Origin of the sequence: Propionispira arboris (assembly GCF_900109225.1) — a bacterium.
GTDB lineage: Bacteria > Bacillota > Negativicutes > Selenomonadales > Selenomonadaceae > Propionispira > Propionispira arboris.
Window position 1 is genome coordinate 57,672 of sequence record NZ_FNZK01000012.1, and the last position, 57,671, is coordinate 115,342.

54 protein-coding genes are annotated in these 57,671 nt (G+C 37.9%); 53 read left to right on the plus strand and 1 reads right to left on the minus strand.

Features of this window, described 5'->3' with window-relative positions; all coding sequences use genetic code 11:
* The first annotated feature begins 22 nt into the window (after positions 1-22).
* The 12 genes from rpsB (at position 23) to BMY14_RS12340 (ending at position 9,994) form a co-directional block, all read left to right on the plus strand.
* Positions 23-769 carry a 30S ribosomal protein S2 gene (gene rpsB, locus BMY14_RS12285; protein WP_091832205.1) on the plus strand — a complete coding sequence of 249 codons (747 nt, stop codon included), beginning with the start codon at positions 23-25 and terminating at the stop codon, positions 767-769.
* Between the two features lie 89 nt (positions 770-858).
* Entirely contained in the window at positions 859-1,509 is a 651-nt protein-coding gene (gene tsf, locus BMY14_RS12290; protein ID WP_019553164.1) for a translation elongation factor Ts, read from the plus strand.
* A 95-nt stretch (positions 1,510-1,604) separates the two neighbouring features.
* Complete coding sequence (gene pyrH / locus BMY14_RS12295; RefSeq protein ID WP_051083324.1) at positions 1,605-2,345, plus strand: UMP kinase; 741 nt, start codon at positions 1,605-1,607, stop codon at positions 2,343-2,345.
* Positions 2,345-2,902 (plus strand): ribosome recycling factor, encoded by a 558-nt coding sequence (frr, locus tag BMY14_RS12300; protein WP_091832208.1) that lies wholly within the window; start codon positions 2,345-2,347, stop codon positions 2,900-2,902. The genes pyrH and frr overlap by 1 nt, the downstream gene beginning before the upstream one ends.
* A 4-nt stretch (positions 2,903-2,906) precedes the next feature.
* A complete protein-coding gene (locus BMY14_RS12305) occupies positions 2,907-3,110 on the plus strand; it encodes a hypothetical protein (protein WP_091832210.1) in 204 nt (67 codons plus the stop codon).
* A 1-nt stretch (position 3,111) separates the two neighbouring features.
* The gene (locus tag BMY14_RS12310) at positions 3,112-3,282 is read left to right on the plus strand and encodes a DUF362 domain-containing protein (protein WP_019553160.1); all 171 of its coding nucleotides are present in this window, start codon (positions 3,112-3,114) and stop codon (positions 3,280-3,282) included.
* Positions 3,283-3,345: 63 nt separating this feature from the next.
* Positions 3,346-4,122: an undecaprenyl pyrophosphate synthase gene (locus BMY14_RS12315; RefSeq protein WP_091832213.1), complete on the plus strand. Its 777-nt coding sequence runs from the start codon at positions 3,346-3,348 to the stop codon at positions 4,120-4,122.
* Positions 4,123-4,143: 21 nt separating this feature from the next.
* Positions 4,144-4,971, plus strand: coding sequence for a phosphatidate cytidylyltransferase (locus BMY14_RS12320; RefSeq protein ID WP_091832216.1), 828 nt, complete (start codon positions 4,144-4,146; stop codon positions 4,969-4,971).
* Positions 4,972-4,983: 12 nt separating this feature from the next.
* Positions 4,984-6,132, plus strand: coding sequence for a 1-deoxy-D-xylulose-5-phosphate reductoisomerase (locus BMY14_RS12325; RefSeq protein ID WP_091832218.1), 1,149 nt, complete (start codon positions 4,984-4,986; stop codon positions 6,130-6,132).
* 26 nt (positions 6,133-6,158) lie between these two features.
* Positions 6,159-7,178, plus strand: a complete 1,020-nt coding sequence (gene rseP / locus BMY14_RS12330) for an RIP metalloprotease RseP (protein WP_091832221.1) — start codon at positions 6,159-6,161, stop codon at positions 7,176-7,178.
* A 39-nt stretch (positions 7,179-7,217) separates the two neighbouring features.
* Positions 7,218-8,285, plus strand: a complete 1,068-nt coding sequence (gene ispG / locus BMY14_RS12335) for a flavodoxin-dependent (E)-4-hydroxy-3-methylbut-2-enyl-diphosphate synthase (protein ID WP_091832223.1) — start codon at positions 7,218-7,220, stop codon at positions 8,283-8,285.
* On the plus strand, positions 8,285-9,994 hold the full coding sequence (locus BMY14_RS12340; protein ID WP_091832226.1) for a proline--tRNA ligase: 1,710 nt from the start codon (positions 8,285-8,287) through the stop codon (positions 9,992-9,994). The genes ispG and BMY14_RS12340 overlap by 1 nt, the downstream gene beginning before the upstream one ends.
* Positions 9,995-10,041: 47 nt before the next feature.
* Here BMY14_RS12340 and BMY14_RS12345 read toward each other — a convergent pair whose 3' ends face one another.
* Positions 10,042-10,239 carry a DUF1858 domain-containing protein gene (locus BMY14_RS12345; protein ID WP_091832228.1) on the minus strand — a complete coding sequence of 66 codons (198 nt, stop codon included), beginning with the start codon at positions 10,237-10,239 and terminating at the stop codon, positions 10,042-10,044.
* A 156-nt stretch (positions 10,240-10,395) separates the two neighbouring features.
* Here BMY14_RS12345 and BMY14_RS12350 point away from each other — a divergent pair, with 156 nt between their 5' ends.
* The 41 genes from BMY14_RS12350 (at position 10,396) to BMY14_RS12550 (ending at position 57,022) form a co-directional block, all read left to right on the plus strand.
* Positions 10,396-11,223, plus strand: a complete 828-nt coding sequence (locus tag BMY14_RS12350; RefSeq protein WP_091832230.1) for a prolipoprotein diacylglyceryl transferase — start codon at positions 10,396-10,398, stop codon at positions 11,221-11,223.
* Between the two features lie 25 nt (positions 11,224-11,248).
* Positions 11,249-12,061 carry a polysaccharide deacetylase family protein gene (locus BMY14_RS12355; RefSeq protein WP_091832233.1) on the plus strand — a complete coding sequence of 271 codons (813 nt, stop codon included), beginning with the start codon at positions 11,249-11,251 and terminating at the stop codon, positions 12,059-12,061.
* A gap of 147 nt (positions 12,062-12,208) precedes the next feature.
* A complete protein-coding gene (gene mraZ, locus BMY14_RS12360; protein WP_091832236.1) occupies positions 12,209-12,640 on the plus strand; it encodes a division/cell wall cluster transcriptional repressor MraZ in 432 nt (143 codons plus the stop codon).
* Between the two features lie 13 nt (positions 12,641-12,653).
* Positions 12,654-13,595: a 16S rRNA (cytosine(1402)-N(4))-methyltransferase RsmH gene (gene rsmH / locus BMY14_RS12365; protein WP_091832239.1), complete on the plus strand. Its 942-nt coding sequence runs from the start codon at positions 12,654-12,656 to the stop codon at positions 13,593-13,595.
* 25 nt (positions 13,596-13,620) lie between these two features.
* Entirely contained in the window at positions 13,621-13,977 is a 357-nt protein-coding gene (gene ftsL, locus BMY14_RS12370) for a cell division protein FtsL (RefSeq protein WP_091832241.1), read from the plus strand.
* 243 nt (positions 13,978-14,220) lie between these two features.
* Positions 14,221-15,708, plus strand: coding sequence for a UDP-N-acetylmuramoyl-L-alanyl-D-glutamate--2,6-diaminopimelate ligase (locus tag BMY14_RS12375; RefSeq protein ID WP_091832244.1), 1,488 nt, complete (start codon positions 14,221-14,223; stop codon positions 15,706-15,708).
* Positions 15,708-17,075, plus strand: coding sequence for a UDP-N-acetylmuramoyl-tripeptide--D-alanyl-D-alanine ligase (locus BMY14_RS12380; protein ID WP_091832247.1), 1,368 nt, complete (start codon positions 15,708-15,710; stop codon positions 17,073-17,075). Before BMY14_RS12375 ends, BMY14_RS12380 begins: the two co-directional genes overlap by 1 nt.
* 24 nt (positions 17,076-17,099) lie before the next feature.
* Positions 17,100-18,059 carry a phospho-N-acetylmuramoyl-pentapeptide-transferase gene (gene mraY, locus BMY14_RS12385; protein WP_091832250.1) on the plus strand — a complete coding sequence of 320 codons (960 nt, stop codon included), beginning with the start codon at positions 17,100-17,102 and terminating at the stop codon, positions 18,057-18,059.
* 18 nt (positions 18,060-18,077) lie between these two features.
* The gene (murD, locus tag BMY14_RS12390; RefSeq protein ID WP_091832253.1) at positions 18,078-19,442 is read left to right on the plus strand and encodes a UDP-N-acetylmuramoyl-L-alanine--D-glutamate ligase; all 1,365 of its coding nucleotides are present in this window, start codon (positions 18,078-18,080) and stop codon (positions 19,440-19,442) included.
* 34 nt (positions 19,443-19,476) lie between these two features.
* Positions 19,477-20,616 (plus strand): undecaprenyldiphospho-muramoylpentapeptide beta-N-acetylglucosaminyltransferase, encoded by a 1,140-nt coding sequence (murG, locus tag BMY14_RS12395; protein ID WP_091832256.1) that lies wholly within the window; start codon positions 19,477-19,479, stop codon positions 20,614-20,616.
* 19 nt (positions 20,617-20,635) lie between these two features.
* Positions 20,636-22,012, plus strand: a complete 1,377-nt coding sequence (murC, locus tag BMY14_RS12400) for a UDP-N-acetylmuramate--L-alanine ligase (protein ID WP_091832259.1) — start codon at positions 20,636-20,638, stop codon at positions 22,010-22,012.
* Between the two features lie 174 nt (positions 22,013-22,186).
* Complete coding sequence (locus BMY14_RS12405; RefSeq protein ID WP_091832262.1) at positions 22,187-23,122, plus strand: D-alanine--D-alanine ligase family protein; 936 nt, start codon at positions 22,187-22,189, stop codon at positions 23,120-23,122.
* Positions 23,123-23,283: 161 nt separating this feature from the next.
* A complete protein-coding gene (locus BMY14_RS12410; RefSeq protein WP_091832265.1) occupies positions 23,284-24,030 on the plus strand; it encodes a cell division protein FtsQ/DivIB in 747 nt (248 codons plus the stop codon).
* Between the two features lie 15 nt (positions 24,031-24,045).
* Positions 24,046-24,744: a DUF881 domain-containing protein gene (locus tag BMY14_RS12415; protein WP_019554728.1), complete on the plus strand. Its 699-nt coding sequence runs from the start codon at positions 24,046-24,048 to the stop codon at positions 24,742-24,744.
* The gene (locus BMY14_RS12420; protein ID WP_019554727.1) at positions 24,741-25,070 is read left to right on the plus strand and encodes a small basic family protein; all 330 of its coding nucleotides are present in this window, start codon (positions 24,741-24,743) and stop codon (positions 25,068-25,070) included. The genes BMY14_RS12415 and BMY14_RS12420 overlap by 4 nt, the downstream gene beginning before the upstream one ends.
* A 207-nt stretch (positions 25,071-25,277) precedes the next feature.
* Positions 25,278-26,351: a cell division protein FtsZ gene (ftsZ, locus tag BMY14_RS12425; RefSeq protein WP_019554726.1), complete on the plus strand. Its 1,074-nt coding sequence runs from the start codon at positions 25,278-25,280 to the stop codon at positions 26,349-26,351.
* A gap of 177 nt (positions 26,352-26,528) precedes the next feature.
* Entirely contained in the window at positions 26,529-27,563 is a 1,035-nt protein-coding gene (locus BMY14_RS12430; protein WP_091832268.1) for an extracellular solute-binding protein, read from the plus strand.
* Between the two features lie 68 nt (positions 27,564-27,631).
* The gene (rimO, locus tag BMY14_RS12435; RefSeq protein ID WP_091832271.1) at positions 27,632-28,966 is read left to right on the plus strand and encodes a 30S ribosomal protein S12 methylthiotransferase RimO; all 1,335 of its coding nucleotides are present in this window, start codon (positions 27,632-27,634) and stop codon (positions 28,964-28,966) included.
* Between the two features lie 87 nt (positions 28,967-29,053).
* The gene (locus BMY14_RS12440) at positions 29,054-30,295 is read left to right on the plus strand and encodes a competence/damage-inducible protein A (RefSeq protein WP_091832274.1); all 1,242 of its coding nucleotides are present in this window, start codon (positions 29,054-29,056) and stop codon (positions 30,293-30,295) included.
* Between the two features lie 35 nt (positions 30,296-30,330).
* A complete protein-coding gene (locus tag BMY14_RS12445; protein WP_033368485.1) occupies positions 30,331-31,947 on the plus strand; it encodes a DEAD/DEAH box helicase in 1,617 nt (538 codons plus the stop codon).
* 201 nt (positions 31,948-32,148) lie between these two features.
* Positions 32,149-33,192 carry a recombinase RecA gene (gene recA, locus BMY14_RS12450; protein WP_091832277.1) on the plus strand — a complete coding sequence of 348 codons (1,044 nt, stop codon included), beginning with the start codon at positions 32,149-32,151 and terminating at the stop codon, positions 33,190-33,192.
* A complete protein-coding gene (locus BMY14_RS12455) occupies positions 33,161-33,652 on the plus strand; it encodes a regulatory protein RecX (protein ID WP_177177584.1) in 492 nt (163 codons plus the stop codon). Before recA ends, BMY14_RS12455 begins: the two co-directional genes overlap by 32 nt.
* 276 nt (positions 33,653-33,928) lie before the next feature.
* The gene (gene rny / locus BMY14_RS12460; RefSeq protein ID WP_083924061.1) at positions 33,929-35,521 is read left to right on the plus strand and encodes a ribonuclease Y; all 1,593 of its coding nucleotides are present in this window, start codon (positions 33,929-33,931) and stop codon (positions 35,519-35,521) included.
* A 152-nt stretch (positions 35,522-35,673) separates the two neighbouring features.
* A complete protein-coding gene (locus BMY14_RS12465) occupies positions 35,674-36,195 on the plus strand; it encodes a hypothetical protein (protein WP_019554718.1) in 522 nt (173 codons plus the stop codon).
* A 22-nt stretch (positions 36,196-36,217) separates the two neighbouring features.
* The gene (locus tag BMY14_RS12470) at positions 36,218-37,006 is read left to right on the plus strand and encodes a TIGR00282 family metallophosphoesterase (RefSeq protein ID WP_091832283.1); all 789 of its coding nucleotides are present in this window, start codon (positions 36,218-36,220) and stop codon (positions 37,004-37,006) included.
* 143 nt (positions 37,007-37,149) lie between these two features.
* Positions 37,150-37,410: a stage V sporulation protein S gene (locus BMY14_RS12475; protein WP_019554716.1), complete on the plus strand. Its 261-nt coding sequence runs from the start codon at positions 37,150-37,152 to the stop codon at positions 37,408-37,410.
* 227 nt (positions 37,411-37,637) lie between these two features.
* Positions 37,638-39,131 carry a leucyl aminopeptidase gene (locus tag BMY14_RS12480; protein WP_091832286.1) on the plus strand — a complete coding sequence of 498 codons (1,494 nt, stop codon included), beginning with the start codon at positions 37,638-37,640 and terminating at the stop codon, positions 39,129-39,131.
* Positions 39,128-39,964, plus strand: coding sequence for a PHP domain-containing protein (locus BMY14_RS12485; RefSeq protein WP_019554714.1), 837 nt, complete (start codon positions 39,128-39,130; stop codon positions 39,962-39,964). The genes BMY14_RS12480 and BMY14_RS12485 overlap by 4 nt, the downstream gene beginning before the upstream one ends.
* Before the next feature lie 85 nt (positions 39,965-40,049).
* On the plus strand, positions 40,050-40,886 hold the full coding sequence (locus tag BMY14_RS12490; RefSeq protein ID WP_091832289.1) for an Asp23/Gls24 family envelope stress response protein: 837 nt from the start codon (positions 40,050-40,052) through the stop codon (positions 40,884-40,886).
* A gap of 104 nt (positions 40,887-40,990) precedes the next feature.
* A complete protein-coding gene (locus BMY14_RS12495; protein ID WP_019554712.1) occupies positions 40,991-41,665 on the plus strand; it encodes a TVP38/TMEM64 family protein in 675 nt (224 codons plus the stop codon).
* Between the two features lie 97 nt (positions 41,666-41,762).
* Positions 41,763-42,710: a D-2-hydroxyacid dehydrogenase gene (locus BMY14_RS12500; RefSeq protein ID WP_091832292.1), complete on the plus strand. Its 948-nt coding sequence runs from the start codon at positions 41,763-41,765 to the stop codon at positions 42,708-42,710.
* A gap of 389 nt (positions 42,711-43,099) precedes the next feature.
* Complete coding sequence (locus tag BMY14_RS12505; protein ID WP_091832295.1) at positions 43,100-46,054, plus strand: sigma 54-interacting transcriptional regulator; 2,955 nt, start codon at positions 43,100-43,102, stop codon at positions 46,052-46,054.
* An 81-nt stretch (positions 46,055-46,135) separates the two neighbouring features.
* Complete coding sequence (locus BMY14_RS12510; protein WP_091832297.1) at positions 46,136-46,765, plus strand: bifunctional 4-hydroxy-2-oxoglutarate aldolase/2-dehydro-3-deoxy-phosphogluconate aldolase; 630 nt, start codon at positions 46,136-46,138, stop codon at positions 46,763-46,765.
* A gap of 3 nt (positions 46,766-46,768) precedes the next feature.
* Positions 46,769-47,248 (plus strand): PTS sugar transporter subunit IIA, encoded by a 480-nt coding sequence (locus tag BMY14_RS12515; RefSeq protein WP_091832300.1) that lies wholly within the window; start codon positions 46,769-46,771, stop codon positions 47,246-47,248.
* Between the two features lies 1 nt (position 47,249).
* Positions 47,250-47,528: a PTS sugar transporter subunit IIB gene (locus tag BMY14_RS12520; RefSeq protein WP_019554707.1), complete on the plus strand. Its 279-nt coding sequence runs from the start codon at positions 47,250-47,252 to the stop codon at positions 47,526-47,528.
* A gap of 11 nt (positions 47,529-47,539) precedes the next feature.
* Positions 47,540-48,901, plus strand: coding sequence for a PTS galactitol transporter subunit IIC (locus BMY14_RS12525; RefSeq protein WP_091832303.1), 1,362 nt, complete (start codon positions 47,540-47,542; stop codon positions 48,899-48,901).
* Positions 48,902-48,953: 52 nt separating this feature from the next.
* The gene (gene dgoD, locus BMY14_RS12530) at positions 48,954-50,099 is read left to right on the plus strand and encodes a galactonate dehydratase (RefSeq protein ID WP_091832306.1); all 1,146 of its coding nucleotides are present in this window, start codon (positions 48,954-48,956) and stop codon (positions 50,097-50,099) included.
* Positions 50,100-50,693: 594 nt separating this feature from the next.
* Entirely contained in the window at positions 50,694-51,632 is a 939-nt protein-coding gene (locus tag BMY14_RS12535; RefSeq protein WP_091832309.1) for a phosphatase domain-containing putative toxin, read from the plus strand.
* Positions 51,633-51,770: 138 nt separating this feature from the next.
* Positions 51,771-53,669, plus strand: coding sequence for a protein-tyrosine phosphatase family protein (locus BMY14_RS12540; protein ID WP_091832312.1), 1,899 nt, complete (start codon positions 51,771-51,773; stop codon positions 53,667-53,669).
* Positions 53,670-53,721: 52 nt separating this feature from the next.
* Positions 53,722-54,816 carry a hypothetical protein gene (locus tag BMY14_RS12545; protein WP_091832315.1) on the plus strand — a complete coding sequence of 365 codons (1,095 nt, stop codon included), beginning with the start codon at positions 53,722-53,724 and terminating at the stop codon, positions 54,814-54,816.
* Between the two features lie 208 nt (positions 54,817-55,024).
* Positions 55,025-57,022 (plus strand): methyl-accepting chemotaxis protein, encoded by a 1,998-nt coding sequence (locus BMY14_RS12550; RefSeq protein WP_091832318.1) that lies wholly within the window; start codon positions 55,025-55,027, stop codon positions 57,020-57,022.
* Positions 57,023-57,671 lie beyond the last annotated feature (649 nt).

Genomic DNA, 57,671 nt, shown 5'->3' on the forward strand with positions numbered 1-57,671 from the left:
AAAAAACAGGAGGTGCACCAATATGGCAGTTATTTCAATGAAACAATTATTGGAAGCAGGTGTCCATTTCGGACATCAGACAAGAAGATGGAACCCTAAGATGGCTCCGTATATCTTTACAGAACGTAATGGTATCTATATTATCGATTTACAGAAAACAGTAAAAAAAGTGGATGAAGCTTATAATTTTCTTCGTTCTGTCGCTGAAGCAGGCGAAACTGTTCTTTTCGTAGGGACGAAAAAACAGGCGCAAGAAGCTGTAAAAGACGAAGCTCTCAAAGCTGATATGTATTTTGTTAATGAAAGATGGTTGGGCGGAATGCTCACAAACTTCCAGACAATCCAAAAACGTATTACTCGTTTGAAACAATTGGAAGCAATGGAAGAAGACGGTACATTTGAAGTTTTGACGAAAAAAGAAGTTTTGGCTCTTCGTCATGAAATGGAAAAATTACAGAAATTTTTGGGTGGTATCAAAACTATGAGCAAGCTTCCTGGAGCTTTGTTTATCGTAGATCCACGTAAAGAAAGAATTGCTGTAGCAGAAGCTAAAAAATTAGGTATTCCAATTGTTGGTATCGTGGATACAAATTGTGATCCTGATGAAATCGATTATGTAATTCCTGGTAATGATGATGCAATTCGTGCAGTGAAACTTCTTACGGCTAGAATGGCTGATGCAGTTATTGAAGGTCGTCAAGGTGAAGCTGGCGAAGCAGAAGAAGCAGAAGAAGCAGAAAAAGCTATCGCAGAAAAAACTGCTGAATAAATTATAATTTATTGGATAATTTTAAATAAGTAAAGAATGGTAAGGGATCTTTTTCCCTTACCATTCCTTTAGTCAATAGGAGGATTCATATGGCAAATATTACAGCTGCAATGGTAAAAGAGCTGCGTGAACTTACTGGCGCAGGTATGATGGATTGTAAAAAAGCGTTGACTCAAACCGATGGTGATAGAGATAAAGCAGTTGATTTCTTACGTGAAAAAGGGTTAGCAGCGGCGGCTAAAAAGGCAAGTCGTGTCGCGGCTGAAGGTACGGTTATTTCGTATATTCATGCTGGTGGAAGAATTGGTGTTCTTGTTGAAATCAATTGTGAAACTGACTTTGTTGCGAACACAGATGAATTTAAAGACTTTGCGCGTGATATTGCTATGCAGATTGCAGCGGCAAATCCACTTTGCATTCGTCGTGAAGAAGTTGATCAAGCCAATATCGAACATGAACGTGTTGTGTTAAGGGAACAGGCTTTGAACGAAGGTAAACCAGAAAAAATCGTTGAAAAAATGGTTGAAGGTCGTATTGAAAAATATTATAAAGAAGTTTGCTTAATGGAACAAGGCTTTATTAAAGACCCTGATCAGACGATTAGTGCTTTAGTAAATGCTAAAATTGCTAAAGTTGGTGAAAACATCTCCATTAGAAGATTTGTCAGATATCAATTAGGCGAAGGTATTGAGAAAAAAGCAGATGATTTTGCTGCCGAAGTAATGGCTGCAGCTAAATAATAGAGAGAACACTTTGTGTTCTCTTTTTTAAAAATATATAATGACAGGAATATTGATGTTCTTGTCGAACTATAGCAAAGTAGTACATAGTCTGGATGGAGGTTTTGTCTTTGGAAACAGCGAAGTATAAACGTGTGGTTTTGAAATTAAGTGGGGAGTCTCTCGCCGGCGATCAAGGATTTGGTATTAATCCAGCAGTGGTTGAATCAATTGCATTACAAATAAAAGCTGTTAGAGCGCAAAATATTGATGTTGCAGCAGTGGTTGGCGGTGGCAATATTTGGCGTGGTCTTGCTGGAAGTTCAAATGGTATGGATCGTGCTACGGCTGATTATATGGGGATGCTTGCAACGGTTATGAATGCACTGGCATTGCAGGATGCTTTAGAAAAACTGAATGTTGATACCAGAGTGCAAAGTGCTATTGAAATGAGACAGGTTGCAGAACCTTATATCAGACGTAAGGCAATTCGCCATTTGGAAAAAGGCAGAGTTGTTATTTTTGGAGCTGGAACGGGTAATCCATATTTTTCAACAGATACTACAGCTGCTCTTCGTGCCGCTGAAATTGAAGCTGATGTAATTTTAATGGCGAAAAAAAATACGGATGGGGTTTATGATTCAGATCCAAATCATAATCCAGATGCGAAGAAATTTGATACTTTGGAGTATATTGAAGTGTTACAGCGTGGACTTGCTGTGATGGATTCAACAGCAACTAGTTTATGTATGGATAATCATATACCAATTGTAGTATTTAATATTGATGATCATAAAAATATTTTAAAAGTAGCACTTGGTGAGAATATTGGTACTACAGTAGGAGGTAAAGCATAATGGTAAAAGAAATTTTTGCTTCTCATACTGATCGTATGACTAAGTCGATGGAGTCATTGAAGCGTGAATATAGTTCACTTCGTGCTGGACGTGCTACACCAGCGTTATTGGATCGTGTTATGGTCGATTATTATGGTACACCTACACCAGTAAATCAGGTGGCTAATGTGTCCGTACCGGAGCCTAGAATGATTGTGATTCAACCGTGGGAAAAAACATTGCTGCATGATATCGAAAAAGCTATTATGAAGTCGGATCTTGGTCTTAATCCGAATAGTGATGGTACGGCAATTCGCCTGTCGATTCCGCAATTAACACAGGAAAGACGTGCAGACTTAGTGAAGTCTGTCAATAAAAAAGCCGAAGATGCTAAGATAGCTATTCGCAATATTCGCCGTGATGCAAATGAAGCCATTAAAAAATTAGAAAAAAGCAAGGAAATCACGGAAGATGAAAATAAAAAGGCTCAAGAAGATATGCAGAAATTGGTAGACCAATACATTAAAGATATTGATCGAATACGTGCAGCTAAAGAAACAGAAATCATGGAAGTATAACCAAATGAATGCTGTGGGACGCCGATTTGAGGTTGTAAAAAATGAATTAATAGTTGCAAAATGTCAATATACAGTTGAAAATACACTTCCTACGCGTGATTTTTTCAAAGTTGATGAAGATAATTTGTATGTAGTTCGTCAAAAAGAACTCGAAGACGGCTCATGGCAGTTTATTGTTGCAGCAAAAATGCGAAAGGAGGTGTCTTAATATGGCTTACACAATAAGTGAAGAATGTATTTCTTGTGGCTCTTGTGCTGGAACATGTCCAGTGGGTGCTATTTCTGAAGGCGATTCTCGTTATGAGATTTCAGCTGATGATTGTGTTGAATGTGGTGCTTGCGCAGCAGTGTGCCCGGTAGGTGCTATTTCAGCTCCTTGATTTAAGCCCCCTCTTGCTAGAAGAGGGGGTTTGTTTCTTATATTTTATAATTGGAGGTACGTTATGTGGAAAAAAATATTTGGTACCGTAAAAAAAGAAACTTCAACAGATTTGTATGACCAAATTGATCAGAAGCGGCTACCAGCTCATATAGCGATTATCATGGATGGAAATGGCAGATGGGCTCAAAATAAAGGTCTCATGCGTACATTTGGTCATAAAGCTGGTGTGGATACTTTGAAAAAAATTTTGAAGGCGGCCATTAAGTTGAATGTGAAGGTTCTAACAGTATATGCTTTTTCTACAGAAAACTGGAAGAGACCTCATAAAGAAGTTGATTTTTTAATGGCGTTATTTGCGGAATACCTGGAACGCGAAATTAATGAAATGGATGAAGATAATGTAAAAATACAATTTTTGGGAAGACTTGATGAATTACCTACTACATTGTATGGTCAGATTGAAAATGCTCAGACACGTACCAAGTCGAATACAGGAGTTCAATTTAATGTTGCTGTCAATTATGGCAGCCGCGATGAAATTACGCGTTCTGTTAAAATAATAGCGCAAAAAGTGCTTGATCAGAAGTTACCTGTAACTGAGATTACAGAAGAAATAATTGATGATAATTTATATACGGGTGGACAGGTACCTGTTGATTTAGTGATTCGCACCAGCGGCGACTTGCGCATGAGCAATTTTTTGTTATGGCAGGCCGCTTATGCTGAGTTTTGGTTTACAAAGGTCAATTGGCCAGATTTTACACCCGACTGTTTTTTTCAAGCCGTACTTGATTTTCAGAACCGTGATCGAAGATTTGGCGGTTTGTCAGAAAAATAATATAGCATAGTAGGTGGAGTATTGTTAGTTAAAAGAATCATTACCGGACTCATTGGCATGATTACGGCCGTGTATGTGATAAATTTTGGTGATTGGGTTTTTAGTGCAGCTATTGTGATTTTAGCATTGACTGCTTGGCATGAATATTATCGGGCATTTTCCTATATGGGAATGAAACTTACTTATTTTGGTGGTATGGCGGCGGTTTTCTTTACGCTTGCCTGTGCCTGGCAGGGGAATTCGGATGAATTATTGGCAGTAATAATGTTTGCTACCTTGCTCATTTTAAGTAAAGCTGTTTTATACCATGACAAATTTACGATACAGGAAGCTTGTATTTCCATTGCTGGAATTTGTTATGTTGCTTTATCTTTTTCACACTTAATCTTATTGCGTTTTACGGGTTCGGAAGTTTTCGTACATAGTACATTAGGGAATGTATCATTAGGTTGCTCTTTCATATGGTTGGCATTTATTGGCACGTGGGCAAGTGATACGTTTGCTTTTTTTGCGGGGTCACTTTTTGGAAAAACAAAATTGTGTCCGCAGATCAGCCCTGGAAAAACTGTGGAAGGCTTTATTGGGGGTGTTTTAGGGACATCTTTATCATTAATGGGGCTTGGCATGTTGTTTAATTTTTCACTTATTCATATGGCGATCTTAGGTGTTTTGATTGCATTGGTTGCTACAGTTGGCGACCTGGTAGAATCGTCTTTTAAACGGTTCACTGGTATTAAAGATTCTGGACAAATATTACCAGGGCATGGTGGCGTATTAGATCGGTTTGATAGTATAATGTTTACAGTTCCATTTGTTTATTATTATGTACAAATCTTTAAGATTTTTTAAGGGGCATCCGTAATGAAAAAAATAGCAATATTAGGGTCAACAGGATCTATTGGTACACAAACGCTTGCTGTGGTTGCAGCTAACCGTGACAAGTTTCAAATTATGACATTAGCGGCAAATACGAATGATCAACTACTTGAACAGCAAATTAAAGAATTTGAACCGGAACTTGCAGTGCTGGTTGATCTGGCAGCAGCAAAACGCTTGCAAAAACGTTTTGTCGGAAAAACAAAAATTTTGGCTGGGCAGGAGGGTCTGCTACGGGCAGCAACCTATGAAGCCGTGGAGACTGTCGTTACATCAATGGTCGGTTTTGCTGGTTTAGAACCAACGATTGCAGCTATTGAAGCTGGAAAAGATATTGCTCTAGCCAATAAGGAAACGCTGGTTGTTGCTGGTGAACTGGTAATGAAACTTGCTAAAGAAAAGAACGTATCCATCTTACCAGTCGACAGTGAGCACTGTGCAATATTTCAATGCTTGCAAGGTGAGGATAGATGTCAGGTTCATAAAATCCTGCTGACAGCATCAGGAGGACCGTTTCGTGGCAAAACACGCAAGGAGTTAGCGGCAGTTTCAATAAAAGACTGTCTTAACCATCCCACGTGGTCTATGGGGAAGAAAATCAGTATTGATTCAGCATCCCTTGTCAATAAGGGACTTGAAGTGATTGAGGCAAAATGGCTTTATGGTGTTGACTATAATCAAATCCAAGTTCTTGTTCATCCGCAGAGTATTGTTCATTCAATGGTTGAATACATCGATGGTACTGTGATGGCACAACTCGGATCAACCGATATGAGACTTCCTATTCAGTATGCTTTGACATATCCGCAGCGAATTGACGCAAACTTCCCTAAACTCGATTTTTGGAACTGTAAAGACTTAACTTTTTCAAAACCGGATATGGATACATTTTTGGGATTGAAAATGGCTTATGAAGCTGGTCGGATTGGTGGAACGATGCCGTGTGCATTTAACGCCGCTAATGAAATTGCTGTCGAGGCATTTTTAAAGGAATCAATATCTTTTCTGCAGATTTATGATATAATTGAAAAAACAATGACGGCGCATCATGTGAAAATGAATCCGACATTACAAGACTTGTATGAAAATGATAGCTGGGCTCGATCCTATGCAGCTAATTTATTTAGTAAGTAAAAAATACAAAGTATGGAGGTGAGCAGATGCTGCTTACAATTGTTTCAGCAGTTTTCGTTTTTGGATTGTTGGTTTTATTTCATGAATTAGGTCATTTTATTACAGCAAAAATGACTGGTATGCGTGTAGATGAATTTGCAATTGGGTTTGGTCCGAAATTAGTTGGCATAAAATATGGTGAAACAAGTTATTCGATTAGAGTTTTTCCTTTAGGCGGATTTAATAAAATTGCTGGTATGGACCCGGAAGACGAGCCTGATGAACGTTCTTATTCGAGTAAACCTGTTTGGGCTAGAATGATTGTAATATTGGCTGGATCTGTAATGAATTTCATATTGCCAATTCTTTTGTTTTTGGGCATATATTTTTTTTCTGGAATTCATACACCATCCGTTGATCCAACATTAGGTGAAGTGATGGCACATAAACCAGCAGCAGAAGCTGGACTTAAGCAGGGTGATCGTATTTTAAAAATTGATGATCAGGCTATAGATTCATGGCAGCAATTTGTTGAGATCGTACAAGTAAGTGATGGAAAAGTTTTAAAGATAGATTTTAAGCGTGATGGAAATCAATTGGCAACAAGTTTGATTCCTGAATATGATGATACTGCAAAAAGGGCTATGATCGGTGTTGTTTCTTCAGTTACGACATATCAGCCAGGATTTTTTGAAGCAGGTGTATTAGCCGTTAAGAATACTGGATTTGTGACTTACAAAATGATTGAAACACTTGGTTCGATCATTATGGGAAAGACGGCGGCTGATTTAGCAGGACCACTTGGCGTTGCACAAATGGCAGGTGAAGTTGCACAAATTGGTTTTGTTCCACTTTTGCAATTTGCAGCCTTTTTAAGTATAAATTTGGGGATTATTAATCTTTTTCCAATTCCAGCTCTTGATGGTGGTCATTTTATTACGTTACTGATAGAGGCCGTACGTGGTAAACCCTTGCAGCCGAAAGCTATCCAGTATGCCCAAATCATTGGTTTTGCCTTATTAATGGCTTTGATGATTTTTGCAACGTTGAATGATATTACTCGATAGGGATAGGGAAATTTGCATTTGATTGTGGGGAATAAATAGATGGAACGAAAAAAAACACGGGCAATTAAGATTGGTTCCGTACAGATTGGTGCGGGTGCACCAATCGCTGTGCAGTCGATGACGAATACAAAGACGACGGACACCTTGGCGACCGTAGCCCAGATCCAAAGTTTGCAAGCTGCTGGCTGTGATATTGTTCGGCTGGCAGTTCCTGATATGGATGCAGCTAAAAATTTGGCAAATATTAAAAACGCGGTAAATATACCACTTGTGGCAGATATTCATTTTGATTATCGGTTAGCAATGGAATCTATAGAGCAAGGAATCGATGGGTTACGGTTAAATCCTGGGAACATCGGTGATGAAACGAAGGTTAAGATTGTTGTACAAGCAGCAAAGCAGCATCATATTCCAATCCGTATTGGGGTCAATGCAGGATCGCTTGACAAGGTTTTATTAGCAAAATATGGGCATGCTACGCCAGAGGCAATGGTGGAAAGCGCGATGCAGCATGTACATATATTGGAAAAACTTGATTTTTATGATATGAAGATTTCTTTAAAAGCGCATGATGTACCACTTACGATTGCAGCCTATCAATTAATGTCACAAACGGTGGATTATCCTTTGCATTTGGGCATTACGGAGGCAGGAACAGTAAAGAGCGGCGTCATTAAATCAGCTGTAGGAATTGGTTCGCTTTTAACACAAGGCATAGGAGATACTTTCCGTATTTCACTTACGGGGGACCCTGTTGTTGAAGTTAAGGTTGCGAATGAAATATTGAAATCACTGGGGCTGAAAGAATATGGTCCAACGCTGATTTCGTGTCCGACTTGTGGTCGCTGCAACATTAATTTAGCTGAAATTGCGAATCAGGTTGAAAAAAAACTCAGTGATGTCAAGCGTCCTATTCAGGTGGCTGTTATGGGCTGTGTGGTCAATGGCCCTGGTGAAGCTCGTGATGCTGATGTTGGCATTGCTGGAGGCAAAGGCGAAGGGCTTGTTTTCAGAAAAGGGCAGATTCTTCGTAAGGTACCAGAAGCTATTTTGGTCGAAGAATTATTTAAAGAGATTGATGACATTTTAGGGGAGGACAAGAATTAATGCGTACAACACAACTTTATGCGCCAACGCTGCGCGAAACGCCGGCTGAAGCGGAAGTAATGAGTCATCAGCTATTGCTCAGGGCGGGTATGATTCGAAAAGCAGCTGGTGGTGTATATACTTACTTGCCGCTTGCTTGGCGAGTGCTTAGAAAAATTGAAACGATTATCAGAGAAGAAATGGATGTTGCTGGTGGACAGGAATTGTCGATGCCCATAATTCAACCAGCTGAATTATGGCATGAAACAGGGCGTTGGGATATTTTTGGTGAAGAAATGTTCCGTTTGAAAGATCGGCATGATCGCAGTTTTTGTCTTGGACCAACACATGAAGAAATGATTACCTCTTTGATTCGAAATGAAGTGCGTTCTTATCGTCAATTGCCACTTTTGCTCTATCAAATTCAAAATAAATATCGTGATGAAATCCGGCCTCGTTTTGGACTTATGCGTGGGCGCGAATTTATTATGAAAGACTTATATTCTTTTGATAAAGATGAAGCAGGGTTAGATGTTTCTTATAAAAAAATGTATGACGCCTATACTAATATCTTTACGCGTTGTGGGTTGGTTTTTCGACCAGTCGAAGCAGATGGCGGGTCCATCGGTGGTGGATTTACCCACGAATTTACAGTACTTGCAGATTCAGGTGAATCTGAAATTGTTTATTGCTCGAAATGTGATTATGCGGCGAACGTGGAAAAAGCGGAATTAAAAGCTAGTGTGCAGGAAAATATCGCAGAAGAGCTTCCTTTGAAATTGGTTGATACGCCAGACATGAAAACGATTGAAGCTGTGACAGACTTTATGGGTATGGACAGCACGCAAAGCATCAAGGCCGTGGCATTTCAAAATGAAAAAGATGAAGTGATTTTGGCTTTTGTACGTGGCGATCATGATGTTAATGATGTTAAGCTTCAAAATGCAGTGGGAGCCGTGACTCTTCGCATGGCCGATGAAGCAGCAATTAAGGCTGTAGGTGGCGTTCCTGGTTTTATGAGCCCGATCGGTCTTACAAAAGATGCGAAAGTTGTTGTTGATTTATCTGTTATGGAAATGACGAATGCCATTGGCGGGGCCAATCAAATTGATAAACATTATTGTAATATGAATCCAAAACGTGATTTTACAGACTATTTGGTCACTGACCTTCGTTTGATGTGCGAAGGCGACCCATGTCCACATTGTGGTGCACCTGTTAAAATGACTCGTGGCATAGAAGCCGGGCAGGTTTTTAAACTCGGTACGAAGTATAGTGAATCATTAAAAGCTACCTTCCTTGATGAAAATGGTCGCGAAAAACCCCTCGTTATGGGCTGTTATGGTATCGGCGTAAGTCGTACTATGGCTGCAGCGATCGAACAGAACAATGATGAGTATGGTATTGTATGGCCAGCTGCGATTGCCCCATATCAAGTAGTCGTTATACCTGTTAATGCAAAAAATACGGAACAATTTAGTATTGCCGAAACTTTGTATCAGGAACTTCAGGCGGCAAAAGTGGAAGTTGTTTTGGATGATCGCAAAGAACGTGCTGGCGTAAAGTTTAAAGATGCGGATCTTATTGGCTATCCAATTCGCATTACAGTTGGACCAAAATCCGTTGAAGAAGATTCGATTGAGATAAAAATAAGGCGTTCTGGTGAAGTCTTTACATATGGGAAAGTGGATTATCTCGAAAATGTTTTGAGCATGTTGAGAAATCTATAAAAAAGTACGGCTGGGAGATTTAAGTCTCCCAGCCGTATTTTTTGATTTTATTTTGCAGCAACTTTGTTTAATTCTGCAATTAAGCTGTCGATGTCGATACCATGTGCCCCCGCACCTTGTTCAATATTTTCAAAACGAGCTGCAGCACAACCTAAACAACCCATACCGGCATTCATAAAAACGTCAACGGTGTCGGGATATTTTTGGACAACATCCATAATTCCCATTTCTTTTGTAATATTCATGGTAAATAATCCTCCTGTGTTTATAATACTTTGACAAAAAGAATTATATCATAAATAAAATTCTTTTAACACTTATTCTTAAAAGAAACTAGTATTTTTATATGAATCAAGGTACAATATTAGACGTGTATTATTTTTATATAGGGGAGATTACAAATGGGCATCGTTGCATTTTCAATTGGTGATGTAAATGTATATTGGTATGGAATTATCATTACGATTGCAATTCTTATTGGCATGATAATTACTTGGATTAATGTATATTTGCGTGGACAAGAATTTTCAAGAGTGGTTGATATTTTGCTTTTTGGTATACCCGTAGGTTTTTTATTTGGCAGACTGGGTCAGGTTATTTTACACTGGGACAACTATCAGAATAATTGGAGTGAAATCCTCCAATGTGCGCATGGCGGCATTTCAATTTATGGCGCTTTTTTGGGGTTTATATTAGTTGTTTTTCTTTATACTTCAGCGAAAAGACTATCTTTTTGGTTTTGGCTGGATATTTTAGTACCCGCAATTGTCTTTGCACTCATGCTGGATCAATTGGGCCATTTTGTCTTGCAGGTTACGGTTGGAACTCCATTGCCGCTTAATATTCCGAATGATCATAGTTTGGTTCAATATATTGAATATGATTTTAGACCTTCTGGTTTTGAAGGGTATGAATATTTTAGACCGGTTGCTTTATACCAAGCTATTGCACAGTTTGTGGTTTTTGTTGCTTCTATTATCTTATCTTTTTTGCAAATTCGACGCAATAATATTAAGCAGGGCACCATCTTTTTAATCAGCATTTTTTTTGTGGCACTAATCCGTTTCTTTTGTGGATTTCTTTATTTGGGAGCACCGGCGAATGATACATTACACTTTGGTCAGATAACCTGTCTTTTAGGGTCAATGCTTTGCCTTTGTATATGGTGCTTGCGTAAATATCAGAGACAAAATTTTTTTTTTGGAACTCTATTTAAATTTTTAAAGTGATTTCGGGGAAAGAGGAGCTTGATTCATGAAATTTTCTTATTTATATAAAAAAATAATTTTAGTGATGTTACTTGTTTTAATTCCGTTGCTTTTACCTGGTCCTAAAATTTTAGATCAAAAACTTGTTGCCGAGAGTGCCAGTGATACAAGTGTTGTAATTTTGAACTATCATAAAGTAGATGATATGAAGATTTCTTTATCGGTCGCGCCAGTTGATTTCGAAAAACAAATGGCTTATTTAAAAGAGCAGGGGTATACGACAATTACAGCAGATCAGCTGCTGGATAATTTGGAAAATGGAACAGAGTTACCAGAAAAACCAATTCTTATAACATTTGATGATGGATATGAAGATAATTATAAAAATGCCTATCCTGTGCTTAAAAAGTATGGATTTAAGGCGACCATTTTTGTGATTACCGATTTTTTAGATCGATATCCGAATTATATAACCTGGGCGCAGGCTCAAGAGTTACAGCAAAATGGCATCAGTATTGAATCACATACGGTTCAGCATAAATCTTTGACTGAATTAAATGATGAGGAAGTTCGTTCAGAACTTATAAATTCGAAAAAAGCTATTGATGAACACTTAGGTAAAGATACCCGCTACATTGCTTATCCAACTGGTACCTATAATCTTCATATTGCACAAATGGTAAAAGATGCTGGATATCGTGCTGCTTTCACAGTTAAATATGGGAATGTTGATAAAGCGAGTAATATATATGCCTTAGAGAGAGTACCAATTTTTCATACGGAAAATACGTTTAAGTCCTTTTATGAGCGTTTACACTATATTCCGATCTTTGAACACTTAGGGTGGATTAAAAGCTAGGACAAAATGTTCAAATATAGCATAATATTCAAAAAACCTTCTAAAAAAGAAGGTTTTTTTTTTTTTACAAAGAATAGAAAATAAGTGATTGAAAGTGGAGAAATGTGGAGAAAAGTGGTTGATTTTACGATAAGGTGGTGATGAACGGTGCTGATGGGGGAATATTTACATAGTGTTGATGTAAAAGGACGAATTATATTGCCCGCCGATTTTCGTGAAGAACTCGGAACAACGTTTATTATCACGAAAGGTTTAGATCGTTGTCTTTTTGTTTATCACCAAAGTGAATGGAAAATTTTATCGGAAAAATTAAAACAGCTGCCGCTTTCAAAACCAGAAGCTCGTGCTTTTGTTCGTTTTTTCTTTTCAGGAGCAAGACAATTGGAATGTGATAAACAAAGCCGGTTTCTTGTGCCAGGAAATTTAAGAGATTATGCAATGTTAGAAAAAGATGTGGTTTTAATTGGAGTATCAAATCGTATTGAAATTTGGAATAAGGTTCAATGGGAAGCATATAATGATGAAATTAATCCGATGGTGACGACAATTGCGGAAACATTAACGGATTTGGGTATATGAGAGGATGTTTGCTGTGGAATTTCACCATATAAGTGTATTAATGGAAGAAACTATAAATAATCTGGTAACAAACCCGGATGGTATTTACGTAGATTGCACGTTAGGCGGTTGTGGACATTCAAAACGTATTATTAAACAGCTAAGTTCAAAAGGGCGATTGATTGGCATTGATCAAGATCCAACGGCGATTGCTGTAGCAAAAGAGCGTTTGGCAGGTGCTGCTTGTAAGATTGATATCGTCAATGACAATTTTAAAAATTTGTCCGCTGTTTTACAAAATCTGTCCGTGAAAAAAGTAGATGGGATTTTATTTGATTTAGGTGTTTCGTCATATCAGCTTGATACAGCAGAACGGGGATTTTCCTACATGCAAGATGCACCACTGGATATGAGGATGAATCCAGAGGAAGGATTATCGGCGTATGATGTTGTCAATAAATATGAAGAAGAAAACATTGAAAAGTTATTAAAAGTTTATGGAGAAGAGCGCTGGGCAAAACGCATAGCACAGTTTATTGGAGAAGCGCGCCGGGAAAAACCGATTGAAACGACAGGGGAACTGGTTGAGCTGATAAAGAAAGCAATTCCTTCGGCTGTGCGAAAAAATGCAGGAGGGCATCCAGCCAAAAGGACCTTTCAAGCGATTCGTATTGAAGTGAATAATGAGTTGGGAATTTTAGAAACTGCATTTCGCTCAGCCGTAAATCATTTAAATGTCGGTGGTCGAATTTGCATTATTACCTTTCATTCGTTAGAAGATCGAATTGCGAAGCAGACGTTACAAGAACTGGCAAAGGGCTGCATCTGTCCGCCAAGATTGCCAATCTGTGTTTGCAATCATAAACCGGAGATTAAAATCATTGGAAAACCTATTGTTGCAACGCTTGAGGAGCTGGATCAAAATTCTCGCGCCAAGAGTGCTAAGTTAAGAACTGCTGAAAAAAAAGATATATGAGAGCATTTAATGGGAGGAAGGGCACATGTTAGCAAAGCGAAAAGAAGAATTTGAGCTTTACCAGGAAGTACCTGCTGTTAAATCGGTCGAGATACCGCAGCCTAAATTAAATACAACCCTTCGCGCGAAATGTTTTATTTTGGTAGTTTTACTTTCAATTATGGCTATGTTTACGATCATTCGCAGTGCGGAAAATGTGAGTAGAGGTTACGAATTAGTATCAATAAAGGCACAGGCCGATAAACTGGAACGTTCCAATGAGCAGCTTAAACTTGATATAGCCTATATGAAATCACCGCAGCGGATTAAACAGATTGCCACGCAGGATTTGGGGATGGTGGTTCCCAAGGAAGTGTATTTTGCTTCACAAAAGACACAATAAAGCTTGCGCCTTTATCAAATCTATTCTTAGACTAATGAAAAACCTCAATACAGCAGCCGATTTTGGCTGCTGTATTGAGGTTTATTGAAATTTTTCATAGCTAACAGGCTGTTTTTAATAAAATAAATTAGATTTTTGAATTTTGACTATAAAAAAATGTCTATACGGTTTATAATATAATACGGTTTCATATTATATATATCAAATTATTCTACTTCAATAGAGATTAGAGGAGAATTTTAGATGAGTAAAACAATAAAAGAATTGGCAGCATTATTGACAGAGGTTAGCGTCGTTGGCGACGAAAATACAAGGATTCAATCCATAGCGCATGATTCGCGTAAGGTGACACAAGATACTTTGTTTGTTTGTATATCAGGAGCCACTGTTGATGGTCATAAATTTATCGCACAGGCAATAGAAAATGGCGCAGTTGCAGTCTTGGTTGAAAAAGATGTTATTGTGCCAAAACATATTACAGTGGTGCGCGTACCAGATGTCAAAGCAGCTATGCACCTTGTGGTACCTTATTTTTATGATTACCCAGCTCGCAAAATGAGATTGGTTGGTATTACAGGAACGAATGGTAAAACAACGACCAGTTATGTATTGCGGGCCATTTTACGTGAAGCTGGCTATAAAGTTGGTTTGATTGGAACCATTCAGATTATGATTGAAGATGAAATTCAGCCAATTCATAACACGACTCCAGATGTCATTGATTTGCAGTGCATTTTAGCCGATATGGCAAAGGCAAAAATGGATTATGTAGTGATGGAGGTTTCATCACATGCATTAGCGCAGGATCGTGTGATTGGCTGTGAGTTTGATACGGCAGTTTTTACAAATTTAACGCAAGATCATCTTGATTATCATAAGACTTTGGAAAATTATGCCAAAGCTAAAGCGAGACTTTTTGATCTTGTTAGTGCTGCTGGACAGACAAAGGGAAATAAGTCGGCAGTTATTAATATTGATGATGCGGCAAGTCTTGTTATGCTTGAACATACTACCTGCCAATGCTTGACCTATGCCATTCATAAAGAAAGTGATTTGAGAGCAAGTGCTATTAATGTTTTGGCAAAAGGGGCTAATTTTACAATTTCAGGTGCCTTTGGTACAATGGATTTAAAATTAAAAATTACTGGAATTTTTAATGTGTATAATGTATTGTCAGCAGTTGGTGCAGCTTTAGCGGAAAAAATAGCACCGCAAATTATTCAGGCGACTTTGGAAAAGTTTACAAGTGTTCCTGGACGTTTTGAGCTAGTCGATGAGGGACAGGATTTTAGTGTGATTGTTGATTATGCACATACGCCAGATGGTTTGGAAAATATTTTGCATACAGCCCGTCAAATTGCTAAAAAACGGATTATTACAGTTTTTGGCTGTGGTGGTGACCGTGATCGTACAAAACGACCAATTATGGGGCGAATTGCGGCCAAGTTATCGGATGTTGTGATTGCAACCTCTGATAATCCACGAACGGAAGATCCGGAATTTATTTTATCGCAAGTGGAAGCGGGCGTTCAAGAAGAATTAGCGGGTAAACCGCATGAAAAAATTATTGATCGAAAAACAGCGATTTTTCGAGCGATAGAAATTGCTCAAGTTGATGATATTGTTATTATTGCGGGTAAAGGACATGAAAATTATCAAATTCTTAAGGACCAAACGATTCATTTTGATGATAAAGAAGTGGCTCGTGCAGCAATTAGGGGGAAACAATAATGGCAAGCTTTACCCTTTCTGAAGTTCAGGCAGCTTTTTCGGCAGTTGTACTTCAAACAAAGCAAAACAAATTTTGTGATATTGTTACAGATACCCGATTCGTGAAGAAGGGTGTACTTTTTGTTGCATTGATTGGAGAAAAATTCGATGGACATGATTTTTTGCAAGCAGCTATTGAACAAGGTGCAGCCGGGGTTCTTGTCAGTCGTACATATTCAGAGGATCAACTGCATGATTTACCAGTTACGGTCATATATGCGGATGATACTTTAAAAGCATATCAGCTTTTGGCGAAAGCCTATCGGCGACGTTTTTCGATTCCGGTCATTGCGATTACTGGATCAAATGGAAAAACAACGACGAAAGATTTTACAGCAGCGGTACTTTCGGCTAAATTCAAGGTGCTGAAAACAGAAGCAAATTTTAATAATGAAATCGGTTTGCCTAAAACACTGCTGCAATTACAGGCAACGCACCAAGTCGCCGTTGTGGAAATGGGAATGCGCGGATTTGGGCAAATTGCGAAACTAGCTGAGATTGCACGACCGACCATTGGAATTGTGACAAATGTTGGTGAGACTCACATGGAAATTTTGGGATCACTTGCTAATATTGCAAAAGCAAAAGCGGAACTTGTTGAACATTTGGATGAAGCTTCTGTGGCCATTTTAAATGCTGATAATTCTTTTGTAGCAGCCATGCAGAGCAAGGTGAAAGGTAAATGTGTTACATTTGGGATAGAAAAGCCAAGTGACCTACGGGCTGGACATATAAAAACCGTGCATAAAAATTGTACGGAGTTTGACTGTACGTTTAAAGGAAAAACGTATTCGTTTGTTTTGCCAATAGTAGGCCGTCATAATGTTTATAATGTACTGGCAGCACTTGCTGTAGGGTTTACACTGGGGCTTTCTGCAATTGAAATGCAAAAAGGTTTGGCTGGTTTTACCCTGACGAAGATGCGTTTTGAAATCCAGCAGGTCGGTTTGTATCAGGTAATTAATGATGCTTATAACGCAAGTCCAATGTCGATGAAAGCTGCACTTGAAACCCTGGCTGAAGTTGCCTCAGCCCGTAAAATTGCTGTGTTGGGTGATATGCTCGAACTTGGCAGCGTCTCAGTGGAGGCTCATAAAAATATAGGAAAATTGGTTGCTGACCAGAAAATTGATGCATTGATAACATTTGGTGATATGGCAGCTCATATTGCGCAGGAAGCACGAACAGCTGGGGTTAAATTGGTATATACTTGTAACTCTCATGCTGAAGCAGGCAAGGTTTTAAACGAAATCTTACAGCCGGATGATACGATCTTATTTAAGGGGTCGCGGGGCATGCAGATGGAAAAAATCATTGATTTGATTTAATATTTGGGAGGAATCAGTTTTATTATGTCAGTTTTATTTTATCCGACACTGGTGGCACTATTGATTGTTTTAATCAGCGGTCCTGTGCTTATTCCAATATTACATAAAATGAAATTTGGTCAGAGTATTCGTCAAGAAGGACCAAAGAGTCATCAAGCGAAAACAGGAACACCAACAATGGGCGGACTTATGATTATGATTGCTATTGTAATTTCAACGTGTTTCTTTGCTAAACTAAATATGGAGGTTTGTTTAGCCCTTTTTGTTATGTTAGGTCATTGCTTTATTGGATTTTTAGATGATTATATAAAAGTTGTTTTAAAACGAAATTTAGGTTTAAAGGCAAAACAGAAACTTTTTGGGCAGATTGTTATGGCGTTGATTGTTACGTACGTTGGGGTAAATTATATGGGGATGAAAACAGATCTATGGATTCCGTTTAGCGGTATAACGTTTGATTTGGGCATCTTGTATTATTTTTTAGTGTTTTTTGTCCTCGTGGGGACAACAAATGCGGTCAATTTGACCGATGGGCTGGATGGTCTGGCAGCTGGAACAATGACCATTGCTATTTTGGCTTATGCACTTATTTGTTTACGTTTTGGGAAAACCGATCTTGCTATTTTTTGTTTGGCTGTAGCGGGGGCAACGATAGGCTTTTTGTGGTTTAATGTGCATCCGGCAAAAGTTTTCATGGGAGACACCGGTTCATTGGCACTTGGAGGTGCGTTAGCTGCGGTCGCAATTTTGACTAAGACCGAAATTTTATTAGCGATTGTTGGTTTTGTTTTTGTCATTGAAGCGTTGTCCGTTATCATACAGGTTATTTCTTTTAAAACAAGAGGCAAACGTGTTTTTTTAATGAGTCCAATTCATCATCATTTTGAATTGAAAGGCTGGTCTGAAACAAAGGTTGTCGGAGTTTTTTGGCTGGTTGGTTTGATTTGCAGCGTGGCAGCTTTACTGATATTGAAGGTAAGTTAATCTGGAGGAATAGAAAAGATGGATTTTGTAGACAAACAAGTTGTTGTTTTAGGTGCTGGAATCAGCGGCTTTGCCGTTGCAAAACTGGCTTGTAAATTGGGAGCCCGTGTTATTTTAAGTGATACAAAAACAGAAGATAAGATTAAGCTTGATTTACATGAGTTGCGCGCTTGTGGCGTTACGGTTGTGCTTGGACCGCAGCAAGATAGTTTGCTGGCTGGTCTTGATTATTTGATTCTTTCGCCGGGGGTTCCTATGGCGATTCCACTTGTGGCAAAGGCGAAGCTGCTTGGCATTGAAATTATGAGTGAAGTTGAAGTTGCTTATCGTTTAGCACAGGTACCAATTTATGCGATTACGGGAACGAATGGAAAAACGACCACGACCACACTTTTGGGTGAACTTTTGAAGACGTTGCAACAAAATGTGGGTATCGGTGGCAATATTGGTGAACCACTTTGTGACGAAGTGATGCGTGTAGGCTCAACAGGTTGTGTTGCGGCTGAAATATCAAGTTATCAACTCGAAGGTGTTCGTGAATTTAAACCGCATATTGCTGCTGTTTTAAATGTGACACCGGATCATATTGCGCGGCATGGATCGGTGGATGCTTATCAAAAAATGAAGGAACGGATTTTTCAGAAGCAAACCAAAGAGGATTATCTTGTACTTAATTATGATGATGCCAGGACACGTTCAATGGCAGCACGTGCTAGCGGAAAAGTGCTGTTTTTTAGTCGTCTGGAGACATTAAAAGAAGGTGCTTTTATCCAAGATGATTCTTTTGTGATTCTTTGGGACAAACAAATATATCGTATTTGTGCCGTCAAAGATATGCAGATCAAAGGCGGGCATAATGTTGAAAATGCATTGGCAGCAATTTCCATCGCATTTTTGGCTGGGGTTGATACGCTTGAAATGGTGGCAGTTTTAAAAAAATTTGCCGGCGTTGAACATAGAATTGAACCAGTACGGACGATCGGGAAAGTACCCTATTATAATGATTCGAAGGCGACCAATCCGGAATCAGCAATCAAGGCACTCGAAACGTTTGACGGACATATAATTTTGGTTGCTGGCGGGCATGATAAAAACACAGATTTGACAGATTTTATGAAACTGGTTTGTGAAAAAGTGGATCAGCTTATTTTAATCGGTGCGGCAGCAGCTCGGTTTAAAGAGGCTGCCATTAAAAATGGATTTTCAGCAGCGAATATTCATGAAGCGGGCTATTCGATGGAAGCTGCTATACGTTTAGCATATCAGATGGCACAGTATCCTCAAGTTGTTTTATTGTCCCCAGCGTGTGCAAGCTTTGACATGTTTGATGGATATGAAGAACGTGGTCGTGCCTTTAAAAAGTTAATACAACAGTTGAAATAGAATTTTGTAGTTTATAAGCAAGGAGCGCTTGATTGTGAAAATCATTATATCAGGTGGAGGGACGGGTGGACATATTTACCCGGCTATCACATTGATCAGGACCATCCAAAACCAAGTGAAAAATCTAGAAATTCTTTATGTTGGTACAAAAATTGGTTTGGAAGCAGATATCATTCCAAAAGAAGGATTACCATTTCAAACGGTTGATATCCGTGGGTTGGAACGGAAGCTATCGCTTAAAATGACGAAAACAATTGGTAAAGCGATTCATGGTGTTTGGCAGGCTAGACGAATTGTAAAACAATTTAAACCAGATGTTGTAATCGGCACCGGCGGTTTCGTCTGCGGACCTATTTTACTGGCGGCAAGTTTAATGGGGATTCCTACTTTAATTCAAGAACAAAATGTAATTCCGGGGATCACGAATAAGCTTTTGGCAAAATTTGTTACGAAAATTGCCGTGGGCTATCAGGACGCGGTGCAGTATTTCCCAAAAGAAAAAGTTGTGTTTACTGGTAATCCAATTCGAGCAGAAGTTTTATCAATGAATCGTCAGGCTGGTTTAGCAGAGTTTGGTTTTGATACGAATAAAAAGACAATATTAATTTCGGGCGGCAGTCGTGGGGCACGCAGTATGAACCGAGCCATGATTGATGTGCATAAACATTTTGCCTGTAGTCAAAACATACAATTATTGCATGTTACGGGGAAAAATGAGTATAATGATATAGTTGCCAGCGTGCAGGAACAGGGTCTTGATTTACAACAAAGCAGGAATATCCTGATTAAGCCATATTTATATGATATGCCCAAGGCACTGGCACTTGCTGATTTAGCAATATTTCGAGCTGGTGCAACAGGTATTGCTGAATTAACGGCGAAAGGCATACCATCTATTTTGATTCCATATCCATATGCAGCGGAAAATCATCAAGAATTTAATGCTTTAGCATTGGTAAAACGTGGTGCGGCAGTTATGATTCGCGATAAAGATCTTACATCGGCCGGATTGATTGAAGCGATAGAATCAATCATAAGTGAGCCGGTTAAACTTTTAAAAATGGCAACAGCGAGTCGGGAAATGGGTCGACCAGAAGCAGCCGAAGAAATTGCGAAAATCGTAATTTTGCTGGCTGATCAGGGACTAAAAAAATTATGCAATGATGACATATAAATAAAGGGGGAGAGTATCGTTGCTAAAACATATGAATAAAATTCACTTTGTTGGCATTGGCGGTGCCGGGATGAGTGCAATAGCAAAAATTTTAGTGGAAAAAGGTTATAGTGTTTCCGGGTCCGATTTACATGGATCAGAATTGGTTGAAAAATTAAAAGCGCAAGGGGCAAAAATAGTTCAAGGCCATAATAAAGAGAATGTTATTGGCGTTGATGCGATCGTTGTTTCAACGGCTATTGCCAATGATAATCCAGAAGTTGTGGCAGCAAGAGAAAATAATATTACGATATTTCATCGTTCTGATATTGTGGCAATGCTGATGAATCAGGAAAAAGGGATTGCTGTAGCAGGTGCTCACGGGAAAACAACGACAACATCTATGCTGGGTGTGACTCTTGATCATGCAGGGATTCAGCCGACAATTATAATTGGCGGTGAAGTTGATTATTTAGGCAGTAATGCTAAGCTTGGCAATGGTGCGTATCTAGTGGCTGAAGCGGATGAAAGTGATGGCTCTTTCTTGAAACTCTTACCACATATTGCTGTAGTTACCAATATTGAAGATGATCATATGGATTATTATGGTTCAATGGAAAATATATTAAAGACGTTTAAACAATTTATTTGCAATTTGTCCCAAAAAGATGGCTTGGCAGTGCTGTGCTTTGAAAATGAGAATATAAGAAATATAGCTCCAACGCTTGACCGCCATTATTTGTCGTATGCTATTGATTATAAAGCCGATTATCAGGCGGCAAATATTCATATTGATGGTGCGGGAACGTCCTTTGATGTTATGCACAATGGTGTGAATTTAGGCAGGATTGCTTTACGTGTACCTGGGCGGCATAATGTACTTAATGCACTCGCGGCAACGGTTGTAGGTATTCAGCTTGGTTTGAGCGTTGAACAAATGGCAGCTGGATTTGTCCATTTTAATGGGGCGAAACGTCGTTTTCAAACCAAAGGACGTTTTGATGGTATTTGGATTGTCGATGATTATGCACATCACCCTACAGAAATTCGCACGACACTTATTGCAGCGAAACAGACCAAACCAAATCGTGTGATCTGTGCATTTCAACCGCATCGGTATACCAGAACAAAGCTTCTACTCAATGACTATGGATCGTGCTTTAAAGAAGCCGATATTTTAGTTTTAACGGATATTTATTCTGCGGGTGAAGCACCGATTGCTGGTATTAATGGAGAAACCATAAAAAACGAAGTAGAAAAGCAAACTGGTAAAGAGGTAATTTACATTCCTAAGCGTAGAGATATAGCTTTTTATCTGCGAAGCATTGCCAAATCTGGCGACCTTATACTTAGTATGGGCGCTGGCGATATTTACCGTACGGGCGAAGAATTAGTAGACCTTTTAAACGAAAAATAATTGTGATATATATGGCATTAAAAATTTTACATGGTAATCGTCGGGAACGGGGGTATAGGGCTCCGTGGCGTGCGTAGGAAGCAAGCGATGCCCCCACCCCTCTGACAAAGTGATAAACTGGATGTAATTTTTTTAATGCGTTCTATATAGACCGTAAACAGGGGGATTTTTAACGTGAAGGATAAGAAGATTGTTGTCTTGATGGGTGGACCTTCAGCCGAAGCAGAAGTTTCATTAAATACAGGCAAGGCAATTTTAGCAGCACTCAAAGAAAAAGGGTATAATGCTGAGGGGTTGGAACTTGACCCGCATCATCTGGTTGAACAATTGCGGGAACGTCATTGTGATATTGTATTTAATGCGGTGCATGGTAAATTTGGTGAAGATGGTGTGCTCCAGGGTGTACTGGACATGATCGGGATACCCTATACGGGGTCGGGTGTTTTAGCCTCTGCGGTAACGATGGATAAAGTTGTTTCAAAAAATATTTTTATGGCACGGGGTATCTCAACACCTCGTTCAAAGTCATATCTCAAAGAAGACCAGCAGCGTGACCTGGTTAAGGAAATCATGCAAGAGTTTTCGCTGCCGGTTGTTGTGAAATCAGCGGCTCAAGGGTCCAGTATTGGCGTTAGCATTGTTGAAAAACAAGCAAACTTGCAACAAGCGCTAGTTACAGCTTTTGAATACAGTCATGACGTTCTAATTGAAGAATTTATTAAAGGTCGTGAACTGACTGTAGCTGTATGGGGAAATTCTGCCGATAAAACAGCCTTGCCGATTATTGAAATCGTACCACATTCGGGTACCTATGATTATCAGTCAAAATATACGAAAGGCGCAACCGAATATATAGTGCCAGCAAACCTTGATGCAGCGATTACAAAATCCGTTCAGGAGCTGGCTGTCCGCACATTTACGGCGGCAGGGTGTTCAGGTATCGCTCGCGTTGATTTGATGCTTGATAAAGACAACATACCCTATGTGCTGGAGGTAAACTCAGTTCCAGGAATGACTGCTACCTCGTTGGTGCCTAAAGCCGCGCAAGCTTTGGGGATTGAATTCCCTGCTTTGTGTGAAAAACTCCTTGCTATGGTAAATTTGGATTAGAAAAAAAAATAAAAATCAGGCGGTAAGAGTACTGCCTGGTTTTTATTTTTAATATACGGGACAAAAGTCGCTTTCTTATTGGTATTCATATGATATATAATAAATCTATTCACTTTAATATATTATGTGGGAGTGTTGTCGTTAAAATGAGGTGGAATTAAATGGATGAGATGGATCATGAAGTGAGAAAAAAAACAATTTCAAAACAATTCTTCCTGCTCGTATTTATTTTGCTTATTTTTTTTATTGGCATGATCAGTTTGCTTTGTTCACCAGTTTTTAGTGTCAGTCGTGTACAAGTAAGTGGAAACACATATATGTCGCAAGATGAAGTGATACGGATTGCTGGACTGCCGGATCGAGTTAATATTTTTCGTCTGACAACCAGGGAAATTCAAACGAAACTTTGCAAGGATTTGCGTATTGAACAAGCAGTCGTTCAAAGAAGTTTTCCTAGTACAATTAAAATTCAAATTATAGAGCGCAAACCAATTGCATCTGTGGCCTGTGAATATGGTTTTCTCGAAATTGATAAAAAGGGTATGGTCCTTGCTGTTCATAAAACCATAACAGATATGCAGGTTCCGATTATAACAGGCGTTGTGCTGCACAATTTATATATTGGTGACAGTGTACTGGATGCGACGTGTCTGAAAGTACTAGAGTATTTAGCACAGCTTGATGAAACTTCAGTAAATCAAATATCAGAAGTTCATATAGCAGCACCAGACCAGATTGCGGCCTATACAAGGAATTCAGTCCAAATTCGTCTGGGCAGTACAGATCGATTATCAGAAAAGGCAAAAGCAACGCAGGATTTTATTCAAAACATGCAAACCATGAAACAGTCTATTGAATATATTGATTTTAATTTTACAGCACCTTTTATTAAATTTAAAAATAGATAGGAAGAGGGTCTACGAATGTTATCAATCAGACAAGGCCAAGTGTCCATTGCACTTGTCTGCATGGTATTGGGGTTTATGCTGGCGGTACAGTTTCGCACAACACAAGACAGCAAATCTTCGGTTTCTTATCAGCGTGTTGAGGAATTGTCGCAGCGCCTGCTGCAGACTGAAAAAGAAAGAGATGGTCTGCTGGATGAGGTGAATCGTTTAAAAACGACTTCAGGTCAGGAGGCCCAATCGCAAGAACTTGCTGATTTAAAAATGGGAGCCGGTGTGGTTCCGGTAGAAGGACAGGGTATTACTATTACAATTGATGATAGTAAAACAAAGTCCAAAGCAGGCGAAAATCCAAATTTATATTTGATTCATGATGATGATTTATTAAAGGTTATCAATGAACTCAAGGCCGCGGGTGCGGAAGCAATTTCGATTAATGAACAGCGTCTTATCGCGACATCTGAAATTCGTTGTGCTGGTCCGACGCTTTCCGTGAATAATATACGGTCTGCTCCACCTTATGAAATTAAAGCCATTGGCGATGCAAAAAATTTGGAAAATGCATTAAAAATGCGAGGTGGTGTAGTGGAAACACTACAAGTTTGGGGTATACAGATTAATGTAAAACCAGATGCAAATGTTCATGTACCAGCCTATAAAAGTACCTTTCATTTTCAGTTTATGAAAGCGGCTGCAGAGGATGGTGAAAAACAATGATTTTACCTATAGCAGCGCTTATCGTTGGAATATTGATCGGTACATTTTCTCCAATTAGTATTCCCCAAGAGTATGCGAAATTATTTTCTGTTGCATTACTCGCATCCCTTGATTCTGTCTTTGGCGGGCTTAGGGCAGCAGCGGAAGAAAAATTTGATAATACAGTTTTTATTTCCGGATTTTTTACGAATGCACTCTTAGCAGCAGTTTTGGTTTACATTGGTGATCGATTGGGTATTGATTTATACTATGTCGCATTATTAGCATTTGGTCTTAGGATCTTTCAGAATCTTGCGATCATCAGACGATATTTTTTGACGAAATAATCCTTAATTTCATACTGTTTGCTAAATATAGCTGATATCTATAAAAATATTTCAGAAAAAAATGTACAGCAGTGGTTTTGATATGATATTATAAATGGTAGATTATTTTAACTGTGAAAAAAATATGTGTGAAACCAATAAAAGGATTTTTTGGGGAAAATTAAAATATTGAATTTAGAATGAAGAATGTCATGGAGGTTGCGTATAGTGCTTGAATTAGATATGGATCTTGATCAGTTTGCGAAAATAAAAGTTATTGGTGTTGGCGGCGGAGGCAACAACGCGGTTAATCGAATGATTTCATCTGGCCTGCAAGGCGTGGAATTTATTTCGGTTAATACAGATGCCCAAGCCTTGATTCATGCAATGGCGCCGAAACGAATCCAAATCGGAGAAAAATTAACGCGAGGGTTAGGCGCAGGTGCTAAACCAGAAATTGGTGAACAGGCAGCACAGGAAAGTCGTGAAGAAATTTTGGAAGCATTAAAAGGTGCTGATATGATTTTTGTCACGGCAGGAATGGGCGGCGGCACGGGAACTGGCGCGGCTCCAGTTGTTGCTGAATGTGCACGGGAAATTGGTGCACTTACAGTGGGGGTTGTAACGAAACCATTTACATTTGAAGGGAAAAAACGCCTAAAGCAAGCCGAATTGGGTATTGCTAAATTGAAAGAAAAAGTTGATACGCTTATAACGATACCAAATGATCGTTTACTGCAAGTCGTTGACAAAAAAACTTCAGTAATGGACGCGTTTCGCATCGCGGATGATGTGCTTCGCCAAGGGGTACAGGGAATTTCAGATTTAATTGCTGTTCCGGGGCTTATTAATTTGGATTTTGCGGATGTTAAATCAATTATGAGCGATACCGGTTCTGCTCTTATGGGAATTGGTATTGGTACTGGTGATAATGCAGCGGTAACGGCAGCTCAGGCTGCGATTAATAGCCCACTTCTAGAAACTTCGATTCAAGGAGCACGTGGTGTTTTACTTAACATTACGGGTGGTGCAAACCTCAGCTTATTTGAAGTCAATGAAGCTTCAGAGATTATTTCTGCAGCTGCTGATGAAGATGCGAATATAATTTTTGGATCCGTTATTGATGAAACGTTGCAGGATGAAGTACGTGTTACGGTTATTGCAACTGGTTTTGATGATCATACTGTAACAGTTGATGTTGCGGGTAAAAAGGTAGACGTAAATACAGATACGCATAAAATTGATGTCTTTAAAGTAAATAATATAGATATTCCAACATGGATGAGAAAAAGCAATAATTAAGTGTAATAGAGAAGTACAGTACAGGTGACCGTTTATTCTTTAAGCGGTTATCTGTACTTTTTTTGAATAAAGGTTGTTAAAAAGGCAAATAATGATTATAATAATAATATGTGGCGAATTAAACAAAAAAAAATAGAATGACTTTTTGTTTTTTTTATTTTTATGTGGAGGTTTGCAATGCAACGGTATACGCCTTTGTTTTTAATAGCATTTGTATTTTCACTTGTGTTGCTGGCTGGCAATACGTATTTGACCGGATATGCTGACCAGACAGGAGCTAAGACAAATAAGAGCATCACAGTTTATACAACTTTACCAGTCGAACATGTAGCAATTTTGGCAGAAGCCTATGAAAAATCCCATCATGTCAAAGTTAATTTTGTTCCACTAACGAAAGAAGATTTATTGTCGCGTATAAAAACGGAATCAACTGTTCCAACTGGTAAGACAGATTTGGTTTTGGCAGATAAAGAAACTTTACTGCAAAGTGCAGCAACTCATGTGTTTAGTCCATATGAATCAGAACAGACCGATATTATTTCTGATAAATTTAAAGATCAAAATGGAGATTGGGTTGGAGTTTGGTATGATCCAATCATTTTTTGTGCGAATAAAGATTATTTGCTGACATTACCAGTTATACCGAATACTTGGGATGCTTTAGTAGCTTTGCCGAATGTTCGTATTGGTATTACCGATTTTTTTGCCGCAGATGCATCAGCTAACTTATTGTTTACGTTAATTGCGGAATATGATGAAAATAAAGTATTTACATTTTTAAATAAACTGCATCCGAAAGTGGTACAGTATTCAAAATATCTATCGACACCAGTTCGTATGGCTGGCATGGGCGAGGTAGATATATCGATTGCAGTACAGAGTGAAACGATTCGTTATATGAACGAAGGTTTTCCTCTTACTATTATTTACCCAACGGATGGAACGGCTTATAAGCTTACGGGCGTAGGTATCTTGAAAAATGCACCACAAAAGGCAGCAGCTGAGCAATTTATGAAGTGGCTCACCGAAGATGATGTACAATTTGTTTTGCAACAAAATAAATTCTTTTTTGTACCAACGAATCAGTCGACGGTCGCTTATAAATTATTTAACGGTAAAAATTTGACTTTATTTGATAATTATTCAGATCTGACCCTGCAACAAAAACAAGCTGTAATGGATCGCTGGGTAAAGAATATACGCTTAAAGTAAACAGTAAATGTAGTTCAGAGTAAGATGATTTTTATCTGAACGTGATTGTTTATATTTGGAGGAATTAAATGTTAAAAGCAGGGTTTATTAGTTTGGGTTGTGCCAAAAATTTAGTAGATACAGAAGTTATGCTGGGGATTTTAGCAGAAAATGCTATAGAATTGACTACAGATCCCAGTACAGCTGACATTTTGATTGTTAATACCTGTAGTTTTATTAAATCGGCCAAAGAAGAATCTATTACGACAATTTTAAATATGGCTGAATATAAAACTGCAGGACAATGTAAGACACTTATTATTGCCGGATGTCTTGGTCAGCGTTATAAACAAGAACTTTTAGATGAAATGCCAGAAGCTGACGCGATTATTGGTACAGGGGCATGGCATCGGATTATGGAAGCGGTGAATGAAACGCTGAAAGGCAATCGTGTCGTAATTGCTGGGAAAGCGGATACCATTTATGATGATAAAATGCCACGAATTCGGACAACTCCCGATTATAGTGCTTATATCAAGATAGCTGAAGGGTGCGATAATCGTTGTACGTATTGCGTGATTCCTATGGTCCGGGGCAATTACCGCAGCCGGACGATTGAAGATATTACAGCAGAAGTGAAGCGCTTGGCGGCACGAGGTGTCAAAGAAGTAAATCTTATTGCGCAGGATACAACAAACTATGGTCACGATATTTATGGAAAATCAAGACTTACTGATCTTTTGCGAGAATTGGTTAAAATTGAGGAATTGAAATGGGTTCGTATTTTATATTGTTATCCCAAATACTTTACCGATGAACTTATTGAACTTATGGCTAATGAGCCTAAAATCTGTAAGTATGTAGACTTGCCACTCCAACATGCGGATAATGAAGTTTTACGGCGCATGAACCGTCGTGACACAAAAGAAAGTGTTGAGGAACTTTTGCAAAAAATCCATGCACGCATTCCAAATGTTACCGTACGGTCTTCTTTTATCGTTGGGTTCCCGGGAGAAACGCAAGAACAGTATCAGAATTTGCGTGATTTTGTTGAAGCACAGCGCTTTGACAAAGTCGGGGTATTTACGTATTCAAGAGAAGAAGATACGCCGGCATTTTCTATGGAAAATCAAGTTACCGAAGAAGTTATGCAGGAACGCTATCACGATTTAATGAGTTTGCAATGTAAAATTTCCGAAGAAGTCAATTTACAATTGGAAGGCAGTACTTTTGAAGTTTTAATTGAAGGCCGTGATTTAGAGCAAAAATCTGTTTCTTATGGTCGTTCTTATCGTGAAGCACCTGAAGTTGATGGACAGATTTATGTTGAAAATGATCTGGATAGTCAGCCAGGGGATTTTATTAAAGTTAAGATTGTCCAAGGGTTTACGTATGATGTGTTAGGTGAAAAAATACAGAACTAAGTATATTTTATAAAAACCCATTCACAGACGGTTTCTTAGCTGAATTTAGTCGTGAAGTTAAGGTTTTAGCAAAGGGGTCACGGGAGTATGATTGTTGAAATTGTAACAACAGGCACTGAACTTTTATTAGGGCAAATTATCAATACGAATTCAGCTTATATGGCTGAGGGTTTAAATAATATTGGTTTTGATGTTTTATACCAGTCGACGGTTGGAGATAACCGTGTGCGAATGGAAAATGTATTGGCACACGCACTTACGCGTGCTGATATTGTCATTACGTCAGGTGGCTTGGGACCGACACAGGGAGATATTACCAAAGAGGTTACGGCAAAACTCTTTAACCGCGAATTGAAACTGCATGAAGAGAGTCTTGATCGGATTAAATCTCATTTTAAAAAGATTGATCGGACAATGACGGATAATAATATTCGTCAGGCAATGATTCCCGTTGGTGCGGAGGCTATTACAAATTATGCGGGAACTGCACCAGGGGTCATGCTTGAAAATGAAGGTAAAATAATCATTAATTTACCAGGGCCGCCATCGGAAATGAAAGACATGTTTGATCGTAGTATTAAACCATTTTTGAAAGAAAAATATGGTTATAAATCAGTTATTATTTCACGCATATTGAATACATTTGGCATTGGTGAATCCTCCTTGGAAGAACAGATTAAGGATTTGATTTTAGCTCAGAAAAATCCTACACTGGCACTGCTTGTTAGACCAAGTGGTGTGATTATCCGCATCACCGCTAAAGCTGAGAAGGCTGAAAACGCACGCAATTTGATTGCTGGGATGGAAACGGAAATTCGTCGTAGGATTGGTCAATATATTTATGCGGTTGACGATGAAAATATGGAAGATACCGTTGGAGCAATTTTAAAACAAAAACAGCTTACGATTGGTTGTGCTGAATCTTGCACAGGCGGTTTGCTTACGAGCCGTCTGACGGATGTAGCGGGTAGCTCTGCTTATGTAAAAGGATCTATTATATCATATACAAACGAAGTCAAAAGCGATGAACTTGGCGTGCTGAGGGAGCTTTTGCAGACGAAAGGTGCCGTATGTGAAGATGTGGCGAAAGCCATGGCAGAAGGTATAGCACTAAAAATGCACACAGACATCGGTGTCGGTATTACCGGCATCGCGGGCCCTGATGGCGGTACAGATGAAAAACCGGTGGGACTTGTTTATATAGCTGTTGCCGGTAAAAATGGCACAACAATAGCAAAGAACGTGTTTAGCGGAAAACGTAAAGCCATCAAATATCGAACGACACAAACTGCGCTCGATATGATAAGACATTATATAGAAGAAATGTAACAAAAATCAGGAGGAAATATAATTTGAAAAAAGAAATGACATCATTCGGGGACATCCAATTAAGTAAAAAACTGCTTTTAGCAGTTAGTGATATGGGGTTTGAAGAACCATCACCAATCCAAAGCCAGACGATACCTTTGGTACTCGAAGGTAAAGATGTAATTGGCCAGGCACAGACAGGTACAGGGAAAACAGCTGCATTTGGTATTCCAACGATTGAAAAAATAATTGATGGCAGCCGTCATATACAAGCGCTTGTACTTACACCAACTCGTGAACTTGCAATTCAGATTGCAGAAGAATTCAACAAAATTGGTAAATACAAACGCGTAAAAACTTTGCCAATTTATGGTGGACAGTCGATTGACCGCCAGATTCGCGCTCTTCATGCTGGTGTACAGATTGTTGTTGGAACACCAGGTCGCTTGCTTGATCATCTTCGCCGCAATACGATGAAATTAAGTGAAGTAAGAATTCTTATTCTTGATGAAGCAGATGAAATGCTTGATATGGGTTTTGTTGAAGATATTGAAACAATTATGAAAAATATTACCCACGAAGATCGTCAAACATTACTGTTTTCAGCAACAATGCCAGCACCTATTGCTAAGCTTGCTGGTAAATACATGCGTGATCCACAGAAAATCTCAATTAGCCGTGAAAATCTGACCGTACCATTAATTGATCAGGTCTATTATGAAACAAGAGAAAAATTTGAAGGTTTATGTCGTGTTCTCGATATTGAAGAAACAGGTAAGCTGATTATTTTCTGTCGTACTAAAAAAGGCGTAGATGATCTTGTTGCATCCATGCAGGCTCGTGCTTACATGGCGGGTGGGCTGCATGGTGACTTAAGTCAGGCACAGCGTGATCGTGTTATGAAGAAGTTTAAAGATGGTAAGTTAGAAATCCTTGTAGCGACGGATGTTGCTGCGCGTGGGATTGATATTGATGATATTACACATGTAGTCAATTATGATATTCCGCAGGATCATGAATCCTACGTACATCGTATTGGTCGTACTGGTCGTGCTGGTAAAAAAGGTGTAGCTGTTACATTTATTGAACCACGTGAATATCGCCAACTTAAATTAATTGAACGTTTGGCAAAAACTAAAATTGTTCGCAGAGATTTGCCATCTTCGGCGGATATTTTGGAACGTCAACGTGAAATCATTAAAGAACGTTTGATTAAGACCTTGTCAAATAATAAATTTGCTGATTACCATACGATTGTTTCGGATGTAGCAGCAGATGGCAGCTATGATATTGTTGATGTGGCAGCCGCCGCACTCAAATTGTCGGTTGAAGGTTTTAAGGAAAAAGAAGAAGTCGAAAATATCTCAAATACAAATAGCAGTAATAATGTTTCTTCGGCAGCTCGACTTGAAAATACGGGCGGCTCAGCTGGCATGGTTCGTTTGTTTATCAACATTGGACGCAGTCAGAAAATTCGCCCGGAAGATATTGTTCGTGCTTTCGCAACCGAAGCGGATATCCCGGGTAATGTCATCGGTGTTATTAATATTTATGATCGTTTTACCTTTGTTGAAGTACCGGAAGATGTAGCAGAACGCGTACTTGCGGTAATGCATAAAAATACGGTAAAAGGCTATAAAATCAACGTGGAACCAGCTAAAAAAGGTCGTTAAGATCAATAATTTACTATAAGCTGAAACTTAGAGACTGTGTCAAGATGAACAGTCTCTTTTTGCGATAAAAAATTAGAGTTCCTGACGATTGCCATATAAAATATTTAATGCAACTTATATATAATATTTTTTTGGTATTGACTTTTCGAACAAATGTTTTATATAATTTAGTTAGATACAGAAGGGAGCGGGAACGCACATATGGATAAAAAACAGGCTCTGGAAAATGCATTAAAGCAGATTGAAAAAGATTTCGGTAAAGGTTCAATTATGAAACTAGGTGAAGCATCAGCTCATATGAATATAGACGTCATTCCAACGGGGAATTTGCCGTTGGATATTGCTTTGGGAGTTGGTGGTATGCCCAGGGGGCGTATCGTTGAAATATATGGGCCGGAATCTTCAGGGAAAACGACCATTGCTCTGCATGTTATTGCCGAAGCACAAAAACTTGGCGGGATTGCAGCTTTTATAGATGCGGAACACGCTTTAGATCCGGTTTATGCAAAAAAACTGGGTGTTGATATTGACAATTTACTCATTTCGCAGCCAGATAATGGTGAACAGGCACTTGATATTGCCGATGCACTCGTTCGTAGTAATGCGATTGACATTGTGGTTGTCGACTCTGTGGCGGCACTTGTACCAAAAGCAGAAATCGAAGGCGAAATGGGTGATTCTCACGTTGGCTTGCAAGCTCGTCTGATGTCACAGGCAATGCGTAAGCTCACCGGTGTTATCAGCAAGTCCCATACGACGGCTATTTTTATCAATCAGATTCGTGAAAAAATTGGGGTTATGTTTGGTAGCCCGGAAACGACAACGGGTGGCAGAGCCTTGAAGTTTTATTCGACGGTTCGGCTGGATGTGCGCAAAATCGATACACTCAAACAGGGAAATGAAATTGTCGGAAATCGTACCCGTATTAAAGTGGTAAAAAATAAAATTGCGCCACCGTTTAAACAAGCAGAATTTGATATTATGTACGGTGAAGGTGTTTCTAAAGAAGGTTGTATTGTTGATATTGGCACAGATCTTGAAATTATTGAAAAAAGTGGAGCTTGGTATTCTTATGCGGGGACAAGACTTGGACAAGGCCGCGAAAATGTAAAAGATTTTTTAAAACAAAATATGCCATTACGCGATGAAATCGAAGTGAAAATCCGCGAAAAATTAATTTTGAAGGCAGCGCCGGAAGAAGTCGAAAATGCAGATGAACCAGACATTAAATCAGAAAAAAAATAAAAAAACAGCGTTAGTCCAAGCGGTGGATTTACTTTCCAAGCGGGCGCATAGTAAAAAAAATCTAGAGGATAAACTTAAAATTCGCGGTTATGAGAAAACAGAAATTACGTTGGCCATTGCCCGGCTTACGGAACTAGGCTATTTAAATGATGAAGAACTTTGTCAAAGGCAGTTTCAGCGGTATTTAGACGAAAGTAAATACAGTACGAAATATATTTGCTGTAAGCTCTTGCAAAAAGGTTTTTCAAATTCACTTGTGAATTCTTGTAAATCTTTTTCATCCGACGAGCGCGAAGCAGCAGCTGCACTCAAGAATCTCGAACTCAAGTTTAAGAAAACAGTGATGCCGGAGCCGTTTAAATTTATGAAGTACTTATATACAAAAGGTTTTGAAGAAAAAGCGATTCAGCACGCTGTAACCGCTTTTCAAATGATTTGTAAAGAAGATGATGTTGAATAAAAAGGAATATCCAGCGGGTAATGGCATCAAAAATAGATTTGTGACTTATGTTTATAATAAGTCACATTTTTTTTTCTGCGCTAAAGGGTTTTTGCTTTTTATGTCGGTGAAGTACAATTGCCGAAGGTCTAGGATTTTCTTAGCTTGACACCACTTTCAAAAACCTTTAAAATAAAAAATATACAGTTATACCACAATTTTATTATTGTAATTAAACGCTTAAACAGCACATGAGATATTTGTTAAAGGGAGCAATATCTCGAGATGATTCAAGTTATGGGGTTCGCACCCTATTTTGTTGGTACTAACTTAATACAAAAGGGGGTGAAGATTATCGTTGAGATATTATTAGCAGTGATACTTGCGGTAATAATTGGGGCCGGTAGTGGTTATTGGATGCGAAAGAGAACGGCAGAAGCTCAGATCGGATCAGCGGAAGAACAAGCAAAAAAAATCCTGATTGATGCGGAAGAAAAAGGCGAGACCAAAAAGAAAGAAGCTTTAATCGAAGCCAAAGAAGACATCCATAGATTACGACAGGAACTAGATAGAGATACAAAAGAACGACGCAATGAATTACAGCGTCAAGAACGAAGACTCGTACAAAAGGAAGAAAATTTAGATCGTAAGACGGATTCCCTTGAAAAGAAAGAAGAAGTTTTAGGTCAAAAAGAAGAAAAACTTGATGCGAGTCAGGTAGAAATTGCTGAACTTCATGAAAAACAGTTGTCTGAACTTGAACGAATTTCCAGTTTAACTTCAGAAGATGCTCGTACAATGTTACTCGCAAATGCGAAGGAAGAAATTAAGCATGAAACGGCAATTATGATCAAAGATTGTGAACAGCAGGCAAAAGAAGAAGCAGATAAGAGAGCTCGTAATATTATTTCTCTTGCCATTCAGCGTTGCGCGGCGGATCATGTTGCGGAAACAACGGTATCCGTAGTTGCTTTGCCAAATGATGAAATGAAGGGCAGAATTATTGGTCGTGAAGGCCGTAATATTCGAACGTTAGAAACACTTACTGGTATTGATTTGATTATTGATGATACACCAGAAGCTGTAATCTTATCTGGGTTTGATCCAGTACGCCGTGAAGTGGCAAGAATTGCTTTAGAAAAACTGATTACTGATGGACGTATTCATCCGGCACGTATTGAAGAAATGGTAGAAAAAGCAAAACGTGAAGTCGAACAACGGATTAAAGAAGCTGGTGAACAGGCTTCTTTTGATACAGGAGTTCATGGATTGCATCCAGAAATTATTAAACTATTGGGTCGTCTTAAATATAGAACCAGCTATGGTCAAAATGTACTCAAACATTCCATTGAAGTTTGTCATTTAGCTGGTGTCATGGCTGCTGAACTTGGCGTTGATGTCATGTTGGCTAAACGTGGGGGATTACTCCATGATATTGGTAAGGCTGTTGACCATGAAGTAGAAGGCCCTCATGTAACGATTGGTGCCGATTTGGCAAGAAAATACCATGAGTCACCAGAAGTTATCAATGCAATCGCTGCTCATCATGGTGATGAAGAAGCGACGACAGTACAATCCGTACTGGTTGCAGCAGCAGATGCTGTATCAGCGGCGCGTCCTGGTGCTCGTCGTGAAAGTCTGGAATCTTATTTGAAACGTTTGACTCGTTTAGAAGAAATAGCAGAATCATTTGAAGGTGTAGATCGTTCCTTTGCTATTCAAGCTGGTCGTGAAATTCGTATTATGGTAAAACCAGATAAAATCGATGATATTACTTCGGTAGGATTAGTACATGATATTGTGAAGAGAATCGAAAGTGAATTGGAATATCCTGGACAGATTAAAGTAACAGTAATTCGTGAAACACGTGCTGTTGACTATGCAAAATAATTGAATATAAACGACCTTGTATATACAAGGTCGTTTTTTGATAATTAGAAGTAAACGCTAGAGGAGAATCATTTTCTTTTAGCGAATAGAATCAATAGGGAAAGAAATAAGAAATCAAAATTGATTTCTTTGGTATTGGATGGTGAAGTTTTATGGTAAAGAAATTTGAGCAAGAAAAAAAACCTAATATGGATGGCGTAAATTTGCTCGTATCAATTCTTGTTTGTTATCCGGAAATTGGGACAATAAGTATTGAACCGAAAGATGATTCATTAAAGATGACATTTGTACTTGGTAAGGTTCCTGAAACAGGTGAGTTTGAGGCAACTAAAGAGTTTATTTTAAATAGTATTTTAACCTATCACACATTAGAAGGCTTTGAAAATGCAGAAATTCAGATTTCACTTAATCAACAAGATAGTGTAGCCTTTATTAACATTCTTCGAGACATGAATACTATATCAAAAGGTGAAATTGCTCTTATCAGTACACTGATGAAAGAGCATTTTGGCACAATTTTGGTAAGTGATGCCAGTGAGGAAGATGCCGAGGAGGCAGATATGATTCAAGATGAATTTATTGATCATATGATAGGCAGCATGAAGATAAACCACGCCAGTGAAAAGTTGGTTGGTATTCGTGAAGATGGCAGAGTGATGGTATTTAATAAATAGTAATTTTTTTGGGGGCTTAGAATTGAATATTTTAATCGTTGGTGATATTTGTGGTAATCCAGGAAGAAAAGCTGCAAAAAAATATATTCCACAAATGAAAAAAAAATATGCGGTTGATCTAACCATTGTCAATGGTGAAAATTCCGCCGGAGGTAATGGGATTACACAAAATTCACTCGATGAGCTTTACCAGGCCGGTGCTGATGTTATTACGTCTGGTAATCATATTTGGGATAAAAAAGATGTATTACAGTTTATTGACCGTGAACCTTTTTTAATTCGTCCAGCAAACTATCCCGAAGGTGCACCTGGAAAAGGGTATTGTATCTATCCGCTTAAAGCGAAAAATATTGGTGTAATTAATTTATCGGGTCGTGCTTTTATGCCGCCACTTGATTGTCCTTTTCAAAAAATTGATGAGATTCTCAGAGAACTTAAAGGTAAATGTGATACCATTATTTTGGACATGCATGCAGAAACAACATCGGAAAAAATGGCAATGGGTTGGTATTTAGATGGTAAGGTTACCTGTGTAGTGGGCACGCATACCCATATTCAAACGGCAGATGAGCGCATTCTGCCACAAGGAACAGCCTATATTACGGATTTGGGGATGGTTGGACCTTGGAATTCCGTGCTTGGGGTAGAGGCAGAACGTATTTTGTATAAATTTCAAACGGGAATGCCCGTGCGTTTTGAATTAGCAGATGGACCCAATGTTTTTTCTGCAGTACTGCTTACTGTATCGGATGAAAACGGCAATGCGGAAAAGATTGAGCGAATCATGATTCAGGAAAGTGAAACTTTATAATATAGTAAAAATATGCGAGATTGCAGAAATAGAGCAGGATTTTATTTGTTTGACCAGAATACCATTACAATAAGATGATAAGCTTTTTTCGCTTCGTTAAAAGTTGGTCTTTTTCAATTATTGAAGGAGGGTGCTAATTAATCATGGGTGTTTTAAAAGTATCAGCAAAGTCAAATCCAAATTCAGTGGCAGGCGCTTTGGCGGGGGTGCTGCGTGAGGCAGGTACTGCGGAACTGCAAGCTGTTGGCGCAGGTGCACTGAATCAAGCTGTGAAGGCTGTAGCGATAGCAAGAGGCTTTGTCGCACCGCATGGTATTGACTTGATATGCATTCCAGCTTTTACCGACATTTTAATTGAAGGAGAAGAGCGAACTGCGATTAAACTTATTGTAGAACCGAGATAAAGTAGACTTTGAAATAAACAATAAACCCTGTTCATTTTGAGCAGGGTTTATTGTTTGGGCAGCGAATATCATTTTCTGTTTATAGAAATGTATGATATTATAGAACTATATAAGTTGCATTAAATATTCTATATGGCAATCGATGCCCTATATCTCATTCCTGACAGACTAATGGGCTATGTAATTTCTTTAATGCATTGTATATGTACGCTTTGAGGTGAAGCTATATGAAATTGACTTTAGTATCTGGTTTAGTAGATAGTGTGATAGCCGATATACTTTTTATTACCATTTTTGATGGTTCTTTATCAATAAAAGAAAATAAGGCAATTTTGTGTTTAAACCCATTAATACAGCAGCAAATTTTAAATTTTAGGCAAGTGTATCCTCAGTGCGTAAATTATGGTGAATATAATTTGATTCACCTGTTTGGGGAATTTAATGTAAAGGCAGTATTCTTGATTGGGGCTGGTAAATCCGCAGATTGTACACGTGATAGGTTAGGGTCTTTATTTGGCAGTGCTGTAAGGGCTGTGCATAAGTTTATGGTTAAAACAATTTTACTATATGCAAATTTATCGTATACTTTTAATGAAATAACAGCAGCGCAGACTATTGTAGAAGGCATGGTGCTGGGCAGCTATAAGTTTGATATCTATAAAAGTAAAAAAAATGAAAAAATATATCAGATTTTTTTGGCGGGAGTCAAAGCAGAAACCATTGAGGCTATGGAAACAGCCTTGCATCAGACGCAAATCTTAACAGATAGTGTAAATTTGTGCCGCGATTTAATCAATCATCCGGCTTGTTATATAACGCCCGCTTTTATGGCAGAACGAGCACAGAATTTTCGGAAATACAAAAAGTTTGCTGTAGATATTTTTGAAGAAACAGCAATTCAGGAACTTGGGATGAATGCGTTTTTGGCAGTTGCAAAAGGCAGTGATCAATCGCCGCGATTGATTACGATTCATTATCAGGGTAACCCTGATAGTAAAGATCTGTTAGCCTATGTTGGCAAAGGAATTACGTTTGATAGTGGCGGTATCTCTTTAAAATCAAGTATTAATATGAGCGATATGAAAATGGACATGGCTGGTGGTGCTGCTGTTTTGTATGCGATGCGTGCTATTGGTAAATTGCAGCCGAAAATCAATATCATTGCTGTACTACCATGTTGTGAAAATATGCCATCAGGACATGCAGTGAGACCAAGTGACGTTGTTAAAAGTCTGGATGGTACAACAATTGAAATTGATAATACGGATGCTGAAGGCAGACTCGTTTTAGCGGATGCCATAAGTTATGCAATTCAATTCGGTGCAACTAAAATTATTGATATTGCAACGCTTACCGGTGCCTGTGTCATTGCCTTAGGGAATACGGCAGCTGGTATAGTTAGTAATAATGATATACTTTGCCAACAAGTCTTATCTGCGGCTAGTGAAACGGGTGAAAAAATGTGGCGAATGCCTATATATGAAGAATATAAAGAGAGTCTGCACAGTGATATTGCTGATATAAAAAATACTGGAGGCCGAGCGGCTGGAATGATGAAAGCAGGGAGTTTTATTCAGCATTTTGTGAAAGAGCTGCCTTGGGTTCATTTAGATATTGCTGGCGTAGCCTATCTTAAGCAAATACGTGGGATCAACCCGAAAGGTGCCACTGGGTTTGGTGTTAAAACACTCGTCCAGCTGGCAATGGTAGAACAAATATGAGTAGCGATTTACATATGCATACAACCTTTTCCGATGGTGGATTAACGCCAGAAAAGCTTGTTTTGGCAGCAAAACAAGCAGGGCTTCATTATATGGCGATTACAGATCATGATACGGTTAGTGGTATTCGCAATTTGTATGAAAATGGTTTGTATCCTGCTAAAGGAATTGAACTTATACCTGGTATCGAATTTAGTGTACAGGACCCGGAACATGAAGTGCATATTTTAGGCTATAATATAGATATCTTTAACTTGCAGTTACAAGAAAAATTAGATGAAGTGGTTGAACATCGTTGGATTCGATTCTCGCAAATTATTGAAAAATTACAAGATTTGGGATATCCGATTTCTGAAACAGATGTACTGACTATTGCTGGTGCAACAAAATCAATTGGGCGAGCCCATATTGCACGTGCTCTGGTAAAAAAAGGCTGTTTTAAAACGATGGGGGATGCTTTTGAAAAAGTCTTATATAAAAATGGACCGGTACATGTACCTCATTATAGATTGTCCTCAATTGATGTAATTCAGTTAATCCATGATGCCGGTGGTCTGGTTGTTTTAGCACATCCGAAGCTTATTCATGATGATGCCGTGATTGAACGGCTTATTAAAGAAGGTATAGATGGTCTTGAAGTATTTTATCCACAGCATAATGCCATTGAAACGCAGCTGTATAAAAATTTAGCGGAAAAATATCATTTATTTATGACTGGCGGATCGGATTTTCATGCAATTGAAACCAGATACCCACAAAAAATAGGTCAGTTTACCATAGAAGATTCTTATGCAGAAGAATTATATGCGAGAAAAAAGGAAGAAGTTTTGTAATAAAGAATGACCCTGGAAAAGCGATTTACAAACAGCAGTTTCGTCAATCGAAAGAAGCAAGAAAAAAGTATTGGAGAGATTAAAAGTGGATGTTATTGCGCTCGTAGGGCCAAGTGGCACGGGAAAAAGCCATCGTGCATTAATTGTAGCACACGAACATAAGGCAGATGCTATCATTGATGATGGTTTATTGATTAAAGATGGGAAAATTATGGCGGGTCATTCGGCAAAAAGAGAAAGTAGTAAGATAATGGCCGTTCGTCGGGCTATTTTTTCTCTACCAGGTCATGCCGAGGAAGTTAGGAATGTTATTCAGGAAGTACGACCGCAGCGAATTCTTATTTTGGGGACTTCAGAAAATATGATCCATAAAATTGCTGAAATTTTAAAATTGCCATCAATTAGCACGATTATTCATATTGAAGATATTGCAACGAAGGAAGATATGGAAAAAGCTTATACTTGCCGGATCAAAGAAGGTAAACATATTATACCAGTACCGACGATTGAACTAAAACCACATTTTTCTGGTTACTTAATTGATCCGTTGCAGTCTTTCTTTAAAAAATCGCGAAGAAATCGTCGTCGTCTCGGTGAGAAATCGATCGTTCGTCCGGTGTTTAGTTATTATGGAAAACTTATTATCGATGATTCGGCTATTGCGGCTATCGTAAATCAGGTTGCTGTGGCCGATGAGAAAGCAATTACAAAAACATCAAAAATAAAAGTGAAGCATATTTTGCACGATGACGAAGATCAGGGTATTGAAATTTCTTGTGAAGTGTCTGTGAAATATGGACAAGAAATTCCCGCATTGATTCGAATGGTGCAAAATAAAATTAAAGAAGCAATTGAATTTATGACTGGTATGATTGTCCATAAAGTCAATATAACGGTACAAACCTTGAGAGTTGGAATATAAAAGCAGCCCGGCGGGGCTGCTTTTTTTGAAATAAATAATCATATTCAGAGATCTTGAATCATGATATAATTTGTAAAATGATAAAAAATGAGGTTGAGTGAAGAATGCATCAATCAAAATATAAAATGATCATGTTTGTTCTTTTTTTAGCAGTTAGTTTATTGATTGGCTGGCTGAATCAAAAAACTTTATCGATGTTGTTACAATTTCTTTTACAAGGGGATATCGAAGCTATCCTTAGCTATATCCGTTCTTTTGGACAATATGCAGCAGTCATATGTTTTTTTATTATTGTTGCAATTAACGTGGTGGCCGTTTTACCAAATATTTTTGTTTTAGCAGCTGCCGGCATTATTTTTGGCATTTGGGAGGGTACACTGATTGCCTGGATAGCTGAATCCGTTGGCGTCATTATCAGTTTTGTCTTGATGCGTTATTTTTTTCGTGATTATGCCCATGTGGTAATTGAAAAAAGCAATGCTTTGCAAAAAGTAAATGATTTTAGTGGTAAAAATGGTTTTACAATCATGTTGATTGCTCGTAGTATTCCATTTGTCCCCTCTGGACTTATAACAGCGTTGGGAGCAATCAGTGATATTCGTTTAAAAGATTATATATTAGCTACTTTTATTGGTAAGTTTCCATCGGCATTGATTGAAGTGACGATGGGACATGATCTTGCATCGTATCGGGAAAATGAAACAAGATTGATTTTACTGATTGTCCTTTCAGCGGCAGCTTATTTTGGATATGTATGGTATAAAAAACGTACAGCTTAAATGTTGTTGTATAATTGGATTGATTAAGAGACCACTGTAGTTTGTTGATACTTTAAAAATGAGCTTTATAATTATTAAATGATGGGAGATTGAAATTATGCAGATTAAGACGATTCTTGTATTATTGCCAATCAAAGAAGAACAAAAACATTTACTGGAACAGGAAGCACTGGCAGCTCACTATGTCTATACTGGAGCAGACGCTTTGGATGTAGAAACTTTGCAAACGGCAGATATAATAATAGGGAACCCGCCGCCTGAAATGCTTCGTGATGCACCAAAACTCAAATGGATACAGCTGAACTCTGCTGGTAGTGATGTCTATATGAAAAATGGAGTACTAAAAGATGATGTATTGCTGACAAATGCTACGGGGGCATATGGTTTGGCTATTTCGGAGCATATGGTAGGCATGCTGTTGCAACTCCTTAAAAAACTTCATATTTATAGAAACAATCAAAAGCATCATCTTTGGCAAGATGAAGGTGAAGTCAAATCAATTTATCATTCTAAAGTTTTAATTATTGGGCTTGGTAATATTGGGGGTGAATTTGCCAAAAGACTCAAAGCGTTTGGTGCCTATACAATTGGTGTAAAGCGAACCCTTACAGCAAAACCTGATTTTATTGATGAATTATATGTACAGGATAAAATCGATGAACTCTTGCCTCTGGCAGATATTGTAGCCATTACAATCCCTAGTACAAAAGAGACCTATAAGATGTTTTCGCTGGAACGATTAAATCGGATGAAAAGGGGTGCAGTGCTTCTTAATGTAGGGCGAGGTAATGTAGTCGATACGGAGGCTTTGTGTGATGCAGTTGAAAGTGGGTACCTATCCGGTGCCGGATTGGATGTTACAGACCCAGAACCGTTGCCTGCCAATCATAGATTGTGGGATATAGAAAATATAATTCTTACACCGCATATCTCAGGGGGTTATCATATTCCAGAAACACTGGAAGCTATTATCGATATTAGTGCGGGAAATTTAAAACGTTTTATGGCAGGTGAAAAATTAGTCAATTTGGTTAATTTTAAATAGAGTGGAATAGTATAGTTTAGTCATTATGAAAGAAAAGGATCGATAGCGGATATTCCTTTCCGGGGGATATAATGCATTGATCCTTTTCTTTTATTTGTTCGATAAATTTATGGTAAACCGTACCGAAGCTGAAAGCATAGAAGGCATTTAAAGGGTTTTAGCGTATTTATATAACTATAATATCTCCATTCTGAAATTAGAATTATTACCCAATTCATTTAGACAGGGAGATGTCTGCTTATTCTTATAAAGAATAATAATTCAAAATATTTAGACTGCATATTGTACGAATATGTGTTTTTTGTGTTAAGTGAGTGCAATATGTATTGTCCAATAAAGTTGGTAGAGAGAATTATAAAAATTTTTTATTTTTTGATTGGGGTGTGTAAATGATACGAATTTTAAGAAAAATGATTGATACAGAAGATAAAAAGAATCCTTTTACGGATGAAAAATTAGCTCAAATGATGTCTTTGTCCAGAGTAAAGGTAGTTCATTTAAGGTTAATGGCGGGTATTCCTAATTCACGGGAAAGAAGGAAGAATATAATTCTGTCAGAATGTGCAAAGATAATTTTATCAAATGATAAGTCTAAAATTTCTGACAGGCAATTTACTGGTCTTTTGAATCAGCATGGATATAATATTTCACGTTATACAGCAGTGGAATTAAGAAAGCAAATTGAGTTAGAGGTTGCTCAAGGAAAATGGAAAGAAATGGTGCCTATGAATTCTGAATTAGATCCAATTGAGAGTATAGAATCTAAACAAGTTAGTAAGCAAGCGGTGGCTAAAGATATTGCATTTAGTAATATTATTGGCTATAAAAAAGGCATAAAAACACAGATTAATCAAGCCAAAGCTGCAATTTTATATCCACCGCATGGGTTAAATACTTTATTAACGGGTCCGTCAGGGGTAGGAAAATCATATTTAGCTGAAAATATGTATAGATTTGCTATTAAAGAGGGGATATTAGAAGATAAGGCACCGTTTGTTGTATTTAATTGTGCCGATTATGCAGATAATCCACAGCTTCTTTTGGCGCAATTATTTGGTTATGTTAAAGGAGCGTTTAGTGGAGCGGTTACATCAAAAACAGGGTTAGTAGAAAAAGCAAATCAAGGGATTTTGTTTTTGGATGAAGTACATAGATTACCGAGTGAAGGGCAAGAAATTTTATTTTCAATTTTAGATAAGGGTGAATTTAGACGCTTGGGTGAGACTTGTGCTACTAAAATTACAATCAGAATTATCGCGGCCACAACAGAAAATCTAGAATCAACACTTTTACTTACCTTTCGTCGGCGTATACCGATGGTGATAGATATTCCTTCATTATCAGAACGTCCAATAAGTGAGCGGTTTTCTATTATAAAAAAATTTTTCAAACAAGAAGCTTTGCAAATACAACGTACGATAAAAGTTGATTCTGCGGTTATGAAATTTTTACTGATATACGAATGTAGGGGTAATATAGGTCAGCTGCTTAGTGATATACGTGTTGCTTGTGCAAATGGCTTTTTAAGTTGTATATCTGCTGGTACAGATGGAATTCTGATTTCTCCCGATACTTTATTAAATTATCATAGAGTGGATTTATTACAAAAGAATAGAACATATGGAGAACTTACCCAATATGCAAGCAGCGATATTGTGTTTGATATGAATCCATTAAATGAAACAATAGAAGAAAATATGGAAATTTCATTCGAAAAAATTTATACCATTATTGAGAAGAGTTTTTTAGAGTTACGAAACAGTAAAATTGCAGAAAAAGAGGTAAATAGGATTGTTCAAAATCGTCTCAATTTAGAAATAAAAAAATATTTAGAGGGTAAAGAAAATTTAAATACAGCTATGTTAGAGCTGGAATCAATTATAGATTCGCATATGATTCAAGCTGTCAAGCAAGCTGTATGTATTGCAAAGCGTTATATTCCGCTGCTAGAAGATCGTATTTACTATTTTGTGTCGATTCATTTAAGTACACTTTGTGATCATATTAAAAGTGGTATTTATAAAACGGCGGCAGTGGATCTTATTAATATTAAAGAAAATTATAAAAAGGAGTACGCTGTTGCTAAATTAATGATGCTTGAAATTGAAAATGAATTAAAATTGACATTTCCTAAAGAAGAAGTTGCAATGCTGACGATGTATTTAAAAACATTTTCACAAGGAAATATAGACTCGACGGGAAAAGTAAAAGTTTTAGTTTTAACGCATGGACGCGTGGCAAGTGGAATGGCAGAGGTGGTAAATCATCTTTTAAATGTAAATGATGTTGTTGGTATAGAAATGGGGTTGGATGAACATCCAGATAATGTGTTAGAAAGAACTATAAAAATTATTAAAGAAATTGATGAGGGGAAAGGCTGTCTTTTATTAGTGGATATGGGGTCTTTGACAAAGTTTGGGGAGGTTATTACAAAGCAGACAGGTATACAAACCTGTAGCATTGGGCGGGTAGACACTGTAATGGTATTAGAGGCTGTGAGAAGAGCTGCATTGATGGATATGAAATTAGAAACTATCGTTGAAGCTTTATCACTTGATCCATATTATATAAATAAAATAGGTAGTGCTGGCAGTATTGATAAGACCAAACAGAAGGCAATTATTTTATCGTGCATTACCGGTGAAGGTAATGCAAAAAAAATGAAAGATTATATACAAGATGCGGTTGCTGGCATTGAAGAAACTGTAGAACTTTTTACAGTTGGGGTTTTGCAGGCAGAAAAAATGGCGGAAAGTATAGAAGCAATTATGCAGCAGTATCATGTCATTGCTGTTGTTGGAACGATGAATCCATTCATTAAAGCGGTACCATTTATTTCTGTAGAAAAAGTTTTGAGTGGTGAGGGAATTTATCAAATAAAATCAGCGATTGGAAGAAACGCACAGCAACGAGTAGTTTTTACCGATGTAATTCATGAGGAATTGATAGTTTGTAAATTGGACTTAGCAGATAAGATACAAGTCATAGATTATATGTCGCAGATGCTTGAAAATTATGGAGCTGTAATGAAGGAGTTCGTTTTAAGTGCCTATAAAAGAGAAAGTATTGGAGCCACCTATCTTAATGGTGGGATTGGTATCCCGCATGGTGATGGTTCTTATGTTACAAAATCTGCCATGGCTGTGGCTAGTCTAGTTCAGCCAATTACTTGGGAAAATGATTTTATGGTAGATTTAGTTTTTTTATTTGCATTGACAGAAAATGATCAACAGTATATAAATTATTTTTATCAAATTATATCGAATAAAGAAGCCGTTTTAGGCTTAAAATCAGCAAAATCCATTCAGGGAATGCAGCAGATATTGAGTGGAAAACAATTTTAACCATTTATTGGCATGTGGCTTGCATAATAGATAAGTATGAATCAAAAGACGATTCGTACTTATTTTTTTGGAGGTCATCAGATGAAAAAAAAACTAGCAGAATTTTCTCCTGTAACGGCTATTCTTAGAGGTTATGATTATGAGCAAGTGAAAACGGTAGTGGAAGTTTTGCTGGATAGTCAGGTTCGTGCCGTGGAAATCACGCTGAATCGAGAAGATTCAATGCAGATTATTCGTAAAATTGTTGAAGCATATGGAGATTCTATTGCTGTTGGGGCGGGAACTGTTCTAAAGAAACAAGATCTTGAACAGGTAATTGAGATTGGTGCTGATTTTGTTTTATCACCGATTATGTTTTCTCCGGCAATGCTGGATTTATGTAAGCAGCATGCGGTAATAAGTATTCCAGGAGCATATTCACCTACCGAGATCTATCAATCATTTCACGATGGGGCGGATATTGTGAAAGTTTTTCCGGCAAGGGGATTAGGGACAAAATATTTTCAAGATATTGCAGCGCCGTTTGGTGAACTACCACTCATGGCAGTGGGAGGCGTTAATGCAGAGAATGTTGCACAATATAGAAAGGCTGGAGCAAAATATGTCGGGATTGCATCTGGGATTTTTCAGCCACAAGATATTAAAAGACAAGATAAAGTTGGTCTGAAAAAATCATTATCATATTTTGAAAGTCGTGTCAAAGGGGATTGAAAAATGGATGATGGGTTATGTTTTAATGAAAAATTAATTTTCAAATTATCAGATGAAATTGATTCTAAGGAAATTGCTTTGAGCTTTTTGGCAGAGCAATTATATGCCAAACAATATGTAACGGAAGGTTATAAAAAAGGTATATTAGAGCGAGAAAAAATATATCCGACAGGATTGTTTACGGGTGGTATTAATATTGCCGTGCCACATACAGATTGTATCCATGTTCGATGCGATGCATTTGCTATGGGGGTTTTATCGAAACCGCTTACCTTTTACGCGATGGACGATCCGGAACGAGAAATTGATGTAAACATAATTTTTATGCTTGCCTTAAGTCAGCCACATGGACAAATTGCAATGCTGCAGAAGGTTTTAGCTTTGGTCAAGGAACAAGAACAATTGAAGAAAATGATCAATTGTAAAGATGTAAAAACTATTTATGATATCTGTTTAAAATATTTAATTAGAGGAGACGAGTAATATGAAAAGAGTTTTAGTTGCGTGTGGAAATGGAATTGCTACATCAACAGTAGTGGCACAAAAGGTTCGCGAAGCTTGTGAAGAGAAAGGGCTTTCTATTTTAGTAAGTCAGTGTAAACTTTTGGAACTTAGTGGGAAAGCAAATGATTTTGATTTGGTTATAACGACTGGGAAATTTACTGGAGATGGTGTCACTGTTCCTATAATAGGTGCAATTTCATTATTAACTGGTGTTGGTGAAGACGAAACCATTGAAAAAATAATTCAGATACTGCAATAGGAGGTAGGAAAATGGATTTAGTTTATAGTGCATTTAATACATTATTATTAGCCGGTCCGATTGTACTTTTACCAATAATCATTACTGTTGTGGGGCTTTTGTTTAGAGTAAAGGTACTCAAGGCATTTCGATCAGGTTTAATTATTGCCATTGGTTTTGCGGGAATTAAATTAGTTGTTAATTTACTTTCGGATAATTTAGGTCCTGCTGCGAAGGCGATGGTAACTAATTTTGGTATCAAATTGGATATTTTGGACGTTGGTTGGGGCGCAATTGCGGCGGTTACCTGGTCATCCCCAATTATTCCATTGCTGATTTTTGGTATTTTGTTGACGAATGTTTTGATGCTTGTGTTGAAGCTGACGGACACGTTAGATGTTGATATCTGGAATTATCATCATATGGCTATTGTTGGAATTATGGCGTATTTTGCTACGAATAATGTATTTATCGGGTTAGGGGCATCTGTTGTTATGGCGATTATTTCTTTTAAATTAGCCGACTGGACAGCCCCGGCAGTTGAAAAGTATTTTGGTATTCCCGGAGTTTCATTGCCGACTATGTCCGCCTTATCATCTGTTATTATAGCGGCGCCACTAAATAAAATTATTGATCAAATTCCTGTAATTAATAAAATTGATTTTTCGGCAAAAGATGCGCAAAAATATTTAGGCTTTTTTGGAGAACCAATTTTTATGGGGTTGATTTTAGGATGTGGTATTGGGGTGTTAGCCGAATATAAGATCACGGCAATCTTTGCGTTGGGAGTTAATATGGCAGCTGTAATGATTTTGATTCCTAAAATGACAGCATTATTTATGGAAGGGTTAATTCCAATTTCTGAAGCTGCTAAAAAATTAACCAAAGAAAAATTTAAGGGGAGAAAATTCTTAATTGGTCTTGATGCAGCGGTGGTTGTAGGGGATTCAACGGTTATTACAGCAGGGTTAATCATTATTCCATTAACGATTTTGATGGCAACGATTATTCCAGGTAATCGAGTTTTGCCATTTGCTGATTTAGCGGTTATACCTTTTAGGATAGCGTTGATTGTGGCATTGTGTAATGGAAATTTATTTAGAAGTATTTTAATTGGACTGGTTTGTATGGTGTTGATTTTATTGGCGGGGACGGCTACTTCCCCAGTGCTAACTGGATTAGCAACTTCTGTGGGGATTGATATTTCAGCAAGTGGCGGGATTTCATCGTTTGCTGCAACGAGTTTAACTGTCAGTTATTTGGTATTTACAGCATTTACAAGTAATTTAATGTTGAGCCTGCCATTATTAGGTGCTGGCATTATTGGTACATGGATATATATTGATAAATTTAAAGGTAATAAAACGAGTGAAGAAAAAATTGAAGATCTATAAAAATGTAAATTTTATCGAAATACGCTAGGGTAAGAAAAGGAGTGTAAAATTTTTGAAAATTTCAGCAATTAAAATATATAGGGTTAAGCCAAGATGGATTTTTATTAAAATTACCACAGACGAAGGGATCGAAGGCTGGGGAGAAATGATTTCTGGAACCAAAACAGAAACTGTGGTGGCTGGTGCAACTGAAATGGGCGAGTATCTTATCGGGCGTAATCCTTTCGATATTGAATCATTATGGCAGGAGCTTTATAAATCATTTTTTCGTGGTGGTCCAATCAATTCTACGATTGTATCTGGCATTGAAACTGCATTATGGGATATTAAAGGAAAGTTTTGTAATTTGCCAATTTATGAACTTTTGGGCGGCAAAGCGCGTGATAAGATTATGGTCTATTCATGGATTGGTGGTGACAGACCGGATGATGTAGTCAAAGAAGCGATAGATCGTAAAAACAGAGGCTTTAAGGCAGTGAAAATGAATGCAACAGAAGAACTGCATTATATTGATTCTTATGAAAAAGTACAAGCGGTTGTCGATCGAGTTGCTTCGATTCGAGATACTATGGGTATTGATTTTGGTATTGCAGTCGATTTTCATGGGCGAGTACATAAACCTATGGCAAAAGTTTTGGCAAGAGCCTTAGATCCTTATAAACTGATGTTTATGGAAGAAGTGGTTTTGCCGGAAAATGAAGAAGCATTTAAAGAGATTGCTAAATATACAGCCACACCTTTGGCTACCGGTGAGAGATTGTGTACGAGATGGGAATATAAAAATTTATTTAAAGAGGGGATTATTGATATTATTCAGCCCGATGTTGCCTTGGCAGGCGGTATTTTAGAAACGAGAAAAATTATTGCTATGGCAGAAGCTTTCGATATGGCAGCAGCACCGCATGCTCCGTATGGACCGATTGCGTTGGCGGCAACCTTACAAATTGATGCATGTTCACCAAATGTATTTATCCAAGAACAAAGTTTGGGGATTCATTATAATAAAGGTTTTGATTTATTGGATTTCATAGAAAATAAAGAAATTTTTCAGTATAAAAATGGATTTGTTAATTTACCAAATAAACCTGGTTTGGGTTTAGAAATCAATGAAGATTTGGTTCAGAAAGTTTCAGAAGAAGGTCTGGTTTGGACGAATCCAAAATGGAAAAATTATGATGGAACGCATGCGGAATGGTAAGTTTTCAATAATTTAAAGAGGAATATTTAAAACGTTTTAGGGCAGACGCATAAAAGGATCGATATATAATATCCCGTTCACGGGCATAGTTTATATCGGTCCTTTTTGATTTCTTAAAATAAAGAAATCATATAATGGTTATCCTGTCTGGAGAAACAGCTAAAGAAAATTTTTGTGCGAATATTCTTATAAATAACAAGAAATTATAGTATTTTTCGTGAAAAGAAAGTAAAATAGCAAAATCTCAAAGATAGATGAAGTTTATTATCGCTATAATGAGTACAAGAAGCCACTAATATACCTATAATATTATCTTTATAATGATTAATCATATCAAAATATATTCTTGATATGATCATTATGTACTGGTGATGCGGATTGGTAATAGATAGGGTACTTTTCTAAGGATTTAAATAAAAATAATTATATTGTAATCTGAACCCCTTTGCAGTGAATCGTAATCGTGTTGTTATGTGAGTAACGAAATTATTTGATCACGATGTATGACTCATATCAATTATGTGAGAGTCTCGTTATGATCTCTTGGGTGTTCAGGTTTTAAAATATAAAAATAAAAGCAAAGGAGTTAAAAAAATGTATAAATGGAAGCAAAAGACAGTCTTGTTTACCATGATTTTGAGTTTTATAACCAGCTGTAGTATTGTTTTTGCCGCTGAACCGCCGGTAGGTGTTTCAATCTTAAAATATGACCGACCAGCAGGCACGAATGATTTACCTCGGAATTTTCGAACAGCTCAAAGTGAATTTAAAAAGACGAGTAAGGATCAAACCATGCCTTCGCGCGAAGGGTTAGAAAATTTGCGGCTTTCTGGTAGCAGCTATTTTTCTAAAAACGAATTTCGAGAAATGTTAAAGCAACTGCCGAAACATGATTTGGTGATTTTGGATTTGCGAGCGGAATCACATGGCTATATTAATGACAATGGTGTGAGTTGGTACACTGCTTATAAAGCCGCCAATCGTGATATGAGTGCTAAGCAGATTGATGCAGTAGAAATGGAAGCACTGAATGCAGTATTACATAAAGTCGTTCCAGTTGCCGTCCTCAGTAAGGATAAATCGATTGATTCGGAGGATGCTTTATATGTAGAACAGGTCATGACAGAAAAAGAATTTGTTGAATCGCAAGGTGTGAGATATTATCGCATCCCTGTTGCTGACTATGATGCACCTAGTGATGCAAATATTGATCAGTTTTTAAAGTTTTATAAGAAACTGGCTGGCAATACATGGATACACACACATTGTGAAGCTGGTGAAGGGAGAACCACTACCTTTATGAGTATGATTGACATGCTGCATAATGCTGAAAACCTTAGCTATGATGAAATTATGACCCGTCAAGTGCTGCTGGGAGGTCAGGACCTTCGGTCAGCAACATCAAAAGATTCGGTAAAAAAGGAAGGTTATCTTAGACGAGCGTTGTTCACCAAGCATTTTTATGATTATGTAAAAGTGAATCCGGATTTGGGAAAACACTGGAGTCAATGGGCTAAAGAACAGGGATACTGATCTATCAGCGGATAAACAAAAATACAAAACCAATGAATGAAGACGTTCTTTTGCAATAAAAAATAATTATTAAAATAAAAATTCATTTGTGACAACAGTATTTTGAATAAAAAATCAATTTTTGAGGGAGTGGTATGGGTGTATACGAAGACTAGTAAAAAAGGAATCTTGTCAATTCTACTGGCTTTTATTCTCTTGTTGCAGATGACAGCAGCAGTTTTAGCCAAAGATGGTAGTAATAGTGCTGAAAAAACGCCTAAATTGGCAGTTAAAATTGATCGGAATGATATAGATCAATTGCCGAGGAATTTCAGAATGTCTACGGATGAATTCAAAAGTTATCCTAAAAATGGAGTAATGCCATCGAGAAAGGGTCTTGATACATTAGGAAACTCAGCAAGCAGTGCTTTTTCAGAAACTGAGTTTGTTAATGTTTTAAAACAATTACCGACAGTGCCTGATAAGGTCTATGTAATTGATCTGCGTGGCGAGTCTCATGGCTATTTAAATGGTACCTGCGTGAGCTGGTTCGCTCCACCGAGTAATTGGGGTAATGATGGTCGGACACTTGAACAAGTAAAAGCTATAGAGCAGGAACAATTGCAGAAGCTGTTTAAAGCTTCTCCAGTAAAAGTCTATAATTTTGATGACAATAAAAATGTTTTACTGGATCAGATTGAATTTTCCATAAATCGCGTGCGAACAGAAGAAGAAATGGTCAAAGAACATGGTGCCCATTACTTTAGGTTAGCGTTATCTGATCATTTTCGTCCCGATGATAGTGATGTGGATACATTCCTTGCTTTCTATAAAACATTACCGAAAGATGCCTGGCTTCATTATCATTGCTTTGCAGGAATGGGAAGAACGACAATATTCGCTGTCATGGCAGACATATTGAAAAATGCTCATGATGTAAGTTTTAAAGCTATTGTGGATCGTCAAGGCATTTTAGGCAATACAAACTTAAGCAATATCCCTGACAATAAGAAGAACTGGGGGCGCAAAGGGTATATTGAACGTTATCAGTTCGTGAAACATTTCTATGACTATGTAAAAGACAGCCCGCGTGATTTGCCGAAAACTTGGAGTCAGTGGGCAAAAGAACATGACTATGAAACTTATACGCCAGACTATGAAGGTTATGTATGGCGTGTTGATACGAAGAACGTTGACCAATTACCGCGGAATTATCGAAGCTCAAATGATGTTTTTAAAGTACCAAAAAAAGTCAATAAAGAAGCTGATTTAACCTATATTCCGTCACGGAAGGGATTGGATTCCTTGTATATTTCTGGCAGTGCCCAGTGTTCACAGCTAGAATTTAATCAGCTGATGACGAACCTTAAGACAATGGCTAAGGGACCAATCTACATCGTCGATTTGAGACAAGAATCACATGGATTACTCAATGGTAATGGTGTTAGCTGGTATGGCGATCGTGATTGGAGCAATATAAATAAGACGTATGACCAGATAATTGCCGATGAAAAAATACGATTGAAAGCTACGTTAAATAAAAAGACTGTTTTGTCGGTACTTGATGATGATAAAAAAGCAGCAGATCCACAGTTGGAAAAAATCACAAGTGCATTGACGGAAGAAGAAATGGTTAGAAATGGCGGAGCAAATTATTTTAGGATTACAGCAACAGATCATATTTGGCCGAGTCCGGAAAATATTGACCGCTTTATGAATTTTGTGAAGACTTTGCCGCAAAATTCATGGCTGCATTTTCATTGTCAGGCCGGTGAGGGGCGTACAACCGCATATATGGTTATGTATGATATGATGAAAAACCCAGATGCAAGCTTGAAAGATATTGTATATCGTCAATATTTGCTTGGTGGTCAATATACGATGTTCACTGGAAGTGGCAAAAATAGTTGGAAAAATGATTATTATGCTGAAAAAGCCAGAATCATTCCACGATTTTATCAGTATGTGCAAGAAAATGCGGCTAATGGTTTTAAGATTCTATGGTCGCAATGGATAAAAGAAAATAAACCTGCTAATACGGAGTCTGCTATACAGTAATGCTTGGCAGCAGCTATATCAAAAAATTTTAGCAAAAATGGGGCGTGTGAAAATGAACAGAAAATTATTGACAACATTGGTGCTGGGAGCACTTATTTTGACGAACGGAGTGACTACAACTTATGCTGCAGGGTTACAGCTGCCTGGTGATGGAAAGCTTGGAAAATTGGGCGATGAGGTTACGGATGTTGATGGAGGCAAAACGAAGGCTAAACAGGAGCTGAAAAAAGAAAAAGATGTGTCTGTTAAAATAGCAACAAAGACAGAAGTGAAGAACGATGCGGCTTCATCTACCAAAATCAAGCATGAGGGGAAATTATATGTAGACGGTAAAATTGATGATATGTGGACTGCAGAAGTCGGGCTGAATATTGAAACGAAGACTGATAATGGAAAACAAAGTGAAACGGAAAAGTGGGAAATGGAAAATGTCTGGTTGGAATATCAAAAGTCACCAGAATTTTCTTTTAAGTTTGGACGTCAAACCTATCATTTGGCGAAAGGGCTATATATGGATCAGGATGGCGTCTTTGGCGGCAAGGCAATTTATAAGCTTGATAAAAATAATACAGCAGAAGTTTTTCTTGGTCGGGATGATCAGGATAGAGATGGAGTTGGCATCAAATTAAAAAATGGTAAGGTTACGGCTACGCCGGCAAGCAATACTACATTGTTAGAGGTGTTAAATTTTGCTCATAAACTCAAGCATGGCTCAATTGGTACATATATAGCAAAACAGGATCGACAGGATCAATATGGTGGTGGTACAGATAAGTTCTTAGGGCTATATGGTAATTATCGTGTAGTGCCAAATACGGATTTCAATTTTGAATATCTGAAAAACAATGAGACCGACACAAACGGGTATGTTGCTGAATTGAAGTTTGGAAAGTTGAAAAAGGTCGGGGATTATACGTTTGCCGTAGACTATATGGACGTCGATAAAGAGCTGATGAATACGAATAATTATACAGACTATGATAGTCAGATCAGCGACCCGGCATTGGGCTTCAAAGGACCAGGAGTTACTGTAGTAAATAAATTGTCCAAACATTCGCAGCTACAATTGCAGAGATGGTGGGGTCGCGATAAAGCAGATCAGACATCCATTCCGGTTACAAAATTGATATTGTATGTGAAGTTTTAAAAATGTCTAAGTGTAGAACTGCGTGCGGAAATCATTTGATGAGAAACATAGCATGATCGTCAGTACTATATTTTATAGGCATATGAAATAGCTTACATAAAAAGTAAGTTGAATAAGATGGCTGTATAGGAAATTGATAGATTTTCTGTACAGCCATTTAGCCTTGTGCGGGAAAATAACATAGTTTTTTCAAGGGGGAAGTAATATTATGGCAGGCAATTTAAGGTTAAGAACAAAACTGCTCGTGCTGCTGCTCATTCCAATAATCTTTATTTTAGGTAGTGTGAGCATGTATTCATACTATGGTGCACGGAATTTATTAAATGATCAGATTAGACAGACGGCGCTTTATATTGTAAACAGCAATAGTGTAAAAATGTATTCATATTTAAAGGAAAAAGAAGCTTTGGTATCTATGACAGCTGATTTTTTAGGAGGTAAAGAGATAAGTAAAGCGGATGAAATTGATTTTTTAAAGCATGTAAAGACTTCTTGTCCGGGGATACAGTCTGCATATACTGGTTATGCAAACTTAACAGCGGCAGATTCTCAAGGGGTTACCGAGCAAGAAAAACCTGTTGGCTATGATCCGCGAACTCGTGACTGGTATAAAAGTGCAGTGGCGTCGGATACTGCTGCTTATACGCCGATTTATGAGGCTTCAGATAAAAGCCTTTCTGCCGGAGTCGTGAAGAAAATTATGCGAAATGGCCAAGTAGCTGGAGTTGCCGGAATTACTTTGGATATAAATCCTATTCGTAAGTTAGCACAAGAATTTAAACTGGCGGAAACAGGTTATGCAGCGATACTTGACGCGAAGGGGAATTTTGTATATCATCCTGAATTTCGTCTTACCGATAATATAGACGAAGTTGAAGACGGTGTTCTGGCAAAATATAGCCAGACTTTTATGAATGGTGAAAATTCTGTACAAACGGCGAATATAAATGGCAAGGAAATTATGATGGCAGCTTCTCCAATCGGAAGCACGGGCTGGACTTTTATGACATTTGTACCGCAGGAAGAAATGTTAGAAAAGGTAACAGTGTTGGGCAAGAATTTTTTGGTGGCTGGCATTGCAGGACTTTTTTTATTAACTGGAATAATTATAGGCATTACCATGAAAATTACAGCCAGAATTAAGATGGTAGAAATTATGGCTGAACAAGTAGCAAATGGAGATTTGTCTATCGGACAGGTTAGGACCAATATACGATTTGGTGACGAGATTGATAATTTAATCAGTAATTTTGTTAGGATGAAACGAAATTTGGGTGAACTTATTCAGCGAGTATATCATTCAGCTGAGCAGGTAGTGGAATCTAGTGAACAGGTCAAGCTTAATTCGAGCCAATCGGCGGCGGCTTCTGCGAATGTTGCTGAATCGATAACATTAATTAGCCAAGGTTTAGAAAATCAGGCAAGTTCATTAAATAACATTGTTGCTGTTGTGAGTGGTATCGCAAAAAATATTGAAGGCACTGCTGCTAATGCTTTGGACATTAGGAATGTTGCAGAAAAAGCAACAAAGACAAGCAATACGGGACAAAGGTTAATTGATCAAGCTGTTGAGCAGATGGATAATATGGTTCAGACAGCCAGGCTCGCACAAGAAACTTCTGGTAAACTGGAACAAAGTTCTATGGAGATTGTACAAATTGTAGAATTGATTTCCAATATTGCTGGTCAGACCAATCTTTTGGCACTTAATGCGGCAATTGAAGCTGCCCGAGCAGGTGAGCAAGGACGTGGCTTTTCTGTTGTTGCTGATGAGGTGAGAAAGCTTGCGGAACAATCTGATTTGGCGGCAAAAAAAATTGCTATATTGATTCAAGAACATAATCAGGGAATAAACAATGTTGTTAGTTCTATTGAATTGTCGATTGATAATGTTGATCAAGGGGTTCAAATTGTGAATTTGGCAGGCGCTGAATTTAAAAGAATTACATCCTTAATAACAGTTGTAAGCGAACAGGTGAGAAGTATTTCTAGTCTGATGCAGCCTTTATCAGCTGGAAGTAAAGCAATTGTTGTTTCGATAGGTGAGGCCAATCAACAGAGTCATAATTCGATGGGAGCTGTACAAACTGTATCGGCAGCCGCAGAACAGCAATCGGCTGCTTTGGAAGAAATTTCGAAAACTTGCATGAATTTAGCAGATCTGTCTGAAGAACTTAAGGAACAAGTGAGGAAATTCAAAATTTAAAATTATTTATTGATAAATAGGATCTTTATAATGATGGGCAATAGATATAATTAAAATATGATAAAACTAAACATTAGACTATATTAATAAAGTACGGGGAAAATTGTTTTTTACGACAGTGAAGAATAATACAGAAAATACGAATGGAAAAACCGTATATCTCGCGACATATGGGTGTCAGATGTTTACGGTGTTAAGAACGTATTAATGAAAAAATAAGCTCATTTTAGTCAATTTGCTGTCAGCTTGATTTTGCAATTTCTTTAATTTGTGGTGCATTATCTGTCCATGAACCAGCCTGCCAAAATCCCGTTGCACAACCATCATCAATTATAATGAATGCCTTTCTTTAATAATCATTAATAAATTAGTTATACTATTATATAACTAATTTATTATAAGTCAAATGATTATTTGACAATGATTCTTCTTTGCGGTACAATAGATATATAAAATTTTATCATGCATCGGACCATTTACAGCAAAATACTGAATCCCTACGAATATGGGCGGTAGATCTTTTACAGACACGCTTCATAAACGTAGGGTTTTTTTCTTATCCTAATCAAAAATAAAATAATATGTCTTGGTCTGTAGCCCTGCTTATCCTATTTAATAGTATGTGTATTACCAATCAGTTCATTCGTAC

Coding starts and splice junctions, on each gene's coding strand:
- BMY14_RS12520 (WP_019554707.1), top strand. CDS start 47,250: ATGAAAAGAGTTTTAGTTGCGTGTGGAAATGGAATTGCTACATCAACA.
- BMY14_RS12340 (WP_091832226.1), top strand. CDS start 8,285: ATGCGTACAACACAACTTTATGCGCCAACGCTGCGCGAAACGCCGGCT.
- recA (WP_091832277.1), top strand. CDS start 32,149: ATGGATAAAAAACAGGCTCTGGAAAATGCATTAAAGCAGATTGAAAAA.
- BMY14_RS12345 (WP_091832228.1), bottom strand. CDS start 10,239: ATGAATATTACAAAAGAAATGGGAATTATGGATGTTGTCCAAAAATAT.
- BMY14_RS12410 (WP_091832265.1), top strand. CDS start 23,284: ATGGATGAGATGGATCATGAAGTGAGAAAAAAAACAATTTCAAAACAA.
- tsf (WP_019553164.1), top strand. CDS start 859: ATGGCAAATATTACAGCTGCAATGGTAAAAGAGCTGCGTGAACTTACT.
- rpsB (WP_091832205.1), top strand. CDS start 23: ATGGCAGTTATTTCAATGAAACAATTATTGGAAGCAGGTGTCCATTTC.
- BMY14_RS12440 (WP_091832274.1), top strand. CDS start 29,054: ATGATTGTTGAAATTGTAACAACAGGCACTGAACTTTTATTAGGGCAA.
- BMY14_RS12550 (WP_091832318.1), top strand. CDS start 55,025: ATGGCAGGCAATTTAAGGTTAAGAACAAAACTGCTCGTGCTGCTGCTC.
- BMY14_RS12375 (WP_091832244.1), top strand. CDS start 14,221: ATGAGTAAAACAATAAAAGAATTGGCAGCATTATTGACAGAGGTTAGC.
- BMY14_RS12420 (WP_019554727.1), top strand. CDS start 24,741: ATGATTTTACCTATAGCAGCGCTTATCGTTGGAATATTGATCGGTACA.
- BMY14_RS12305 (WP_091832210.1), top strand. CDS start 2,907: ATGAATGCTGTGGGACGCCGATTTGAGGTTGTAAAAAATGAATTAATA.
- BMY14_RS12445 (WP_033368485.1), top strand. CDS start 30,331: ATGACATCATTCGGGGACATCCAATTAAGTAAAAAACTGCTTTTAGCA.
- BMY14_RS12325 (WP_091832218.1), top strand. CDS start 4,984: ATGAAAAAAATAGCAATATTAGGGTCAACAGGATCTATTGGTACACAA.
- BMY14_RS12485 (WP_019554714.1), top strand. CDS start 39,128: ATGAGTAGCGATTTACATATGCATACAACCTTTTCCGATGGTGGATTA.
- pyrH (WP_051083324.1), top strand. CDS start 1,605: ATGGAGGTTTTGTCTTTGGAAACAGCGAAGTATAAACGTGTGGTTTTG.
- ispG (WP_091832223.1), top strand. CDS start 7,218: ATGGAACGAAAAAAAACACGGGCAATTAAGATTGGTTCCGTACAGATT.
- murD (WP_091832253.1), top strand. CDS start 18,078: ATGGATTTTGTAGACAAACAAGTTGTTGTTTTAGGTGCTGGAATCAGC.
- BMY14_RS12350 (WP_091832230.1), top strand. CDS start 10,396: ATGGGCATCGTTGCATTTTCAATTGGTGATGTAAATGTATATTGGTAT.
- BMY14_RS12380 (WP_091832247.1), top strand. CDS start 15,708: ATGGCAAGCTTTACCCTTTCTGAAGTTCAGGCAGCTTTTTCGGCAGTT.
- BMY14_RS12355 (WP_091832233.1), top strand. CDS start 11,249: ATGAAATTTTCTTATTTATATAAAAAAATAATTTTAGTGATGTTACTT.
- BMY14_RS12455 (WP_177177584.1), top strand. CDS start 33,161: ATGAACCAGACATTAAATCAGAAAAAAAATAAAAAAACAGCGTTAGTC.
- mraY (WP_091832250.1), top strand. CDS start 17,100: ATGTCAGTTTTATTTTATCCGACACTGGTGGCACTATTGATTGTTTTA.
- BMY14_RS12310 (WP_019553160.1), top strand. CDS start 3,112: ATGGCTTACACAATAAGTGAAGAATGTATTTCTTGTGGCTCTTGTGCT.
- BMY14_RS12505 (WP_091832295.1), top strand. CDS start 43,100: ATGATACGAATTTTAAGAAAAATGATTGATACAGAAGATAAAAAGAAT.
- BMY14_RS12495 (WP_019554712.1), top strand. CDS start 40,991: ATGCATCAATCAAAATATAAAATGATCATGTTTGTTCTTTTTTTAGCA.
- BMY14_RS12315 (WP_091832213.1), top strand. CDS start 3,346: ATGTGGAAAAAAATATTTGGTACCGTAAAAAAAGAAACTTCAACAGAT.
- BMY14_RS12480 (WP_091832286.1), top strand. CDS start 37,638: ATGAAATTGACTTTAGTATCTGGTTTAGTAGATAGTGTGATAGCCGAT.
- BMY14_RS12525 (WP_091832303.1), top strand. CDS start 47,540: ATGGATTTAGTTTATAGTGCATTTAATACATTATTATTAGCCGGTCCG.
- rny (WP_083924061.1), top strand. CDS start 33,929: ATGGGGTTCGCACCCTATTTTGTTGGTACTAACTTAATACAAAAGGGG.
- rimO (WP_091832271.1), top strand. CDS start 27,632: ATGTTAAAAGCAGGGTTTATTAGTTTGGGTTGTGCCAAAAATTTAGTA.
- BMY14_RS12465 (WP_019554718.1), top strand. CDS start 35,674: ATGGTAAAGAAATTTGAGCAAGAAAAAAAACCTAATATGGATGGCGTA.
- BMY14_RS12415 (WP_019554728.1), top strand. CDS start 24,046: ATGTTATCAATCAGACAAGGCCAAGTGTCCATTGCACTTGTCTGCATG.
- BMY14_RS12500 (WP_091832292.1), top strand. CDS start 41,763: ATGCAGATTAAGACGATTCTTGTATTATTGCCAATCAAAGAAGAACAA.
- BMY14_RS12475 (WP_019554716.1), top strand. CDS start 37,150: ATGGGTGTTTTAAAAGTATCAGCAAAGTCAAATCCAAATTCAGTGGCA.
- rseP (WP_091832221.1), top strand. CDS start 6,159: ATGCTGCTTACAATTGTTTCAGCAGTTTTCGTTTTTGGATTGTTGGTT.
- frr (WP_091832208.1), top strand. CDS start 2,345: ATGGTAAAAGAAATTTTTGCTTCTCATACTGATCGTATGACTAAGTCG.
- ftsL (WP_091832241.1), top strand. CDS start 13,621: ATGTTAGCAAAGCGAAAAGAAGAATTTGAGCTTTACCAGGAAGTACCT.
- BMY14_RS12535 (WP_091832309.1), top strand. CDS start 50,694: ATGTATAAATGGAAGCAAAAGACAGTCTTGTTTACCATGATTTTGAGT.
- BMY14_RS12430 (WP_091832268.1), top strand. CDS start 26,529: ATGCAACGGTATACGCCTTTGTTTTTAATAGCATTTGTATTTTCACTT.
- BMY14_RS12510 (WP_091832297.1), top strand. CDS start 46,136: ATGAAAAAAAAACTAGCAGAATTTTCTCCTGTAACGGCTATTCTTAGA.
- BMY14_RS12545 (WP_091832315.1), top strand. CDS start 53,722: ATGAACAGAAAATTATTGACAACATTGGTGCTGGGAGCACTTATTTTG.
- BMY14_RS12515 (WP_091832300.1), top strand. CDS start 46,769: ATGGATGATGGGTTATGTTTTAATGAAAAATTAATTTTCAAATTATCA.